Here is a 54,736-nt window from a genome sequence, read left to right on the forward strand (position 1 = left end):
CTGGTGATCCCGGGCGGCCGCGCGCCGGAGTACATCCGCACCGATCCCGACGTCGCCCGCATCGTGCACCACTTCTTCGAGCGCGGCCTGCCGGTGGGCACGATCTGCCACGGCCCCCAGGTGCCGGCCGCGCTCGGCCTGCTGCGCGGCCGTACCACGGCGGCGTTCCCGCCGCTGAGGGCCGACATGGAAATGGCTGGTGCGACCTTCGTGGACGCCCCCGACGTGGTGGACGGCGCAATGGTCTCCTGCCGTGGCTGGCCGGACCTGCCTGAGTGGTCACGTGCCTTCATGCGCGTGCTGGGGGGCGCGAACGTGTCGTTGTAGGTCGATACGCCCTGTCCGGCACGGGCATCGACGCGGCGGGGTGACGACCACGGGCGTGCCGCTGGATGTGCACTCTCCTGCTGGACGGTCGCGGCATTGCGGGGGCCTCGTGGTGTGGTTCAGGTCATCGCCCGGGCTCGTTCGAGTGTGGGGACACCGACGTCGAAGGTCAGCAGGGCGAGGCTGAGGAAGAAGGTGGCCTCGCGCCGCTGACGAGGGAGCCGATGGTCCGCCACAGTTTCGTGAAGCCCTGCGCCTTGCCCGCCGCGATGCCGACGGCGACCTCGAAGATGACGGCGATGCCCAGGTGGAGCCAGCTCATGAAGGTGTTCCTTTCGATTCACTTTCCGGACGCGCGGGCGCGTTCCCGGCAGGGATGTCGGTGTCCAGGTAGCGGGTGAACGGCTCGTCGCCGCGCGCGACGGGCAACGGGCGCAGCAGTTCGGCCCGGTGCTCATCGGTGATGCCGAACGCTGGATAGCTGGCCCGGTAGTCGAAGCCGAAGGCGGCGACCTCATCGCGATCGACAGCAACGTAGATCGCCTCAACGCCGCGGTCGACCGCGTACCGGTAGCACAGCCCGCACGGCTCCCCGGTAGCCAGCAGCACAGCGCCGGTCAGGGTGTCGAGACCGTGGGTGGTCATGGCGTCGCGCATCGCGACGACCTCGGCGTGCGCGGTGGGGTCGCCGGTCTCCCTGACCCGGTTGACTCCGAACCCCGAGATCACCTCCCCGTCGGCCGCCACGAGGACGCCGACGAAGGGCAGCCCACCGGCCGCAACGTGGGTGATGCAGGCCTCGACAGCCAGGTCCATGACCGCTCTCAGGTCTGATGCGGGCACGATCATGACCGGTCCTCCGCCCGCGGAGCGCGGGGTCCTGCCTCCTGCGCGGCGAGCTGGTCAACGACCTTCATCAACCGGGTCGCCGACGGTACCCCACGCAGGACGTGCCCCCCGATGACGACACTGGGCACCGCGTCGATCCCGACGACGTTCACGGCATACTCCTGATCTTCACGCTGGCGAATCCGGCGCTCCTCGCTGTGGAGTGCCTGTCGGGCCTCAGCGCGGTCGAGGCCGACCGAGGTGGCGACGTCTATGATCACTTCGTCCTCACCGATGTTCCGGTCCTCCTGGAAGAAGGCCTGGAACATCGCCTCGGTGTAGGCCTCGGCTCTGCCCCGTTCCCGGGCGAGCTGCAGCACCATGAACGCCTTCGCGGTACGGGGCTGCGGCGAGACCGAGGGCAGCGTCATCGGCACGCCGACACGCTCTGCCATCGGGTACACCGCGTCCTTCCACACCCGCGGCAGGTACTCGTCTTCCGGCCGCAAGGTGGGCACCGGGTCAGGGCGCAGCTCGAACGGGCGAATCGTCACCTCCACATCGCGCTCGCGCCTGAGCTCTTCGATCGCTGGCTCGACGAGGAAGCAGAAGGGGCAGACGTAGTCGACGAACACATCGACCTGGGTGGTCATGGCACGATCCTTTCTCAGTTGATGCCTGTACATGCAGATATATGCGCAAAGAGCAGGACGTCGCAGTTCTGCTCTGCGGCGTCAGGGTCCGACGAGGGCGCCCACCTCGGCGATGGCGCCGGCGATGAGACGTGCGTCCAGGTGGGGGAAGTGGATGGCGGGCTTGCTCAGCAACTCCTGGACGCGGGCCTCGTAGGAATCGCGGACCTCCGCCAACAGCGTCTCTGCGCACTCATCGATGACGGCGTAGACGCCCCGGCCATCGTCCGGGCAGACGTCACGGCGAGCGAGGCCCTTCGCCTCCAGCCGGCTAACCAGGCGCGTGGTCGAGCTGGGGTTCAGGCCGACTCGCTGGGCGAGGTCGTTGACCCGCAACTCCTTGTCCGACGCCTGGCTCAGGAAGGTCAGCGCCCGGAACTCGGTCAGCCCGAGCCGGTAGGTATCGGCAAGCCACTTGTCCAGACTCGCGTCCACCGCAGAGGCGAACACCGCCACTTGCGACCAGGCGACACTCACACTGCCTCCACGAGAGGCATGCGATCCAGATAGCTGCATGTGCATGCAATTACGCTACCACGGGCCGACCACGAGTCAGCCGAGCCAGGGAGCGCGCGCCGTGGCCAGCCTGCTCGTGACCGAAAACGGCGCCGAAGAGTTCGGTGACACGTCGAGGCGAGCCCCTGTCCGCCGGAATGGCTGACCCCGAGTGCGGGTACTGAAGGCGTTCCAGGCCAGGCCCGCGGCGCGGCAGCCGGCCGGCTCAGCTGGCGCCCGCGCGGAGCACCTCGCTCAGCCGTCGTCGGCGGCGTAGCGCCGATTCGACGGGCACCACGACGGCGACCGCCGCCAGAAACGCGACCGCCACCAGGCCGAGCCCCCACCACGGCGACGCCAGGGCCGGATCGGCGCCGGTGAGCAGGGCCAGGGCGAGCGAGCCGAACGTCAGGCGGGCGAGCAGCACCCCGAGCAGCGGACCGCCCACAACGGCGACCACCACCGGCGGCAGCAGTTCTCCCGCGGCGACCCAGCGAGCCTCCCGGGGCCGCAGCCCGAGGGTGCGCAGCCGGGTCAGGGTCCGCCATCGCTCCGGCGCGCCGGCCGCCGAGCCGAGAGCGAGTCCCAGCAGGCCCAGAACCGGCAGGGTTACCGCCGAGACCCACGCCAACCGCAGCAGTCCCGAGGCCAGCGGCCCATCCGCGGTCCCGTGGCCGACAGCGGCACCAAAGGTGAGCGCGTACGAGGCCAAGGCCACGGAGGTCACGAGCACCACCAGCGGCAGCAGCCGGGCCGAGGCCGCCGCCGCCCTTGCGGCCCCGAACACCGCCAGCGGCCGGCGCGAGCGCAGAAGCCGCTTGAGCACGAAGCGCGTCCCGAGGGGCAGCGCCCGCGCCAGCATGAGCGCACCCGCGAGCGCGCAGAGGGCGGGCGCGCTCGCGGGCAGCACCCCGCCACCGATCCCCCGCTGGTACAAAGCGACGAGGGCGCCGGACGCGGCCACCAGCACCCCGGCCTCAAGAGCGGCCCGCCGCAGTCGTACGGTGTTACGCACCCACCGCCGGGCACTCCTGTTGGCCGGGACGCGGCGATCCCGGGTGGCGCGGGCGGCGGTGAGCGTGCCGAACGCCGGTCCGGCGGCGACGGCGGTGACCACCACGGGAGCCGTCCACTCCCAGGAGACCCCCGGCGCGACGGCCCGGGCCAGGCCGAGCCCGGCCGCCGTGGCCAGCAGCGCCATCACGGCGGATTCGAGCAGCAACTCGCCACCGATCACCGGTAGCGACATCCCTCTCTGCCGGGCGGCTGCCAGGGCGAGGGCGCGGCGGTGTACCAGCAGGTCGGCGGCGAGCAGCAGGACCAGGACCGCGACGGCGAGCAGGGTGATGAGCAGGACGGACGCCTGCGCGGACGCGGCGTCGACCTGGGAGCTCACGTTCCGCAACACCCCGTCGAGCCTGGTCTCCCACTTCAACGAGCCGTCCCGGGCGCCGGAGGAGCCGGAGGCCGCCTTGAGCGCGACCACCCTCGCGGCGACCGACGGGACCGCGTCCCAGCTGAGCCGGACCGGGTCGGGCGTGAACCAGGCGGTACGCCGCAACTCGTCCTGCCTGAAGGCGAGCCGGGCGTCGGGCAGCGACTCGCGGGACAGCAGCCCGGCGAACCGGGTGCTTCCCGTGCCGTCCGCGCCGGCGACGGGACTCAGCAGCGAAGGGATGAGCCGCCAGGCGGGATCGGCGCTGTCCCGAGGCCGGAAGATGCCGCTGACCTGGACCTTCTTGTCATTTCCCTGATCGTCGGCCAGTGGGATGTCCGCACCGGGCCGGACCTGGAGAGCGGCGGCGTCCGCCTCCGACAGGCCCACCTGCACCGGCCACGGCGGCGCGCCGTAGGGAATCGACGCCGTCTCGGAGCCGGTGGGCCGGGGCGGGCCGCCCGCGATCCAGGTCACGCCGGGCCCGCCGTCGCGGGCCACATAGGCGAGCTGGAACGTGCGCAGCACGCTGCCATCGGTGATCTTGAGGGTGGGGCTGGTGACGGTGGCGACGGGTGGATGCAGGGCGGCGCGCAGGCCGGGGCCGAGTTCGTCCGTCGCCCTGGCTCGGAAGTCGTCGACGTCCTCGGCGAGGCGGGGGTGCCGGACGCGGCTGCCGTTCGGCCCGCCGTCGTCCTCCATGCGGGCGTGGACCTGGAGGTCGCCGCCGTCCCTGCGTACCGCGTCCCGTACGGCGGTGTCGGCCGTCGCGGACAACAACGGCGGTATCGCGCCGGCGAGCAACGTGACGACCGCCACCACGACGGCGGCCAGGAGCAACGGCCCGGCGTCCGTGCGGGCGCGGCCGACGACGCTGGGCCAGTGCGGTGCCGGGATCCTCATCACGCCACCCGCAGATACGCGGCATCGGCGAGCCGGGCCTGGACGACGACCACCGCGCTCACCGCCAGCGCGCACCCCGCCAGCAGCCCGGTGAGCAGGGCGGCCTCGGCGGCCCACGGCCAGACGGGCACGACCTCGGGAACGGGAGCGGCGCCGGTGTCGGAGCGGACGAGCAGCGGCGCGACGACGCGGGTGGCCAGCGCGCCGATGACCGCACCCGCCGCGAGCAGCGGCAGCAGGATGCCGACGTGCTGGCCGAGCAGCACGGTACGGATCTCGCGCCGGGTCATCCCGAGACCCCGCAGGCGCGCAACCTCGACCGCGCGGGCCCGCAGATCGAACGTCACGTGCAGGACGACCCCGGCGATCATCAGCAGCACCGCGGCCGGTACGAGCAGCCGGAGCACGGCCGGCAGCCCGGCCTGCAGCGGGCCGCCGGTGAGCCGGGCGGTCTCGGACGCGCGCGTGGTGACGCTGCCGAGTCGGAGATCGGCCGCATCGCCTGTGGCGGGATGGCCGACCCACCACGCGTCCACGGGCACGTCGAAGTCGCCGCTGACGGCGAGGGCACGGGAGAGGGCGTCGAAGTCGGCCAGGACGGCCGCGGCGCCCGGAGCGGACGGCACGGCCGGCAGCACCTCGGCCACGCTGACCTGTACGGGGGTGAGGCCGACGGTGAGGTCGAGCCGGGAGCCGCGCCGGGCGCCCACCTCGTCGGCGAAGCGGGCGGAGACGGCGACGGGCACCGGGCCCGGGGCCGGGAAAGCGGTGGCGACCAGGTTCCTGGCGGCGTCCGGCCGGCCCTTCAACGCGACGGTCGTGGTCATCCTCAGCTCGGTGCCCGCGGAGGTGCTGGTCAGGGCGACGGCCGGATTGCCGAGCTGCCCGGGGGCCGGCCCGGCTGAGGTGGCGGTCCAGGGCGACGCTGCGGAACCTGTTCCCGTCACGGTGAGCGTCACGGCGACGCGGCTGTCCCCCGCAGGGGGTTCCGCCAGGGGATCGGAGTGGCCGGTGCCCACGTTCCCCGTCGCGATCGCGAACGGAAGGGACACCGCCACCAGCTGGAGCCCTTCGGCCGTCGCGCAGTCCGGCAGCGGATGCGCTTCGCCGTCGAGCGGAATGGGCTCACCGGTGCACGGAGTACGCAGACCCGTCGCGTCCTGGAGCAGCAGCCGGGGCGTCACGGTGAGCGGCGTCGTACCGGTCGCCTTCCCGGTCAGGGAGAGCGCGGCTCCGGCCGGGACGGGAACGCCGGCGGCGCGCGTCGGCGGCGCGAGGCCGGCGCCCACGGCGCTCCAGGTGCGACCGCCGTTCAGCCGCCCGCGCAGCAGCGCCTCGGCACGAGTGGTGTCCACGGCGATCAGCCGCGGCGGGTCACCGGCGCCGCCGAGCCACTGCCCGACCGCGATGCCACGATCGGTGGCCGGGCTCACCTCTCCCCCGATGGCCGCGCCGACCACATTGCCCTGCCCGGCGCCGGGCGGGGCGGTGAGGGTGAGCGCGAGATCGGTGCCGACGGACACATCGGCCTGGTCCTGCTGGGAGCGCTGCCACGTGGCGTCGAACCCGATCCCGTACGTGGCCGCCGCGCAGCCCAGCCCGATCAGCAGCCCCGCCGCGACCGCCTGTGGCCTGCGGGCGGCCTCGAACGCGGCCAGCGGAACCATCAGCCCGCGCGCCCGGCCGGCCAGCAGTTCCACGAGGCGCAACGCTGGCCACACCAGGCGCAACGCCACCGCGGATCCGGCGATGAGCAGCAGCGCGGGAGCGAGCACCCGTACGGCGTCGATGGGCGACCCCGAACCTGCCGGCTGGTCGCGCAACTGCCACCAGCCGACGGCGGCGAGCGCCACGAGCAGCAGGTCGGCGCCGGATCGGGCGAGCAGCTCCCGCCGCCCGCGTAAACCTCCGGAGGAGGTCCGCAGCGAGGGCACGACGAGCACCGCCGCCAGCGCCAGCGCGCCGCCGGCGACGGACAGCACCTGTACGGCGTTCACGCCTGAAGGCGTGGCGAGCCCGGCCCCGGCCATGAGCGGCAGCCGGGTCAGCCCGGCGTGCAGGGCGGACGAGGCCGGGATCGCGACCGCGCCGGCGAGCACGGCGAGCGCGCCGGCCTCGACGAGCGCGGCGCCGGCGAGTTGACCGCGGCCGACGCCCAGCGCGGACAGCAGGGCGGCCTCGTCGTTGCGCACACCGGCGCTGAGCCGGCCGGCGAGGGCGAGGGCGGTCGCGGTCAGGACGAGTCCGATGGCGGCGACGGCGAGCACGGCCGCCGTGGTGACCCGCTGCTGTTCGTGGGCGGCCAGCAGGGTCGAGGGCAGCCGGGAGGCGACGCGCTGGATCCGTACCCGGTCGCCGAGCGTCTGCCCCAGCCGGCGGTCGGCGCCGAGCACGGCCAGGGTGACGGTGTCGAGATCGCGGGCGGCGGGGGCGGACAGGTCGGGGTGGGCGCCGATCTCCAGCCGGTCGAGGGTGGAGCCGCCGCCGAGCAGGTCGGCGAGGTCGACGATGAACGGCCCATACGCGTGAACCGGCTGTGCGGAGCGGCCGTCGTGGTAGGCCGGATCGTACCCGGCGGCGGCGAGGGGGTCACGATCCCAGCCGGTGCCCGGCAGCGGCCGTACGACCCCGACCACGCTCACCTCGACGCCCTGGTCGGGATCGTCGGCGAGCTCTCTGCCGAGGCGGACCCGCCTGCCGACGGTCAGGCCGAGCTGCCGCGCGGTGCTTTCCAGGACCACCGCCTCCGCCGGCACGGCACCCGCCCGCGGCAGGCGTCCGGCGGCCACTTGGGTGCGGGCCGGCAGGTCCTCCACCCCCGACAGGTACGCCACAGCCGGAACACCGGCGCTGGGCAGCGACCGCATCACGGACGACGCGCGCGCGGCCGTCGTCGTCGCGAACGGGGCGAGGGCCGAGGTCAGCACGGCGCGGGTGTCGTCGGCGACGGATCTCGCGTGCTCGTCGCGAATGGTCACGGTGTAGGCGGTGACGTCGATCTGGTCGGAGGTGGCGCGAGAGGCGGCGGTCTCCAGCGCCTGCTCGGCGGTACGGGTGAGCAGGAGGGCGCAGGTGCCCAGGAGCGTGGGGCCGACCACGGCGACGGCCAGGAGGGCTGCCAGCAACGGCCATTGCGCACGGGCTCGCCGGGCGACCAGCCTCAGCACGGACGACTCTCGCTGATCACGAATCGTCCCGGCCGTGGGAGCCCCCGTCGAGCCGCCCATCAGAGCGCATGCCGGGATGCTCGTCGAGCTGCCTGTCCGACCGTAAGCCGGGATGCTCGTGGAGCTGCCCGTCGTTGATGCGGATCACCCGATCCGCCAGCGCGAGCATCGTCGGATCATGCGTGGAGACGAACGCCGTCACCCCCTCGGACTCCACCACCCCGCGCAGCAGTGCCATCACCGACAGACCGGTCTCGGCGTCCAGCTGCCCGGTCGGCTCGTCCGCGATCAGCAGCCGGGGTGAGGCGGCCAGCGCGCGGGCGATCGCCACCCGCTGCTGCTGCCCGCCGGACAGCTCAGCGGGTAGCTGCTCGGCATGGGCGGCCAGTCCGACCAGGTCCAGCAGCAGCGCGACCCGCCGCTCACGCTCCACCGGCGGTACGCGGGCCAGCCGCAGCGGGGCGCCCACGTTCTCCGCGGCCGACAACACCGGGATCAGGCCGAAGGTCTGGAAGACGTACGAGACCTTCTCCCGCCGGAGCAGGGACAGGCCGTCCTCATCGAGGGCGGTGACGTCCGTTCCGTCGACGAGGACCGTACCGGAGTCCGGGCGGTCCAGGCCACCGATGATGTTGAGCAGCGTGGTCTTGCCGGAGCCGGACCGCCCGACGAGGGCGGTCATGGTGCCGGCCGCGAGTTCGAACGTCACGTCCCGCAACGCGTGCACGGCGGTAGCCCCGCTGCCGAACCGGCGATGAACGCCACGCACGCTGACCAGGGGGCCGCCGTTCATCCGGCCGCGCCGCCGTCGGGGCGGATGGCGACGTGATCGGCCTCCAGCACCAGCCGGACCCGCCGCGTCAACGCCAGCGCCTCCCGGTAGTCGCGCGGCACCTGAATCCGCCCCGCCCGGTCCATCACCGCGTACTCCTCGGCGATCACCCGCTGGGCGCCGTCATCTCCGGTGGCGGTGCGCCGCAACACCTCGCTGCTCGTGCGCCCGTCTCGGATCGCCACCGTCCGCTCCACCTGCCCGCTGACCCCGGGATCGTGGGTCACGATGACGACGGTGACGCCCAGCCGCCGGTTGATCTCCCGCAACAGCCCGAACACCGCGGCCGACGTGGCGCTGTCCAGTTCCCCGGTCGGCTCGTCGGCCAGCAGCACCCTGGGCTCATTGGCGAGGGCCACCGCGATGGCCACCCGCATCTGCTGCCCGCCGGACAGCTGCGCGGGCCGCCGCTCGGCGCAGTCGGCGACGCCGAGCAGGTCCAGCAGCTCGGCAGCACGCCTGCGGCGGACCCGGCCGGGAGTGCGGGCCGCTGTCATCGGCAGGTCGACCATCTGCCGTGCGGTCAGGTACGGGATGAGGTTGGCGGCCGTCTGCTGGCGTACGAATCCCACGGTGTGCCGCCGATACCGGACACGATCGGCTCGCGACATGTCCAGCAGATTCCACCGATCGACCCGCACGCGCCCGGCGGTGGGAGCGTCGACCCCGGCCAGGATGGACAACAACGTCGACTTCCCCGACCCGGACGCGCCGACGACGGCCACCATCTCCCCGCTGTCCACGACCAGGTCCAGCCCTTGCAGTGCCTGCACCTCGACCGACCCGGACTGGTAGATCCGCACCAGGCTCTCGCACACGATCAGCGCGTCTCGTCCGAACTCCGGCGCCTTGGCAGGAGGCTGCGGCAGGGATAAGGGCGTGATGGACATCCGCTCCTCCGCCCGGCACGGCTCTGCTTCAGGGCCAGACTCTATCGTCCTCGCAAATCGGGCCCAAGACCCTTTCATCACACCGCGGATCTCACCGTGCGCTCGCGTAGTGGAGGGCTCGGGCGCACAGTGTGAGCGTTTCCGCGAGTGTCGTGCGGTCGGGGTCGTCGATCTCGGCGAGCATGACGGCTTCGATGCTGTCGAGGGAGCGGTCGCATCGCCGGAGGGTGCTCAGGCCTTTCGGGGTGAGGCGGGTGCGCAGAGCGCGGCCGCCACGGGGATGCGGGTCGCGGCGGATCAGGCCGCGTTGTTCGAGATCGCGGATGACCAGGTTCATCGCCTGCGGGGTAACGAAGGCGATGCGGGCCAGGTCGGCCGAGGATGGGGCGTCGCGCAGGCGCAGCTCGCTGAGCGCCATGTATTCGGTGGTCGTCATGCCGTGCCGGGCGAGCGCTTCATCCAGGCAGGCGCGGATGCGGCGTTCCAGCCGGAACACCAGGTAGCTCACATGGGGCGGCGGTGCGTCCGGCACAGCGGCCGCGGGGACACCCGGATCGGTCACCAGGAGACGATATCGCGCCCTGGTCAGAACGGGCCCAGATGTAACTTTCACCCCCTTATCAAGGACCTTGATAACAAGCTGCTTGATAACCAGGGAAAACGGCTCCCTGCCAGGTGAACCGGTGGACCTGCGCACCACGCGTGCATTGACGGTGGATTGTGGCCCTTCTATTTTCCAGCGACCGGTGTCAATACGCGGCGGACCGAACCACGGCGCGCCGCAGATCTGGAGAGGAGGAGCGCGAATGACCCGATGGATACGGGTGCTGGCCAGTGCCTGCGCCACGGCGCTCTTAGCCGTCATGACCGTGGCACTCGGATCGCCGGCCGTCGCCGCCAGCCTGGTGGAGGTGACCAGCTTCGGCAACAACCCGGGCAACATGCGGATGCACGTCTATGTGCCGGACTCGCACCCGACCTCGCCGGCGATCGTGGTCGCGATGCACGGCTGCGGCGGCTCCGGTCCCGGCTTCTACCAGGGCAGTGAGTTCGCCTCGCTGGCGGATCGATACGGCTTCATCGTCATCTACCCGACCGCGACCCAGTCGGCAGGGTTCGGCAACTGCTTCGACACCTGGTCGGACGCGGCCAAGCAGCGCGGCGGCGGCAGCGATCCGGACTCGATCCTTTCAATGATCGGCTACGTCGAGCGGACCCACCAGGGAGACCCGGACCGGGTCTACGCCACCGGAAGCTCGTCCGGCGGCATGATGACCCAGCACATGCTCGCCGTCCATCCGGACGTGTTCAAGGCAGGGGCCTCCTTCATGGGTGTGCCCTTCAACTGCTTCGCCGGCGCCTCCGACTATCCGCCAGGAAGCAGCAGGTGCACCGGCGGGAGCATGGACCGGACACACCAGCAGTGGGGCGATGCGGTCCGCCAGGCGTACCCGGGATATTCCGGCCCCCGCCCGCGCATGCAGCTGTGGCACGGCACCGGCGACACCCTCGTGCCCTACTCGCTGCTGCGAGAGTCGATCGAGCAGTGGACCGATGTGTTCGGGCTGAGCCAGACCCCGACCAGCACCGACACCCCGCAGGCGAACTGGAACCGCAGCCGGTACGCCAATCCGTCCGGCACCGTGCAGGTGGAGGCGTACAGCATCCAGGGCGCCGGGCATGCTCTTCCGCAGGGCGGTATGGCCCTCTACGCCATCCAGTTCTTCGGCTTGACCACCAGCCAGACCGACACCACGCCGCCGACCGCCCCGGCCGGGCTCACCGCCTCGGGCACCACCGCAACCGGCACCAGCCTGGCCTGGACGGCCTCCACCGACGACACCGGTGTGACCGGCTATCAGATCCTGCGCGCTCCCGGCGCGACGGGCGACACGTTCACCCAGGTCGGCACCTCGGCCACGACCTCGTTCAGCGACACTGGCCTGACCGCGAACACCACCTACCGCTACCAGGTCCGGGCGCGCGATGCCGCCGGTAACGTCTCACCGGTCTCCGACACCGTGCAGATCACCACTGAGGGAGGCACGACCGGTGCCTGCTCGGCCACCCCGACCGTGCAGTCCCAGTGGGGGAACGGGTATGTGATCCAGCCGCTGACCATCACCAACACCAGCACCTCGACGATCAACAGCTGGACCGTCACCTTCACCCTGCCGGCCGGGCACACCCTGACCGGCTCGTGGAACGCCACCGTCACCACCAGCGGCCAGACCGCCACGGTCAGAAGCGTCAGCCACAACGGCACGCTCGCGCCGGGAGCCAGCACCACCAGCTTCGGCTTCCAGGCGAGCAGGCCCAACGGCAACACCGCCCTGCCGTCCGGCTACACCTGCGCCTGACCATCAGCGCGCTGCACTGATCACGGCCCCGTCATGGACAGGTGGGACCGGGCCGTGATCAAAAGATCCGCACCGGCGGAAGACCCGGCCGCGCGGCCTGCTCCGAGCAGGTCCATTACCTTGCGCCGGAACTCCGGCCTCGGGGAGCTAGCGCGACGAGTCGTGCGCGGCGGTCCCGGGGATCCGGTTCGCGGGAGCTCTGCCGGCCACCACACCCCGCCTTGTAGTGGAGCATCGCTCTCGTGCGGAACCCCGGCGACGGTCCGGCCTTCCGCTACTACAACACCGGGGTCGAGCAGGTCGTGTCGACCGACGAGACGAATGGAGCGGTCACCGTCGCACGTCTGAACATGCCGCGCGCCGACGCGCCCCCGGAGCCGTCGAGGGCTACTTCAAGGCGATCGGCCCCGCTGACGCGCGCGCCGACGAAGAGCACGCCGACCTCCTGGCGCAGTACGGAGTAGCACTCCTCGACCATCCGCCTTCTGTCTAGTCGGCTGGTTCTCTGGCGCGCTCCGCGCGACAAGCCCGGTAGCGACATGTTGCGGCGTTCCCCGCGCAGAGCCCGCATGCCCGGCCGTCGTACGGCTTGACCTTGGCGGGAGCTCGCGCCGGGATCGGGTTCGGCACCATCTCGGCGAGCAGGACGAAGGGGGTGAAGGCGGCGTCACGACTCACCCACCCGCGTAGGCCGTGAACGCCATGCCTTCGGTGAATCCTCCCGTGTCAGGGCTTGGCCGCGGCGCCGACGATCCGGCCGGCCTCCTCCTTGGTGATGAGGCGGGCGGCCACCAGTTCGGCGGACTTCCTGGCGACGTGGGCGATGAGCTGGGGCCCGGTGTACTTCTCGTCCTCGATGAGGTCCTCGATCGTGCAGCCGTCGGGGCGGTAGCGGTTCGCCACCCCGGTGTCGCGGCCCTTGACGGTGACCATCGGGGTCAGGTCGGAGCCCTTGCAGGCGTCCGCCGGAGGGGTGTAGCGGAGCAGGCGGGCGCCGCCCTGTACGGAGCCGAGGGCGTCCTTGGTGCCGCTGCGGAACCAGATGTCGCCCGAGCCGTCCTGCGCGCCCCGGTAGAGGCCGGACTCGACGGCGGTCGTGAACGTCTTCGACAGCGGGTCGATGCGGAACACCTTCCCGTCGAGGGAGGCGTAGACATGCTCGTCGGGGTTGACGTGCAGCTCGTCCGAGACACCGGTGTACCCGGCGGGGAGCTTGATCCGCTTGACCACGCGGGCCGTGGCCGGGTCCATGATGAACACCGTGCCGTCGGCGAGGCCCCAGAGCAGCCCGTCGGAGCCCTTGACCAGCGCGGTGATCGACTTCGCGCCGGGCACCGGCGTGTGCTCCGATCGCTTCTCGCCCGAGGCCAGGTCGTAGGTGAACACCTTGGCGTCCGTCGCCTTGGGCGTGGTGCCGCCGCCGCCATAGATCGACGTGCCGCCCCACAGCGTGTTTCCGAGTACGGCCAGCGAGGTGACGCCCTGGTCGGCGACGGGGGCGCGCCGTACCGTGTGCTCGCCTGAAGTCTCGTCGTAGACGGTGAGCGCGCCGCCCCAGAGGCCGTAGTCGGGGGTGCTGCCGATGTAGACCTTGCTCCCGGCGGCGGCGAACGCCACGGGCCGGTTCTGGCCGTCGCCGATCAGGCGGAACAGCTCACGCGGGTTCGTGCCCGTGACGAACGGCTGGGCCGGGTCGTAGTGCATGATCGCGCCGTTGGGATAGGTGCCCAGGTAGAGCTTGCCGTCCTTCCAGAACCACCCGTCGGTCTGCGCGGCCCGGCCGAGCTGGGTCACCTTGCCGGTGGCCGGGTCGAGGACCGCGACGTTGCCGTTGATGTAGAGGTTCGTGTAGATCCGACCGTCCGGCCCGGCAGTGACATTGTTGATGTCGATGGGCTGGTACGGGAACGGCAGCTTGAACCGCTGGGACGCTCCGGTGCGCGGGTCGTAGGAGAACGCGTCGCCGCCGTAGTTGCCGATCGCCGCATAAAGCGTGCCGTCGACGAAGCCCCAGCCGACCCCGGCACCGCCCGAGGCCACCCCCGGCACCGCTTCCGGCCGGTCGGCGGCCAGGTCGTAGCGCCACAGCTCGGTGCCCGAGGTGAAGTAGACGTAGCCGCCCTCGGCGACCTTGGTCGTGCCGCGCGAGTTCATCGTGAACCCGTCGGCCAGCACCTCCCCCGAGTCGGGGTCGAGCACGAGCGCCTGCCCCTTGCTTCGCTTGACGAACAGCTTGCCCGCCACCAGGTTCAGGTCGTACGGATAGCTCGGATCGCCGCGCAGCGCCTCGGGCCAGATGTCCCGCTTCTCCCCGGTGGCCAGGTCCAGCCGGATCAGATGCCCCGCCGAGCCGACCGCCGCCCACAGCAGTTGCCGGTCGGTGTCGACCGCGACGTCCGGCGTGTACTGCTGGCCCTCGACCATCACTCCGAGGTCGCGGAACCCTTCACCCGGGGTGTACGAGAACGCCTTGGCCCCCGGATACGTCCCTCCGTAGACCTTGCCGTCCTCACCGGCCTGCAGCCCGTAGGCGTACAACTCCCCCGGCACGACCTGCCCCAGGTCGGTGGCCTGCTCCTGGCCCGGCTTGAAGGAGTACAGGTGGCCGTTGGGGTAGGTCCCGGCATAGACGGTCCCGTCGGCGGCCTGGGTGATGCCCCACCCGCCGGACGAGCCGGGCAACTCCACGGTGTCCCTCAATTCGCGGGTCACCGGATCGACTTCGGCGACGACCCCTGGTGTACCCATCTGAACGCTGAAAACGGCCGGCCCCCCGTCCTGGCCGGTGCCGAAGTACCCCTCGAACACGGTGAGCGCGGTCGACTGGACGCCGAAGTCGGTCACGGTTCCTTGGACTGGGGAGGCGGCTAAGAGAGTGGACAGCAGGGCGGAGAGGACACGCATGGGTTGCACTCCTGGGAGATTACGGTCATGAGTGGAACTGCTTCCTTCGGGCCCGTATCGGCTTCATATGAGATAACGGGCCAGACCGTAAAAAGTCAACAACTGGCGGAGGAACGCGGCTCGCGCGGCGCCGGAAGTGGTCCCCGGCATTGGATCCGGCCTTCTGCCCGGAGCGGCCCAAGCGGCCGCTTGTCTACCGGTTGGCGTGTGCGGTCAGCCCATCGAGATGAGGATGGGCGCGACGTATCGCCTGCGGTCGCCCGGGCGCCGGTGGGCGCCGTACACCATCGTCGGCAGGGCCTCGGGTCCCTCAGCGGGCCCCAGCCCGGTGAGCCGCGGACGCAGGCAGCGGCTGGACACGCTACTGGCGCCGCCCATGCGTCAGCTTCGCGACATCCCGCACCGGGCAGGCCGCATCCACCAACTCCCGGATCCGTGACCGGAAGCAGAACCCGAGGACCCGCACACAACCCGACGTGCGAAAACAGGGTTGAGAGCTGTTTCTTGGATCAGGTCGGAGCCAGATGATCAGGGCGGCCAGGGTGACGGTGCCGAGGAAGATGGGGTGTCGTTAAGACTCGTGGCATCAGGTACACGCGATCGCGTGCACCCTGGCGACAGCTCCGAAGCCGAGCAGGCAGACCCGACAGAATGCCCGCCCGTTCTGTCTCCCAAGCCTCTCTGACTTGGGCGAATGCCATCGCGTGTACCTCATGACAGCTTCGTTACCGACACCCCGTGTTGGGGGGATCCTGATCGCCCGAGTGCTGTTCGGCGAGCTCTTCGAACGTTCCCCCGGTGAACAGGCGGTCCAGGACGCCGACCAGGTGCGGGCACTCGCTCGTGGGATGATCAGCGGGGCAGGTCAGCGCTGCTGAGAGGAACTTCCGGGCCCCCTGGGCTCGCTCGATCAGTGCGTTCAGGTCGTCGATCTGGCCACGTACCACTGATCGCCACTGCTCGCCCGATTCGTCCATGACGGCGGCGGCGGTGTCGAGCCGGACTCCGAGCCGCTGCATCAGGGAGACCAGTACAATGCGGCGAAGTTCGGTCCGACCGTACATTCGTTTGCCGGCGTGGCGGGTCGCTGGCCGTACCAGACCCCGTTCCTCGTAGTACCGCAGAGCCGACGTGTTGAGGTGGAGGCGACGGGCGGCCTCACCGATGGATATGAGCTCCATGCGTCCATTTGACTTCAACCCGGCTTGAACCGCGAACGTGGGTGCATGGCCACCAAGGAGATCCGGTCCTGGGCGTTCGACGAGCCGATCCGCTCCTCGTTCGCCCTGCCTCAAGGAGTGCTCGGGCGTTTGGCAGGGCGGCTCATGTTGTGGCTCAACGATCCACGCGAAATCGTGGCACTCATCGGGAAACAGAACAGCGTTCTGGAAGTCGGGTGCGGGCCGGGCGGCCTGTTGCGGGGCATTGAGGCGAGACGGGTCTGCGGCATCGACCCTTCACCCGACATGCTGCGCCAGGCGGCCCGGCACAACCGTGGGCGCGACGTCGAACTGCGGCTCGGCACCGCAGCGGACACGGGGCTGCCCGACGGCGGCTTCGACGTCGTGGTCTCGGTCAACAACGTAGCGATGTGGCCCGACCTGGAAGCGGGCGTTCGCGAGCTGCGCCGGGTGGCCCGGCCGGGCGGCAGGCTGCTCATCGCCTGGCACAGCGCAGGCGGACGCTCACCGATCGCCAGGAGAAACGCCCTCCCTGAGGAGAAGCTGGCGCGCATCGCTCACGCCTTGGGCCGGCCGACGCAGCGCCACGAACTCGAGAATCTGACCGTGCTCGAGAAGCGCTGCCCCGGCTAACTAGCCGCGCTCCCCCAACCAGGCGACGACAGAACGGACGAAGCCGTCGACATGCGACAAGGGGAACGCTGAACCACCACAGCGGCCCGGCGAGCGTACCGCGTTGACCGAACCACCGAACAAGCATGCCCGCCGAACCCCGCGGAATCTCAGCAGTTCGCCCCTGCGGTTTCGTACGTCCTTCCGTCGTTGATCCCGAGTGCCCCGATGAACGTGCTGCTACACGGATAGCTGACGTTCCAGGTCCTGCTTATGCCCTCCCCCGCGAACACGGTGTACCACGTGGAATCCCACCTGATGGAGTTCGAATTGGGGCCATATCCGACCCGCGCGGTGACGGGCGACCCGCCCGTCTTCTTGTAGGTGACTCTGATGCGCTGAGGGTTTTGCATCAGCGCGATGCAGACGATTCCGTTCTTGAGAGTTTTGCACCGCTCGGACGAGGCGGCCTGAACACCCGCGCCGGCTTGCGCTGACGCCACCGCCGGTGAGCAGGCGATCACGGATCCAGCAACGGCTACGGCAGCCGCCAGTGAGGTGAATCGGTATCGCATTTCGCTTTCCTTCGAGGGAGCCGATGTTCTTGCAGCGACCTGTTTAGACCTCGAACTGTTTCCTGCCTGTTTCCAGGAGAGCCCAGCGCCAAGGCGGCTGCGCCGTACGCATCCGGAAGCATCCCGGAACCCGGGATACAGCCAGGATTCGCCCGTCAGGCCGGAAAGCGGATTGATTCCCGCGGTTGATGCGACCACCCACACCGCGTCTTCGAGCGCCACCACAGGGTTCCGTGTGGCGAGCCGACTGTGCAGGAACGACGCGAAGAGTGCGCGTCGAGGGTCACGGCCACGATGCGCTGGCCCGGCTGGTAGGTATGCCTCGGCACCCCCTGCTGCCCGACGGTGTGTACGAACCGCCACCGGCCGTCCGGTCAGGCTTCGGGCATGCGGTTCGTCGAATCCTTCGCGAGGTCGCGCAGCTTGGCCGCGGTGCTCCGGGCGGCATCGTCATCGGCATCGACGGCGTCCGCAAGCGCCAGAAGCGTCTCATGAGAGAGCGGCCCATCCGATCCCCGGACCGTCAGCCTGAGCTGCTCGCCCGTCCTCCGGTCCCGGGCGAGCAGGTGGAAGAGACGCAGTCCTACGAGTCCCCTGAAGGGGATGGAGGCGATGGAGACGTCGGCGTCGGCGAGATCACATCGGCGGGTGCGCCATTCGCGGATCGTCAGTACGGTCCCTTGTAACCATGTGGCGGCACGAAGCCGGAACAGGATTCTCCACATGAGCCCGATGGCCAGGGAAAGCGCCATCAGATAGATCATGACGGCGAGCCATCCCCCTTGCGCAAAGCCGGGTAGGGGAAGGTGCCGGCCGGCCTCGTCCAGCACCATGAAAACGGCGTCCCTCACGTACCAGAGCTCAAATCTCTCGCCCAATGAGACGATTCCGAGCGGGAGCCACGGCAGCGTCCAACCGAGGTAGATCATCAACTCAGCCCCGGCGGCCTTCCGGGTGGGGAAAAGAATCCGCGTGTCCGGCCCTGAGCGCATGCACCGGACAATAGCCGGGCACGCTTTATGGTGGCTTTCCCTCCGCTGTACGTGCCGCCGGTGCCCTGCGTCCGCTCGTGTCGGCCGGCGCTCCCTGGGCGGATCCGATCGAAGCCGCTGCGGGCGGCCGCCGCGGCAGTTCGTCATCGCAGGCTCCGACCAGCCCCCACCACGCGGTCCAGTGCATCGGCTATCGAAGACGGGCGTGGCGTTCCGTGCGCGCTCGACAGTTGCAGGGCGGGTGCCTAGACTCCCGAAGATCGCGACCTCCGGAGGTGCAGGTGGACGAGCCGGTGACGGCGGAGGTGGGGGAGGACGGGCTGCTGGCGGCGGTCCGCATCGACCCGCGGGCCATGCGGCTCTATTCGGCGGAGCTGGCCGGGCACGTCGTCGAGGCCGTACGCGCCGCGCAGCGTGAGCACGAGCAGCCGCCCCGTGACTCCCCCGGCCTCGACGTGGTGCTCCAGCGGCTGGACGAGCTGGAGGCCCAGGCGGACAAGGATTTCGATTACGTGAACAGCAGGCTTGACGACTCTCTCAGGAGATACACGGAATGACCGAGATCACCATCGACGCCGGCGGGCGCGACTCCGCGGGCCGGGCGTTCGGCGCGCTGGCCGACGAGTACTCCGGGCATGGCGGCGGGTGGTGCCGGGGGGAGAGTCCGCTGCCGTACGAGGAGTTCGCGGCCGGCTACCACGAGGTCACCGCCGGCCTTCGCGCCGCTTGCGAAGGGTTGTCCAGCTCGCTCGACCAGGCCGGAACGGGACAGGTCGCCATGGCCGCCATCAACAGGGGCACAGAACTCGCCAACTCGCGGGGGTGGCAAGTGTGACGGAACAGGCATGGGCGGGCGGGCTGGCGCTGCTCGGCGTCCCGCCGCTGCCCGACCTGGACGTCGTCGACAGGCACATCGCCGATCTGGACGCGGCGGCCGCCCACCACCGGAAGCTCGCCGCGGAGAGCAGGCGCGCCCACCGGCTGGCCGGGGCGAACAGCGGACCGGCCGCCGACGCGGTGGACGACCACGTGACCGGCCGCGACGGCATCGCCCTAACCGCGGGAGACCTCGCCGACCGCCTCTCCAGCGTGGCCGGCACGTTGCGAGTCACCAGGGAAACGCTGGTCTGGGTCGGCGGCCTGCTGGCCGGGCTGGCCGCCCTCGCCGTGGCGGCCGTCGCGTACGCGCCCCACCTGCTGCCCCGGCTGAGATCCATCGCCGCCAGGCTCTCTGCCAGGCTCCGCGAGATCACCGCCCGCCTCGGGGCGCTGATGCGCGGCATGTCCACGACCCTGACCAACCGCAGGGTCGACAAGGTCGCCGGGCGTTTCCACGACGCGTGGCGCGCTCCGCGCAAGCTGCCCGACGGCACGTACGAGCCGAGGGTGAAGACCACCACCGACCCGGCCTGGATCAAGAAGCACGACACCGACCAGGTCGACATCGCCAACACGCGCTATCGCGACCTGCCGGCCGACTGGAAGCGCGAGAACCAGGAATCGGCGCGCATCGGGGTGCAGCTCGTCGACGAGGCGCGGGCGAGCGGCGTGGACGTCAGGAGCGAGCGGTTCATGGAGGAGGCGAGCTCGGTGGTGCACGACAAGTGGCTCGTCCGCAACCGGGACTGGGCCACCGAAGAGCAGCGCCGCCCCTACGAACTGCTCTCCCATGCCGAGAAGGAGAAGGACCGCGACGTCGTTCGCATGGTCCTCGGAATCTAGCCAGGTGAGCTGCGGGCCATCGCACTCCTGTATTCCGCATGTTGGTCTTTCTCTGGTCGAGCTCTCCTTCATGTGGACGAAGAAGCTGCCCGTCGGCACCGGCGACGCCACCGATCGACCAGCCGGCACCACTACCCTGGGGCCGCCTGACCTTCCGTTCCGTCCTTGATGTCGTCCTTGTCGCCTGCCGGGGAGCGCGCCCAGACAAACTCGCCATACGTCGTGGGGATCACCCTTTTCCTCCTCGGGCTGATGTTCTCCATCGCGCTGCACGAGCTCGGCCACCTGGTGCCCGCCAAGATCTTCGGTGTGCGGGTGACCCAGTACATGGTCGGCTTCGGGTCGACGGCCTGGTCGCGGCGGAAGGGCGAGACCGAGTACGGCATCAAGTGGATCCCGCTCGGCGGCTACATCCGCATGATGGGCATGTTGCCCCCTCGCCCCGGTGAAGACCCCGGCAAGGCCAGGAGCACCGCGAGTGCGAGCACCGGCCCGGCGCCCGGCGCTGCCGGATCACCGCTCGGCGGCCGGGCAGGGCAGCGCGAGGAGTTCGTCGTCGCTGCGGTACGCGGGGTTCAGGGAGTCGGCATGTCGCGTCGTCCGAATCCGGCCAGGCCGATCGCGACAAGGGCCGCCGCGGCGGCGGTCATGATGAGGAGCGGCGTGATCGCCATGTCCCCGCCGAGCAGCTTCGGCACGTGCTCGAAGACCGACAGGTCGACAACCCACTGGTCGAGCTGGAGTTCCCCGCCGACCCAGCCGAACAACATGCTCACCACGGCCGCGGCGAACGCACCGGCGACCAGCCGGGGCAGCAGCCCGAACAGGGCGAAGGCGATCCCGGTGAACAGCCACACCGCGGGTAGCTGCACGAGCGCGGCGGACAGCAGCCGGGGCAGTTCGCGGGCGACCGCGCCGGTGTTGAGGCCGTGCGCCAGACCGGCGGCGGCTCCGAAGGCCACCACCCCGAGTGCCGGGCCGAGCAGCGTGAACACGAAGTGGCTGCCCGCCCAGCGCAGCCGGTTCACCGGGGTGGCCAGCAGGGCTTCGGCCCGGCCGTCGCGCTCCTCGTTCCTGAGCAGCAGGGTGGCCTGGATCGCGAAGCAGGCACAGATGAGGCCGAGCATGACCATCATGGGAGTGAGGAACTGGTCGACGAGCGTCCCCGGCCCGCCGAGCCGGGCGAGTGCCTGGCGCGCCGCGGCTCCGCTGTTGTCCATCAGCGTGCCAAGGCTCGCCGCCATCGCGCCGACCACGAGCCCCACCAGGGCGAGCCCCACGACTCTGCTGATCATCGGGCCGCGGTGCAGCCGCCAGGCCAGCGCCAGCGGGCTGCTCAGCCGAGGCCCGGCGCCGGCCGGGCCCAGGCGGGCCTGGAACATGCCGCTGCCGAGGTCGCGGCGCGCCGACAGCGCCACCGCCAGCGCGCTGAGCGCGGCGACGACGGCGGCCGCGAGCGCGAGAACCCACCAGCGTTCGCCGCTGTAGGGCCGTAGCGCCTCGGCCCAGCCGAGCGGCGTCAGCCAGGACGCCCAAGCGGGCCCGTCGCCGACCTGCGCGGCGATGTCGCCTGCGCCGCGCAGGATGATCGCGATGCCGAGCACGGTGACCCCGATCGCGCGTGCGCCGCCCGCACCGGTCGTGAGCTGCGCGGTCACGGAGCCGATCGCCGCGAACACCCATCCAGTGGCCGTGAACCCGAGCCCGAGCGCCAGCGAACCCGCGGCCGGCAGGCCCTGGCCGATCAGCGCCAGCGCCGACGCCAGGCCCAGGACGAGGCAGGCCCCGCAGGTGACGATCAGGGCGGCGGCCAGGTCGGCGTGGCGCGACACCGCGGTGGCTCCGACCAACTCGCGCCGCCCTGCCTCCTCCTCCGTACGCGTGTGCCGGATGACCGTGAGCAGCGCGAGCAGCCCGACCATGAATGTGAGGAACCCCGACCGCCAGGCGACGAGCTCTCCGAGGCTGGAGCCGTTCAGCAGGCCGTAGGCGACGGTGAAGGCCCTGGTGTGGACGCTGGTCTCGTAGTAGTGCTGACGGGCCTCGTCAGTCGGGTACGCGCCGGTGAACGCGCTGACGAACACCACCGGGACCACGCAGAGGAAGGCGACCCACAGCGGCAGCAGCACACGATCGCGCCGCAGGACCAGGCGGATGAGCTTGCCGGTGCCGGTGAACGCGTTCATCGTGCCGCCTCCGCGTGCCTGCCCCCGGCGCTCGCGGACGCGCGGTCGTAATGCCGCAGGAACAGCTCCTCCAGCGTCGGAGGCCGGCTCACCAGGCTCCGCACACCCGCCGCGGTGAGCTGGCGCAACGCCGCGTCCAGCGCGGCGGCGTCGACGCTGAACCGGACCCGGCCGCCCTCGCCGCGCAGACCGTGCACGCCCGGCAGGCCGGCCAGGCCGTCCGCCGGCCCGGCCAGCTCGGCGTCGATGGAGGTGCGGGTGAGGTGGCGCAGTTGGGCCATGGTGCCGGACTCCACGGTACGGCCGTCGCGGATGATCGTGACCCGGTCGCAGAGCGCCTCGACCTCGGAGAGGATGTGGCTGGACAGCAGCACCGTACGGCCGCCCGCGCGCTGCACCTCCTGGACCGTCTGGCGGAAGACCTCCTCCATCAACGGATCCAGGCCGGAGGTGGGCTCGTCGAGGATGAGCAGTTCGGCGTCGGAGGCCAGCGCGGCGACCAGGGCCACCTTCTGCCGGTTGCCTTTGGAGTAGGTGCGGCCCTTCCTGCGCGGATCGAGGTCGAAGCGCTCGATCAGCTCGTCCCGCCGTCGCCGGTTCAGGCCGCCGCGTAGCCGGCCGAGCAGGTCGATGGCCTCGCCCCCGGACAGGTTGGGCCACAGGGTGACGTCGCCCGGCACGTAGGCCAGGCGACGGTGCAGTTCGCCGGTCTGTGTCCAGGGGTCGCCGCCGAGCAGCCGGGCGGTGCCCGCGTCAGGGCGCATCAGGCCCAGCAGGATCCGGATCGTGGTGCTCTTGCCGGCGCCGTTGGGCCCGAGGAATCCGTGCACCTCGCCGACTCGTACGACGAGGTCGAGGCCGTTCAGCGCCTGGGTCGGGCCGAACGACTTGACCAGTCCCGCCATGGTGATGGCATCGGTCTCCGTCATCATCGGTGTCCTTCGTTGGGAATGAACTTGCCGCCCTCACCGAGGAGGGAGGCGTCAGGGGAAGGGCTAAAGGTCATCTCCGCGCCGGGTCTCCCGGACGGTCTCGGCGGCCTTGAGCATCGTGTCGTCCGCGTACATGCCGTGGGTGTAGAGCTCCAACATGGGCAGCCCGATGCGCTGCAGCACGTCGGGCCCCATCCGCTCGTAGCCGAGCGCCCGCGTCAGGGGTGGCGCCATGGTCAGTGTGGCGAGGCTGAGCAGCACGCTGACCACGGCCATCGCCCGCACGTCGGAGGAAGGGCGCATCGATCCGTTGGCCATCCCGGCTCGGAAGAGCTGCTCGGTCTCCTCGACCAGCGTGTTGACGAATGTGGTGGCCGCGGGCGTGTCCTCCTCGATCGCGCGCACCATGTACTGCACGTGCAGGCGGTATTCCTCCGAGTCCGACAGGTATTCGCGAGTCAGTAGGTGCACGCCGGCCAGGTCGGCGACAGTTCGGGTCCTCCGCACGAGTATCTGCAGGACGTGGTCGTCACAGACGGCGCGCAGATCGTCCTTGCTGCCGAAGTGGCGGATGACCAGGGCGGCGCTCACCCCTGCGGTGGCCGCGACGGCGCGCAGGTTGGTCTTCTGGAAGCCGTCGCGGGCGAAGTGGGTGATGGCGGCGTTGCGGATCCTGGCCTGAGCCGTCAGATCCGCCGAAGGGGCTGAACACACGTTCACCATAGTAAACGTGTGTTCATCCCGATGGCAAGGGACCGGCGACGGCCCTGGTCCGGCAGCGAATGCCCGCATGATTACCGGCTACTGGCCTCGCCTGTTCCCCGCTCGATGGATCAGGATCTACACGTTGCGGCCTGCGCCGAGAACCCCGCCGGTCGGACTCCGGCAATCCGGCGGGCGATGAGTTTCGCCGAGGTTCCCCGTCTGTATCCACACACACACCCGATCAACCGCACTCCGGGAGAGCAGCATGACCGCCACCTACACCTTCGACGTCTTCTGCAGCCTCGACGGCTACGGCTCCTACAACAGCAGCGGCGACTGGGGCGGTTACTGGGGCAAGCAAGGCCCCGAGTTCCTCGACCGCCGGCTCGCCCTGTACAGCGAGGAGCAGCGGATGGTCCTCGGGGCCCACACCTTTCGGCAATTCGTGCAGGTGCTGGGCCCGATCACCGACGAGTCCCGGGTGAGCGATCCGGTGAACACCCGGATGAGGAACCTGCCGACAACGGTGGTGTCGACGACACTCGAAGGACCACTCGACTGGCCGGACGCGACCCTCGTGAGCGGTGACGCCGTCGACGTCGTCGCCCGGCTCAAGGAGGAGTCCGAGGTGCCGTTGCGCTCGCACGGCAGCCTGTCGATGAACCGGGCGCTGATGGCCGCCGGCCTGGTCGACCGCGTCCAGGTGACGGTCTTCCCGGTGATCACCGGTCGGACCGGGGCGGACCCCGTCTTCCAGGGTGCGGCCGACTTCGACCTCGAGCTGATCGGGAGCCGGACGCTCGACGGCCGCATCCAGGAGCTCGTCTACCGGCCCAGCCTGCATGCCTGAGCCCGCCCGATGGACGGGCGGCACGCCGGCGTGGGCGCCGGCCGGCGTTTCCGAGGTGCGGGGCAGGCTCGCCGCCGGTCGGCGAACCTGCCCCCCTGTCAGTTGCGAGCGGGGTCGGCGGGCTCGGACACGGACGGCTCGGCGGCCTGGCGGGTGTCGCGCCTGGACTTGAGCAGGCTGGCCACCGTCGTGACGGTGAGCACGGTGACGATGACGGCCAACGAGGTCCAATTGTTGATCTCAGGGGCCCAGGTGACGTGCTCGCCGCCGTTGACGAACGGCAGCTCGTTCTCGTGCAGGGCGTGCAGGACGAGTTTCACGCCGATGAAGCCCAGGATGACCGCCAGCCCGTAGGTGAGGTAGACGAGTTTCTCCACCAGTCCGCCGAGCAGGAAGTACAGCTGTCTCAGCCCCATCAGCGCGAACGCGTTGGCCGCGAAGACCAGGTAGGCGTCCTGGGTTATGCCGAAGATCGCGGGGATGGAGTCGACCGCGAACACCAGGTCCGCACCACCGATGGCGATGATGACGATGAACATCGGGGTCAGCAGGCGGCGGCCGTCCTGCCGGACGGTCAGCCGCGAGCCGTGGTAGGCGTCGGTGACCGGGAACAGCCGGCGCACCAGCCGTACGACGCCGCCGTTGGGGTCGTACTCGTCGTCGTCGTTGTTGTTGAAGGCGAATTTCCACGCGGTGTAGATGAGGATGCCGCCGAAGATCCAGAACACCCAGCTGAAACGCTGTACGGCCTGCGCGCCCACGCCGATGAAGATTCCGCGCATGACCAGCGCCATCACGATCCCGATGAGCAGCACGCGGTGCTGGTAGATCGCGGGCACGGCGAAGTTCGCCATGATGAGCATGAAGATGAACAGGTTGTCGACGCTGAGCGTGTACTCGGTGATGTAGCCGGTGATGTAGGAGGCCGCTTGTTCATCGCCACCGAAGATCCACACTGCTGCGCCGAAAGCGACGGCACAGCCGATGTAGAAGGCGATCCACCGCGCCGACTCGGCGATCGTGACCTTGTGGGGTCTCCTGTTGACGATGATCAGGTCGAGGAGGATGAGTCCGAGCAGGGCGGCGATGGTGGCCGCCCACAGCCAGGCGGGCACGGGCATGGGTGGGGGCATGAGAGCTCCTCCGACTTGGCGTTGGCACGTCCGTCGGAGGTCTTCTCCGCCCGCGGCGTCGCGGACCGACCGCGCCGGGTCCCTGGGAGGGTCCGTGATGACGACGTGGCCGCGAAGGAGTACTCCCCTCCACTTCGCCTGCGATCATACATACCGGATGCAGTAGGCCAACATCCCCCCGCACGTTTCAGCGCAGGCGGTGGTCCCCCGACCCCCGGTGAGTGAGCCGACAGGTGCCGGACGCGGCCGTACGCCACCTGGCGCGGGTCATGCGTGTTCCGGGCTCGCCGGGAGGGCGATCCAGCCGGTACGTGCCTGCCAGTTCCGCCCGGATCGGAGGTGGGCCACGTACGCCCTGCGCAGGGAAGTGTCTTGCGGTAGCTCCGCGAGTTGGCTCCCGGTGACCGGCCCCGTCCGGCTCGGCCGGCCGAAGACGTATTCCAGCATGGAACCGTCCGCGAGATCCTCATCGCCGGGCGTCAGCGGCCGTAGGTCGAAGCGGCGGAGAAATCGCACGATGTTCGACCGTTCCGCGAGATATCCGGTGAGCTGCGGGTCGAGTAACCAGGAGTGACAGACGACGTGCGAGACCGGCTCGTCGGGGAAATGGCGGCCGAAGAACTTCTGGGCCTGGGCGAGCGATGCGTCGCAGGAAGCCGGGGACAGCGGCGCACCGGGCGGGATGTGCAGGTTCAGCAGGAATCCTGTCGTGCCGTCGGGGCGTTCGCCCCGGCCCCGGTCGTACTCCAACCGGCCGAGCCGGTACTCGGCCCCGCGGAACTTCAGCGGCGGACACCACTGCTCGAATCCTCCGACTCCACTGACCCCGTGCACGGAGCGGTGTTCGGCCATCATGGGCCCGAGGGCCGACAACGTCTCCCATGACGTCCGGCGGTCGATGCCGCGCCCGGCGTGGTAGCGCAGCGTCTCCGGCAGGACGGCGAGATAGAGCCAGACGTAGAGATGGAGCGCCACCGGGCCGGCACCGGCCGGAAACGCCGGGAAGCCGCGATAGCCGCCGGCCGGAAGCCCTGAACCCATGTGCGACGTCACGTCCTGGTGGCACCGTTCCAGGTGCCGCCACAGCTCCGGGTGGTTCTCGGGGTCGGGCCGCGCCGCCAGCGCTCCGTCCCGATCGGCAGGCAATGCACCCATCCGCTCCAGCAACCGCGCCGCTTCCGCGTTCGAGGGAAGTACGAGCATGTGATCCAACCTACGACGGATCGTCCGTCCGCGCCGCGGCAAGAAGTGCGTAAGGTCAGGCAGGCTGTCCCCCGCCGCGGGGAGCCCTCCCGGGGGTGCGTCTACCATCGCCGTGTGGACGAGCAGAGCAGGGCCGGCGAGGAGCTTCTGACGGCGCGGCTGTCGCTGCGGTGTCCCGCGCCGGAGGACATCGACGCGATCTTCAGCATCCACAACGACCCTGCCACCTGCCTGCACAACCCCTCCGACGCCCTGTCCCGGCGTGAGGAGGCCCGGCAGCTCTTCCAGCGCTGGAACGACCACTGGCAGCGCTGGGGTTTCGGGTACTGGGTGGTGCGGCGCCGCGGCTCGGACCGGCAGCTGGGTTTCTGCGGCACCAAGGCCATGGACCTGAACGGCATGAGGGTGCTCAACCTCTTCTACCGGTTCGAGGCCTCATCGTGGGGTCAAGGGCTGGCGGGTGAGGCCGCCGGGGCAGTGGTCGGATGGGTGTCCGTACGCGTGCCCGATCTGCCGCTCATCGCCCGCGTCCGGCCCGCCAACATCGCCTCCCAACGGGTGGCCGTACGCGCCGGCCTGGCGCGAGCCGAACACCTCGACACCGCCGGCGAGGACGGCTTGGACTGGATCTTCGCCACGAACCTGCCTCATCACCGGCCCTGACGACAGCCCGGGGGTCAACCGGGGGTCGGTCGCCTGCGCATGACGAACCCGGCGTGGTGGAGCACTCCGTCGATCAGCTCTCCGAAGGCCCAGAAGCCGGTGTCGTCGAGGTAGGTGATGCGGTCGTCGTGGACCCAGTATCTGCCTGTGTAGGCATCGGTCCGGCCGTGGCGTGTCTCGGTGTACCTGCCTTCGGGAAGCAGGTGCTGTGTCAGCTCCCGCGACTCGTCCACCCAGGCTCCGTGCCATCTCCGGAGCCCCCGGGCGGGGGTTCCGGCGGGGCGGGTGGGTTCGCCCTGCCACGCCTCGACATGTCCTTACACGACGACGGCGAGCAGGTCGTACGGCTGGGGGACCAGCATCTGCCTGATCCGGGACTCGCTCACGCGCTCCCGTGTGACGGCGAAGGTCGCCGGGTTGCCCGGGGTCAGGTCGTAGACGCCGCGCCGCTCCTCGGGGCGGGCGCGCAACGCGGTGTCCACCACCAGCGGCTGTGCTCCTCGTGAGGCCGTTCCGGCTGCGGGGGCGCCGGGCGGATGCGGGCGTACAGAAAGGATCGCGAGGCCGACGGCCAACGCGGCCGCCGCCGCGATCCACCAGCGGCGGCCGTCCTTCAGCGCTGAGGTGACCACGGTGGGCGCGTCGCTCATGAGCCCCACCCTCGACGAGGGCGTGGTGGGGGAGAAGGCCGCGGTTCTCCTGGGAGCGCCACACCCATGCTCGCGCCGATCGGATGGCCGCCGGGGTGGCGGCCGTTCTCCGCTCGCCCGCGCGTGAACCTGAGCGGCTTCCCGCCCGACTGTGCAGGGTGAGGGAAAGGGACGAGATGAGCGATGAGCTGCTGGTGGTCCGCGCTCAGCTGGGCGAGTGGGCCGCCTGGGCCGAACTGGTGGCCCGATGGCGGGTGCCGGTGTGGACCTACGTGCGGCGGATGCTCGATGCGGAGCGGGCCGACGATGTCACCCAGGAGATCTGGCTGGCCGTGGTCCGTGGCCTGCCGGGGCTGCGGGAGCCCGGCCGGTTCGCACCCTGGCTGTTCACGATCGCCCGCCGCTCGGTGACCGACCGCCTGCGCGGTGAGTACGCCAGGGAGAAGGAGAGCCTCACGACCGACGAGGCCTTGGTCGAGGACCCCGTCCAGGCCATGGCGGACCGCGCCGAGCTCATCGCCGCATTGGCCGGGCTGCCGGTCCTGGAGCGGGAGATCCTCGTCCTGTTCTACCTGGAGGACCTGTCGGTGGAGGAGTGCGCGCAGATCTGCCACGTCCCGCCCGGCACGGTCAAGTCCAGGCTCAATCGGGCTCGCCGGATGCTGCGGGAGCACCTGGAGGAAAGGGGATACCGGCCATGACCGAAGAGGGGCCGCGTCTGTCGGCCAGGGACATGATCGAGCGGCTCGAGCCGTCGCTGTCACCGTGGCGGCGCGTGCGCGCCGTGGCGGCGCTGCTGGCCGGGCTCGCCGGTGTGGTGTTCGTGACCGCGCTGTGGTGGAGCGAGCCGGGGCCGCTGCCCGGCCGTACGCATCTGGCGTTCGCGCTGCTCACCGTGTTCTGCCTGGCTTGGGCGGGCTACGGTACGTGGCTGCTGACGCGCAGGGTGCCGCTGTTCGCCACCGACCGGGTGATCGCCGGCTGGATCGCCCTGAGCGTGTCGCTGGTCACGACCGCGGGTTTGGCGGGCATCGCCGTGCAGCGCGATGCCGGCCTGGGCACCGCGCTGGGGGTGGGGGGCGGGTTCGTCGCGGCGGCGCTGGTGCTGGTCGTACGGGCGCACGCGCGCCGGGCCGAACTGCTGCGCCGCAGGCGCGAGCTGACCGGCGGGGAACAGGCGTGAACGGCTGCCGGCGTCGACGGGTCAGACCGCGTCGCAGTACGGGTTGCTCAGCGGCACGTTGCCGAACGAGTACATGTCAGCCAGGGCGAAGATGCCCTTCGCCGGCTGCCATCGCACGACCAGGCATCCCCCGCGCTTGGTCGCGGCCGCGAGGTTGCGGCCCACGGCGCCGCCGAAGCGGTCCAGGGCCCGCTTGCACAGGCTCGAGCCGTCGAATCCGCCGGTCTTCGCGGCGTCGCACAGCGCGTTCAGGTCCTTGACCTTCGCGTCGCCCTGGCTCAGGTACGCCTGATGAGCTGCCACCGTGCGTGCCCGGCTCAGATAGGCCGAGCACGCCACGATGCCGCAGTTGATCCGGATGGCCTGCCGGGTGGTGACGGAGTTCGGCCGGCCGGCGCCGGCCGTGAGGCCGGCGCTCGTCGTGGTGTCCGGCGCTGCTTGGGCCGTACCGCTCAGGAAACCGGCGGCCAGGACCGCACCCGTCCCGAGGAGGGCCATCTTGCTGATCTTCGAGGTGACCGTGCTGTTGCTCATGATGGTGACGGCGGGCCTGCTTGTCTGACGTGCGTAGCCCGGCCCGGTTGTCCGCCCGTGGGCATCCGCGTTCACCCCCCACCTTCGGCTCATCCGCCGCGAGAGTCTGTGGCGAAATACGCGTTGAGCCGTCCTTTACGGACTACGACCCCGGCGGGCCGTCGTAGCCGACATCGATGCCGCCGGCCAGCCAGCCGCCATCGATGGTGAGCACGCTGCCGGTGATGAACGACGCGTTCTCGCCGGCCAGGAACGCGACCAGGTTGGCGACCTCCTCGCTGCGCCCCGGCCGGCCCAGCGGAAAGCGGCTGGCGACGTCGAACTCCTCACCCATCTTCCTGGTGAGATCGTTGCTGGCGATGTAGCCCGGGCAGACGGCGTTGACCCGGATCCCGACCGGCCCCAGCTCCAGGGCGGCCGACTTGACCAGGCCGAGCACGCCGTGCTTGGACGCCGCGTACGCAGCCGACATCCGAACACCGGTGAGCCCGGCAGCCGACGAGGTGACCACGACCGACCCCCCGCCCACCTCGCGCATCGACCGGCCCGCCGCCTGCAGACCCAGCAGCACACCCCGCAGGTTCACCGCCATCGTGCGGTCCCACTCCTCCAGCGGGTAATCCAGAAGACCGCCCCAATGCCCCGTGGCGGCGTTGAGATGCGCGATGTGCACGGCCCCGTAACGGGCAACCGTCTCGCGGACCATCGCGTCGTTGTCCTCCGCCGACGCCACGTCGACCCGCAACCCGAACGCCTCACCGCCGGCCGCCACGATCTCGCAGGCCGTCCGCTCGACCTTCTCGAGAGTACGCCCGGCGCAGCACACCCGCGCCCCCAGCGCCGCCAACGTCACCGCGGTCGCCGCCCCGATGCCGGACCCGGCCCCGGTCACGACCGCAACCTTCCCGGCCAGCGAAAACCTGCCCTGCTCCGTCATGGTCATCGGTTGCTTCCTTTCGAACACGAGACGTCAACGACTCGCCCCTGGTGACGGAGCACGTCAGCCCGTCGTCCAGGGCCGGAGTTTGTCGGGATTCAGTACCGACCAGATGCGCTTGATCCGTTCGCCCACGACGTCGAACGCCAGCACCACCACGGTGACGCCGTCCTGCTGGGCCACCAGACCGGGCTGACCGTTGACCGTACGCTCCAGGATCGTCAGGCCGGGCTCCAGGCCGGCGACGGTGACGAAGGCGCGCGCGATCCGCTCGCCGCCTTCCAACGGGCGGAGCATGGCGCTGACCAGGCCGCCGCCGTCGGCGGTCCCCGTGGCGTCAGGGTCGAGCAGGCCGATGAGAGCGTCGATGTCCTTGGCTTGCCACGCCCTCTTGAAGTCCCTGACGATCCCGGCCTGCCGGGCCGCCGGAGCAGCGGGCGGCTGAGAGGCGCGAATGCGGCGGCGGGCCAGCCAGGCCAGCTGGCGGCAGGCCGCCGGCGTACGGCCGACGATCTCGGCCACCTCGGCGAAGGAGTAGCGGAAGACGTCGTGCAGGATGAACGCGACCCGCTCGGCCGGGGCCATCGCATCGAGCACGACGAGGAAGGCCATGTTGACCGACTCGTCGAGGGTGACCCGGTCGGCCGGGTCGGCCGTCATGCCGCCCGGCCGCCCGTCGCCCCACTCCCTGCGATCGGGCAACGGCTCCGGGATCCACTCGCCCACATAGCGCTCGCGCCGGGCCCGCGCCGAGCCGAGCAGGTCGAGGCAGATGCGGCTGGCGACCGTGGTGAACCAGGCGCCAGGCGATTCGATGGCCTCCCGCTGCCGCCGGGACATCGCGTACCAGCGGGCGTAGGTCTCCTGGACGACATCCTCAGCGTCGGCCAGCGAGCCGAGCATCCGGTAGGCCAGATTGATCAGCTGACGCCGCTCGCTCACGATCGCGCTCAGCCCCGGATCGAACCGGCCGTCATCTGGATCGGACGGGGTGCTCATGACGTCGCCGACTCCCTTGCTCGCAACCGCCCTCGCCGGGACAGCGCCCCTATCCGTGCTGGCCGGGCTGGTAGGCGCCGGCGGGCTGCTGGGTGATGATGTTCAGCCGGTTGACGGTGTTCATGATGGCGACGAGGGACACCAGGGCGGCGAGCTGGTCCTCGTCGTAGTGCTTGGCGGCGTTCGCCCAGGCCTCGTCGGTGACGCCGCCGGCCGCGTCGGCGACGCGGGTGCCCTGCTCGGCCAGCTCCAGCGCGGCCCGCTCGGCGTCGGTGAAGACCGTCGCCTCCCGCCACGCCGCGACCAGGTTGAGACGCACCGAGGTCTCCCCGCGGTGCGCGGCCTCCTTGGTGTGCATGTCGACGCAGACGCTGCAGCCGTTGATCTGGCTGACACGCAGCGCCACCAGCTCCTGCGTCGCGGCGGGCAGAGCCGAATCGTTCACGACCTTGCCCGCGGACAGGATGTGCTTCAGGAGCTTCGCCGCGATGGGGCTGCCGACGAAGTCGAGACGGGAGTTCATGCTGTTCTCCTTGCCGTGTTGGCTGTTACACCCCCACCGACGAAGCAGTCCGGCGAGATGTCACGGCCGACCGGATGTGACCTGCGTCTCCCACCCATGCCGCTGCGGGCCCGGCCCTGTCACCGTCGATGCGGCCGCTCGCGGCCGCATCGCGATCCGGAGAGGTCAGCCGGCGTCGCACGCCGTGGTGGCGGCATCGCCGGCGACGGGGTGCGGGCAGCAGGCGTCCCCGCGCCAGGCTTCGCGGCCTTCCTTGACCGCGACGGCGGCGATCGCCAGCGCGGCGAGCGGGTCGGCCCAGGACCAGCCGAGCAGGCTGTTGAGCGCCAGGCCCGCCAGCAACACCGCCGACAGGTAGGTGCACAGCAGGGTCTGCCTGGAGTCGGCCACCGCGGAGGCGGACCCGAGTTCGCGGCCGGCGTGGCGCTGCGCGTACGACAGGAACGGCATGATCACGAGCGAGAGGGCGGCCAGGATCAGGCCGGGGGTGGAGTGCCCGGCCTCGCCGACGCCCAGCAGCGCCCGGACGGCGTCGAAGGTGACGTAGGCGGCCAGGGCGAAGAACGAGAGCGCGATGACGCGCAGCGCTGTCTTCTCCCGTGCCTCGTGGTCGGTGGCGGAGAACTGCCAGGCGACCGCGGCGGCCGAGGCGACTTCGACGACGGAGTCGAGGCCGAACCCGATCAGCGCGGCCGAGGAGGCGATGCTGCCGGCGGTGATGGCCACGGCGGCTTCGATCACGTTGTAGGTGATGGTGGCTGCGACCAGCAGCCGGATGCGGCGCCGCAGTGACGCCCGCCGGTCAGGGGTGGGCAGGTTGAGCGCCGTCATGCCATGACGTCCCCTGCATCGAGCGCGGCGCCGGGAGCGGGGCAGAGCGTCACCGCGTGGCCGGTGGCTGCCAGCAACTGCTCGGCCGAGGCCAGCAGGTCCATCAGCTCGGGCCGGGTCAGGGAGTAGAACGACTGCCGCCCTTCGGGGCGGTAGTCGATCAGGCCGCAGTCACGCAGGCAGGCCAGGTGCTTGGACACCGTGGACTGCGCCAGCCCGAGCTCGGCGGTCAGGTCGACCACGCGGGCCTCGCCGCGGGCGAGTCGGGCCACGATGCGCAGCCGGGTTTCGTCGGCCAGGGAGTGGAACAGCGCGGCCGCCGGGGGGACGCCGGCGGCGATGTCGGCGCTGACGCACAGGTCGGATATCCGATTGATCGCCATATGGCGATGATATCCCGGAACCGTCGAAGCCGTAACATCCAGAATGTTCCAGGACGCGTACAGCTCGCTCGACCCGCACATGCGAGTGGAGACCCCGGCCCCCGCGCTCGACGCGCTCGACGCGCTCAGCGTGGCAGGTGGAACGGACGGCGCCGTCGCGGCGGTTCAGTCGGCGGATCGCCGCAGGGCGGAGTGGAAGCGCGTGGCCAGATGGATGACGGCCGTTTCGCGGCGGCGTTATCCAGGGGCTGCTGGTTGACCTCGTTGCATCGGTATTCGAGTTCGACGAAGCGGTTGCCGATCAGGGTGTAGACCGAGGCTTGTCGCCCTGGCGTTCGTACCAGGCGACCCTGGAGTCGAACCTCTTCCTCGCCTCCGCCTGGCCGTCGGGGAACTCCTCGACGGAGAGGGTGAGCGGACCGTCGCTGCTGGGGTCGAGGTGCCAGAGGCACTCCGCGTCCTGCCGGAAGCGGTTCCCCTACCGAGAACGCTCGGCTCATCGATGTGGCGCCGCAGGAGGGCGGCGATCTCGGAGGCCGGGAGGATCCCGCAGCCGGCGGTGCGCGTCACGGCCGCGGAGTCCTCGGCCATCTCCGCGGCGATCAGAGTGGCCACCTGGTTCGCGCCGTTCAGCACGTCGTCTTCGAGACAAGTGATCACGCTTGGGCCGCACATCAGACGCCAAACCGATATGGGAACGGTCCAAGAAGACCTACTGCCATCAATACGATCGATCCAGATCATGCCTCTCACCCAGGAGTGTCCCTGTGCGTATCGGATCTCTGCTGACTGCCGCCGCCCTGTTAGCCACGTCCGCGGCCGTCGCCTCCCAGCCCGCGTACGCGGCCGGCCCCGCCATCCAGATCACCAAGATCTACTACGACTCGCCGGGTTCGCCGGACTTCGGTGCGAACAGCAGCCTGAACGGCGAGTACGTGCAGATCAAGAACACCACCAGGAAGCCCGTCACCATCACCGGCTGGACCCTCCGGGACCGGACGAAGCGGTCAGACCACGTCTACACCTTCAGCAGGTTCACCCTCAGGGCCGGTAAAACGGTCACCCTGCGGACCGGCAGGGGCAGGAGCACCGCCACCACCCGCTACTGGGGCAGGAGCGGGGGAACCCTGGCCTACATCTGGAACCAGACCAGCGACACCGCCTACCTGCGGAACGCGTCCGGGAAGCTGGTCGACTCGTGTTCGTACAACTCGACACGGCAGGCCTACAGAATCTGCTGATCTGACCCCCTGCCCGGAAGGGCGCAAGGCGCGGCGTGCCGACGGTGCCCCGTTCGGCGTCGGGCATCTCGTCGAGGTCCTCGACGGCCGGTCCGCTGGTGAACGTCGACGCGTCCGTGCGCAGCATCGTCACCTGGCTCGACAGGAACACCTGAGGCTGTGGGCGTGTCCTGTTTGGGAACCGGTGTCCGGTGGTTACCGTGAAGATGCGTTCCGGACCGTGTGCAGTCGGGTCCGCTCCTCCTGCGAATGCTTTGTACGGCGACAGAAGGAGCTGCGTGCATGGACACGGTGACCTCGCAGGCCGGCCAGGTGCGCGAGCTGATCGACCGGCACCTGGCGCGCCTGCTGGACGAGCAGGTGGGGCGGCTCGACTTCCTGGACGGCCCGGACGTCGACCTCGTACGCGAGTTCCTGGTGGCGTTCGTCCTGGAGGGCGGCAAGAGGTTGCGGCCCGCGTTCGTCTACTGGGGGTACCGGGCCGCCGGTGGCGGGCGGCCTGAGGAGGTGCTGCCCGCGGCGTGCGCCATGGAGCTCGTCCACGCCGCGGCGCTGCTGCTCGACGACGTGATGGACGAGGCGGGCACGCGGCGCGGCCGGCCGGCGGCACACGTGGCGCTGGCCGGCCTGCACCGGCGATCGGGACGGCGGGGCGACGCCGGCCGGTTCGGGGAGTCGGCTGCGACCCTGCTGGCGCTGCTGGCCCTGAGCTGGGCCGATGCGGTCCTGCTCGAGACGGGTCCGCGGCTGGAGGCCGCGCTCGACGTCCTCACCCGGCTGCGCGTGGAAGCGATCGGCGGGCAGTACCTCGACCTGGCCCGCACGCCCGGCACCCGGGCCGGCGACGAGGAGGCCCGGCTCATCTCCCTCTACAAGTCGGGCAAGTACACCGTGGAGCGGCCCCTGCACCTCGGGCACGCCGTCGCGGGCGGCTGCCCGCGGACGCTCCGGCTGCTGAGCGCGTACGCGCTGCCGCTGGGGGAGGCGTTCCAGATCAGGGACGACATCAGCGGCGTGTTCGGCGACCCGGCGAAAACCGGCAAGCCCGCCGGGGCCGACCTGCTCCAAGGCAAGGCGACCTACCTGCTCGCCGCCGCCCGCCGGCGGACCGGGAGCCCGATCCTGGACGACGTCACCGATCAGCGCGGCGTGGCGGCGGCGCGCGCCCTGATCGTCGACTGCGGCGCGCTGGACGCGGCGGAGCGACGCATCGCCGCTCTCGCCGGCGAGGCGGTCGCGGCGTTGGACCGGCCGCCCGGCATCCCGCCCGAGGCCAGGCAGGCTCTGGTCGAGCTGGCGACCCTGTGCGCCGCGGGAGCCCCCGAATGAGCCCTCGGACGAGCCCTGTCGTGGTCGTCGGAGCGGGCCTGGGCGGCCTGGCGGCAGCCGTCCACCTGGCCGCGGCCGGCCGGGAGGTCACCGTGGTCGAGGCTCTCGACGAGCCCGGGGGGTGCTGCGGCACCGCCCGCGTCGGGGCGTACCGTTTCGACACCGGCCCGTCCGTGCTGACCATGCCCGGCGTGCTCGCCGAGGTCTTCGGTGCGGCAGGGGAGGAGCTGCGGCGCTGGTTGCCGCTGCGCCGCCTCGAACCGTCGTACCGGCTCGTCTTCGACGACGGGTCGCGACTGGACGTGCTGCCGGAGCGCGAGGCGATGGCCGAGCAGGTGCGGACGGTGTGCGGGCCCGCGGAGGCGGCGCGCTACGAGCGCTACCGGCGGCTGCTCGACGAGCTCTTCCGGATCGAGTGGCCGACGTTCATCGACGCCGACATGACCAGGTTGCGCGGCCTGGCACGGCCGGCCGCGCTGCTCCGGCTGGCCGCCCTGGGCGGCTTCCGCCGGCTGGATCGGCTGGCGGCCCGCCATCTGACGGACCCGCGGCTGATCAAGGCGCACACGTTCCAGGCGCTGTACGTGGGCCTGTCGCCGCGGCACGCGCTGGGCATCTACGCCGTGATCGCGCACATGGACACCGTCGGCGGCGTGTTCTTCCCCGAGCGCGGCGGCATGCATGCGATACCGGCCGCCATGGCGGCCCTGCTGGAGAAGCTGGGCGCGGGCATCCGCTACGGCGTGCGCGCTTCCAAGGTCGAGACGGACGGCGGCGGCGTCACCGGAGTCCTGCTCGCCGACGGCGGACGGCTGCCCGCCACGCAGGTGGTCGTGGCCTGCGACCGGCTGGCGGCCCGGAGGCTGCTGCCCGCCCGGGCGGACGATTGGCGGCTGCGCCGTCCCCGCCACTCCCCTTCCTGCCTGGTGATGCACGCCGGCCTGGACCGCCCGCCGGCCGATCAGGCGCACCACACGCTGCACTTCGGCCGCGCCTGGCGGGAGACGTTCACCGCGTTGGCGGCGGGCCGGCCGCAGCCGGACCCGAGCCTGCTGGTCACCTGTCCCGAGCCGGACGGCGAAGCGGCGCCCGACGGGCACGCCACGCTCAGCGTCCTCGAACCTGCGCCCAACCTGCGGCGTGCCGCCGACTGGGACCGGCTGCGCCCGGAAATGGAGGCGCGGCTGCTCGGCCGCCTGGCCACGCTCGGCTACGGCGACCTCGCGGGCGCGCCCCGGATGGTGGTGGACCCGCCCGCCTGGGCGGCGCGCGGGCACAGCGCGGGCACGCCGTTCGCGCTCGACCACCGCTTCACCCAGACGGCCTGGCTGCGCCCCTCCGCCGTCACCCGGCGGGTGCCCGGGCTGCACTTCGCCGGCATGTACACCGCGCCCGGTGTCGGGGTGCCCCCGGTGCTGATCTCCGGCCGGCTCGCCGCCGAACGCATCCTCAAGGAGGCCCGGTGACGCTCACCGCCAGCTACGAACGGTGCCGGCGGCTCCACGCCCGGTACGGCCGCTCCTACTACCTGGCCACCCGGCTGCTGCCGCAGTGGAAGCGGCGGCACGTGCACGCCCTGTACGGTTTCGCCCGGTACGCCGACGAGATCGTCGACTCGTTCACCATGACCGCCGACCGGTCCCGCGCGCTCGACGCCCTGTCCTCCAGGGTCGAGGCCGGGCTCACCGGAGCCAAGCCGGACGATCCGGTGCTGCCGGCGCTGCTGCACACCGTGAACTCCTTCGGCATCGACCACGGCGACATCGGCGCCTTCCTCGCCTCGATGCGCGCGGACCTGTCGGTGACCCGGTACGCGACCTACGACGACCTGCTCGGCTACATGGCCGGATCGGCCGCCGCCATCGGCACGATGATGCTGCCGGTGCTGGAGCCGGCGCCCGGCTGCGAGGAGGCGGCCCGCGAGCCCGCCCGCCAGCTCGGCCTGGCCTTCCAGCTCACCAACTTCCTGCGTGACGTCGGCGAGGACTTCGCCCGTGGCCGGGTCTACCTGCCGATGGAGGACCTCGACAAGTTCGGCGTCGAGCCGGGCGAGCTGGGCGCCGCCCGCACCGGACGGGCCGTACGGCAGCTGCTGGCCTTCGAGGCCGGGCGCGCCCGCGACCACTACCGCGCCGCCGCCGGCGGCATCGGCCTGCTCGTCGCCTCGTCCCGGCCGTGCGTGCGCGCCGCCGTCGATCTCTACGGCGGCATCCTCGCCGAGATCGAGCGCGGCGGGTTCGAGGTCCTGGCCGGCCGCGTACGGGTGCCGCGCCGGCGTCAGGCGGCCGTGTTCGCCCGCCACCTGCTGGCCTCCGCCGAGGCGGGCAGGACCGAGCGCCGCGTCCGCGTGGAGCTTCCGTGACAGCCGTGCGACCCGTGGTCCTGGACGCGATGGGCGGCGACCACGGACCGGCGGAGACGGTCGCCGGCGCGGTGGCGGCGTGGCGCGCCCACGGGGTGCCGGTCATCCTGGTCGGCGACGAACCGCGCGTGACCGGTGAACTGCGCAGGCACGGCGCCACGGGCGAGATCGCGGTGGCGCACGCCGACGACGCCGTCCCGATGGGCGAGCGCGGGGCGGCCGCCACGGCGCTGGCGACCTCCAGTCTCGCGGTCGGCTGCGAGCTGGTCGGCCGGGGCCGCGGCGGGGCGCTGGTGTCCGCGGGATCCACCGGTGCGGTGGTGTCCTGCGCGGTGCGCGGCATCGGCCGGTCCGGCGTGCTGCGGCCCGCGCTGGCCGTGGCGCTGCCGTCGCTGCGGGGTGGCGCGACCGTGCTGGTGGACGCCGGAGCCACAGCCGATCCGAGCCCGGCCATGATGGCTCAGTTCGCGCTGCTGGGCGCCGGGTACGCGCGAGCCGTGCTCGGCCGCCCCGACCCGGTCGTGGGATTGCTGTCGATCGGGTCGGAGCCGGGCAAGGGCAACCGGCTGACCCGCCAGGCCGGGGAGCTGCTCGCCGCCCTGCCGCTGCGCTTCCACGGCAACGTCGAAGGCCACGACGTGCTGGCCGGCACCGTGGACGTGATCGTCACCGACGGCTTCACCGGCAACGTCGTGCTGAAGAACGTCGAGGGATGCGTACGCGCGGCGCTGGCCATGGTCGCCCACGCCGGCATCGCCTCCTCGCAGCAGCTCGCAGGAGTGGCCCGCCGCTACGACCCGGAGACCCATGGCGGCGCCGCCCTGCTCGGCCTGCGCGGCACCGTCGTCGTCGCGCACGGCTCCTCGCCGGCCGCCACGATCACCCGGGCGTGCGTGGTGGCGTACGCGCTGGCGGGGCGGGAACCGGCGACCGGCATCGCGGCAACGGCGGCGGAGCGGGTGACGTGACCCGCTCAGCGCAGCGGGTCGGCGCCATCCCAGGTTCCCTCGCTGGCGTAGGGGGTGAAGCGGGCGAACAGCTCCTCGGCGTACCAGTTGTGCGCCCGTACGCGCTGGATGACCCGCCGATGTGCCCCGTCCCGGTAGGCGAAGGCGCGCACCGCCTCCTGGTCCCGCCACAACGAGAAGGTAGCCTGCCGGGCCAGCGGCCACTCCCCCATGCCGATCGAGCCCAGGCAGCCGTCCTGCCGCCGCAGCAGGTCGTCGACCGGCGGCACCGACCGGTAGAAGGCGACCAGGCGGCCGGGCCGGATGGACGCCCGGGTGAGCACCGCCACCGGCCCTCTCCCGCCGCCGGGGCGGGCGGCCATGCCGTCGAACGGGTCGCGGCCGGCCCAGGCGCCGCGCGAGGCCAACGGGGCCAGCCGCACGTGCCAGCTCTCGTACGCCTCCGCGCGCCAGCGGGCGGCGATCGGCGAGGCGCGCAGGAACTCCTCCAGGTCGTCCTCGCCGCGCCAGACCGCGAACAGCGCCCACCGACGCAGATCGGCTCCCAGCGACATGGAGCGGCCCCGGCCGGTGCCGAGCAGCCGCCAGAACAGCAGCCCGCCGGCGCCCCGCAGCAGCGGCCGGTCGAAGGCCACGTGCTTCATGGCGCCCGCGCTGTCATACCGGACGAGGTGGAACGAGGCGATGGTCGAGGTGCTCGTGGCGGTCACCGCCGGCTACCTGCTCGGCTCGGTGCCGGTCGCGGTCATGGTGGCGGGCGGGCACGGTGTCGATCCGCGCGACGCCGGCGACCGCAACCCGGGGTACTGGAACGTCAAGGAGCAGCTCGGCCGGCGGGCGGCCGTGCCGGTGTTCGCCGGCGACACCCTGAAGGGCACGCTGGCGGCCCTGGCGGGGCTGCTGGTCAGCGGCGGCCACACCACCGCGCTCGGCGTGGTGACGGGAGCGAGCGTGGCGCCGGTGTACCTGGCGGTGGCGGCGGCCATGGCCGGGCACGCGTGGCCGGTCTTCGCCGCCTTCCGGGGCGGCCGCTCCGTCCTCACCTTCGCCGGCGGCGTCGCGGTCATCTGCCCGCCGGCGTTCGTGCTGGCGGTGGCCGCGCTGCTCGTGACGGCGCTGGCGCTGCGCTCGTTCGCCGCGGGGGCGCGCCTGGCGGTGTTCGGCGTGCCGGTGCTGCAACTGCTGTTCGCGCCCGCGGAGGTGGTGGCGGCCACCGGCGGGCTGATGTGCCTCATCGGGCTGCGCTTCGGCCAGGCCGCGCTGGCCGCCCGCCGCCGCTGACCTCCGGGTACGTCCGGCCCTGCCGCGCTGGCCGCCCGCCGCCGCTGGCCTCCGGGTACGTCCGGCCACGCCACGCCCGGACGGGCCGCAGCGTGGCCTGGGTCAGCCGGAACGCGGACGCCGGATCGAGCAGCGGCGACAGCAGCACGCCCGCGCCCGGTTCGCGGTAGCTGCCCCGCAACGCCTTCGCCAGCAGCAGCCGCATCCCCAGCAGCGCCACGTCCAGCGCGGCCGGACGGCCGGCGGCCAGCCGGAGCACGGGCAGCGCCCCGGTCAGCCAGACGACGGCCAGGTCGGCCGCCTGCCGGACGGGCTCGGTCACGTCCCGCAGCGGCAGCGAACGGCCCCACTCCCGCCACAGCTCGCGGACCGAGTCGTGCATGTCCACCTCCAGCAGGCCGCCCGCGTCCAGGAAGCCCACCTGCCAGCCTCGCCCGGCCAGGCAGCGGGCCAGCGCCACATCGTCGGTCATCCGATCACGTACCCGCGCGAACCCATCGACTTCGGTCATCCGGGCCCGCCGGAAGGCCATGCACTGGCCGTTGGCGACGACGCGGTGCGGCGGCGGCGGGCTCGGCGGGCCGATGGGCCCGAACCGGTAGACCAGCGTGGCCAGCATGGAAGCGTGCAGCGCCTGTTCCAGTACGCCGTCGCAGACGAACCGGGGACCGGCGCTCACCAGGTCGTACCGCTCCAAGGCGGCTGCCAACGCGCCGAACAGGCCGGGCGCGGGCCGGGCGTCGGCGTCGAGTGTCACCACGACCTCGCCGCCGGCGGCGGCCATCCCCTGGCGCAGCGCCCACTGCTTGCCCACCCACCCCGCGGGCAGCGGTCCGGCGGTGACGACCTTGGCTCCCAGTGACGCGGCCACCTGGGCCGTGCCGTCGCGGGAGCCGTCGTCGACGACGATCACCTCGGTCACGGCGGGGGCCTCCTGCACGGCGCGCAGGCATGGCCCGATCCTGGCCGCCTCGTCGCGGGCGGGGATCACCACGGAGATCGTCATGCCCGCGTCCAGGCGGGGCCGGAGCTGCGGCAGCCGCCGCCGGCCGCGCGCCAGCCTGGCGACGACGACCGCCGCCGCCACGCCCTGCGCCGCGGTGAGCGGCCTCACCACGCACTCCCTACGGCTACGAGCGGCCTCAGCACGCACTCCCTACGGCTGCGGGCGGCCTCACTACGCACTCCATGAGGCTGTGAGCGCGTCACCGCGTGCCGCCGTGGAAGTCCTGCGCGACCAGCCCGGCCACGATGCGCGCGCCCAGAGCCACCATCGGCAGCCCGCCGCCCGGGTGCGCCGAGCCGCCCACCAGGTAAAGGCCGCGGCGCGGCCCCCGGTTGCCGGGGCGCAGGAAGGGCGCCAGCCTGCCCCGGTAGGCGCTGCCGTAGATGGCGCCGCCCCAGGACCCGTGGCGTTCCCGCAGATCGGCCGGGGTGAGGACGTCGACGAAGCGCAGCCGGCCCGCCAGGTCGTGGCCGCGCTCGGCCAGCCGCTCCAGCACGAGATCCCGGTACGCCTCCACCCCGATCGGCCATCGGCCGGGATCGCGGGCGGGCACGTTGACCAGCACGGTCCAGTTCTCGGCGCCTGGCGGGGCCTGGGAGGGGTCGTCCACGGCCGAGCAGCCGACGTAGATCGTCGGGTCGCGCGGCGGGCTCCCGCGGTCGAAGATGTCGGCGAACTCCCGCTCGTAGCCGGCCGAGAACAGCACCGAATGATGCGGCAGCCCCGGCGTGCGGCCTTCCACCCCGGCCAGCAGCAGCAGCGCGGACGACGAGGGCCCCAGCCGCGCGATGCGGCGCAGCCGCCGGCGATCCGGCAGCAGGCGCCCGTACAGGGCGGCGGCGTCGGTGTTCGCCACCACGACGTCGGACCGCACGCGCTCTCCGCTCGCCAGCCGCACCCCGGTGACCCGGGAACCGCCGGCCTCGACGGCGGCGACGGGCTCCGACAGGAACACCTGCACACCCGCCGTTTTCAGCAACAGGGCCAGGTCGTCGGCCAGCCGGGCGAGGCCGCCACGCGTGTACCAGACACCCTGGCCGTGCTCCAGCGCCGGCACGCACCCCAGCGCGGCGGGCGCGCGGTACGGGCTCGACCCGGCGTAGGTGGCGTAGCGGCCGGTGTACTGACGCAGGCGGGCGTCGCGGAAGTAGCGGCGGGCCAGCCCGTCCAGCGTACGCGCGGGCGCCACGGCCAGCAGGTCGGACAGCCGGGCCCCGCCGGGCGGGCGGATCAGCGGCCCGGCGAACACCGTCCGGTTCGCCGCCCGCAGGCAGCCCCGCGCCCAGCCGTGGAAGGCGCGCCAGTTCCGCCCCTCCCCCGGGGCCAGCCGCTCCACCTCGGCTGCCATCCGCTCCGGGTCTCGCGGCGCGTCCAGCACCGTGCCGTCGGCGAACCGGTAGCGGCACAGCAGCTCCGGCTCGACGAGTTCGCGCTCCAGCCCCAGCTCACGGAACAGTTCCGGCATGGTGAGCAGGGAAGGTCCCAGGGAGAAGGCGAACCCGTCCCGGCGATGCTCGGCCAGCTTGCCGCCCAGCCGCGCGGACTGCTCGTACAGCCGGGTCTCGTGTCCCTGCCTGGCCAGCAGCAGCGCGCACACCATGCCGCCCACGCCGCCGCCGATCACCGTCACCTCTGCCATGACCGCCTCCAGGCCAGCGCGGCGAACGCGCCCATCGTGATCCCTCCGGCGGCCGCCACCAGCGGGTCGGGCGGCTCGAACACCGCCGCGAAGGCGACCGTCTCCATCACCGCCATGACCGTGTACAGCACGAGCAGCCCTCGCCCCGGCTCGACGTCGCCGCACACGCGTCCGACGACCAGCATGACCAGTGCCGACACCAGCAGCCAGCCCGCGAAGTTGCTGAGCGGGATGCCCCGGTAGGAGCCGTCCTCCGCCCACGTCCACAATCCGAGCCGGACCATCTGCGGGTCGAGGAACAGGTCCCACGCCGTCAGCGCGCCCGCGCCCGCGAGGGCCCGCGCCCACCTCCCGGCGGGCGCGACGGCGGCCGCCACCGCGTACGCCGCCAGCCCCATGCCGCCCCAGGCCAGCGCCACCACCACGGGGACGCCGCCCACCTGCGGCCACAGCACGTCGCTGTACCGGTAGGCGCCGAACGGGAATCCGGTCAGCACCCCGCTCACCTCGGCCGCGTAACCGGTGAGCACCGCCGCGCCGAACACGGCCACCGCCCTGGCCGTCCCCCACGCGTCCGCCGCGAAGGCCACGGCACACGCCGCCAGCAGCACCACGATCAGCCCGGTGTACCGCTCCGGCCGCGCGTCCAGCCCGGACACCACCTGCACGATCATCATGGCCGCCAGCGACAGCACGCCCAGCGCGCGTGCCGGCCTGAGGGCCGCACCCGTCACTCGTTCGCCTGGCGTCTGTTCCACACACTGTCTTCCGGAGCGGCCGCATTCACGATGCACGTGCCCGGGCGCGTACCAAGCGAGCCTCACGGCCGTCCGAGCATCAGGACAAGATTCGCTCTCCCTCCGCCGTGCTCGCCCGCAAGCCGGAGGGGCCGGTCGGCCGTGGAGAGCCGATCCCGGGGGTCAGCCGCGGCCGGGGGTCCCGGCCGTGGTGGGCGCCGGCTTGCCCGGGCACGTGGTGGTGCGCTTGCCGGTCTCGAAGTAGTCGACCATCTTCTCGGCACAGCCGGGCACCTGGGGGGCTGAGCCGTGGACGTCGTCTTCGATGGTCGCCAGGGTTCCCCCGATGGCCGCGCGCATGTCGCGCGCCCACTCGTACGGTGTCACGGTCTCGTAGCGGTGGCCCGACAAGATCAGCGAGCCGCCGGTGGGCCGCACCTTCGGCGTCTTCGCCGGCAACGGCCACCCCGCGCAGTTGTGCACGAAGTTGCTCGTCCGGCCGGTCACCGGATAGTGCTTGAGACGCTGCTGGTAGGCCTGCCAGTTCGGCTTGAACGTGCTCGCGGTCGGATCCTCGTTGCAGTGGAAGGCGCGGGCGGCCGTCCTGTCGTTGTCGCCGCCCCCGCCCTCGCCCTCGCCCGGCTTGCCGAACGCCTCCTTGACCGCCGGTGGCGCGGCCGGGCCCTTGGCGTCGGCGAGTTCCTTGAGCACCTGGGCCATCCTGGGCCACTGGCCGCTGGGCCGGCCGGCGGCCCGGGAGATCAGCCCGCCGTCCACGGTGAGGTCGATGTCGGTGAAGGTCAGCGGTTCGGCGTCGTACCGCTTGACCATGTCCTCCACCGCGGACACCACCTGCCGTTCCGACGTGCCGAGCCCGTAGGTGTCGTCGCGCTCGGCCATCCATGCGGCCATGCGCCGGAAGTTGCGGTCGACGGCGTCGGTGTGGGTCTTCGTCCAGAAGCCCTTCCAGATGTCGGGTGGGGTCACGCTGTCCAGCCACATCCGGTCGACCCTGGTGGGGTACATGGTCCGCAGGACGGCGCCGAGCCACGTGCCCCAGGAGACGCCGAAGTAGCTGATCTTCCGCTCGTGCAGGGCGGCGCGGATCCGGTCGATGTCACGGGCCACGTTCGGGGTGGTGAGCTGCCTGAGGAACGCGGGGTCCCGCTGGACGCACTGCTTGCTCCAGGCGACCATGTCGGCGTAGGCCTTTTCTGCGTGCTCCTCGGTGATCGGCCCCGGCGCGGGCGTGCCGCGCGGGATGTCGGGGCAGGTGACCTTGGTGCTGCGGCCGATGCCGCGCGGGTCGATCCCGATCAGGTCGTAGCGCTCGGTGAGTTCCTTGGCGCCCCTCATCGCGAGATTGATGGACATCAGGTAGCCGGAGCCGCCCGGACCTCCCGGGTTGAGCGCGATGCTGCCCAGGCGGTTCTTCTGGTCGGAGGCCTTCAACCTGGTCAGGGCCACGGTGATCTGCTTCCCGTCCGGGTCGCCGTAGTCCTGGGGGACGCGGATCGTGCCGCAGTCCGTACGGGCGAGCAGCCGCCTGAACTCGGCGAACTGGTCCTCCTTGAGGCCCTGCTTGCGGAGGTCCTCGTCGGAGAATTCCTGACATTTCTGCCAGGTGATGGATGAGGGCCTCGGTGCGGAGCCGGCGGCGGCAGCGGCCGGCATGCCGACCGTGAGGGAGCTCATCAGCAGGGATCCTGAGAGTAGTCCGCTGCCCGCGCGGGCCGCTGTCGCACGCTTCACTGAACGAGGTCCTTTCGGCGGAGGGTGACCCGGCGGGGCCAGGAGGGCCGCGCGTGATGCCGGGTTTTCGGCGGTTACGCTCCTTTATGCACTGCCGGCTGTTTCCTTGCCGTTTCCGCCCGCCGCCGCGACCGGCGCGTCAGTCGTCGAGTTCGCGGCGGAGCCGGTGCAACCGCAGCGCCAGCTGCACTTCCAGCGTGTGATCCGGGCTGTTCCAGTCCATGCCGAGGAGACGTCTGACCCGGTCGAGGCGCTGGGTGACGGTGTTCGGGTGGATGTGCAGCCGTTTGGCGCTGGCGACCAGGCTCTGCCCGGTGGCGAAGTACGTTCCGAGCGTCTCCATCAGCGCGGTGGACCGCTGTTCGTCGTGCCGGATGACCGGCCCGAGCGTGCGTTCCACGAAGCGCACCGCGGACGCGCCGTCGCCGAGCAGCAGTCCGGCGTACCCCAGGTCGTCGGCCGTGGCGGCGGCTCCCACCCGTTCGAGCCGGAGCAGGGCCTGTACGCAGGCCAGCGCCTCCGCGTAGGCGCTGGGCAGGTCGGCCGGGTCGTCGACCGGTCCCGCGGCGCCGACGGTGACCGGCGACCCCAGCCGCGTGGTCATCGAGCGTGCTATCTGGCGTCCCGTCAGCGACGGGTCGTCGGACGGGACGACCAGGATCGCCTGGCCGTCCCGCACCGTGCTCAGACCGTCGCGGGCGGCCGCGAGGTCGGACGCCACCGAGGCGAGGCTCTGCCGGTTCTCCGCCCGGATGTGCGCGACGACGACGGCGTGCCGCTTCTGGGGCTGGTAGCCGATCCGCAGGGCCCGCTCGGCCAGTGACGAGTACGTGCGGGGAGTGGGCGTGAGGAGGTCGTCCAGCAACTCGCCGCGCACCCTGGCCTCCGCGGCGGCGAGGTTGCGGCTGAACAGCTGGAGCAACGATGCGACGACGGCCGCCCTGGCGAGCAGCCGCCTGTCCAGGTCGCCCACGGGCGCAGTCGGCGGGCCCCAGACCAGGGTGCCGAGGTTCTCGGTGCCGGCGACGAGACCGGTGACCCAGTACGTCCCGTCGTGGGCGACGGCGGACCGGCCCGCGGCGCCGCCCGCCGCGGCGGACATCGCCCGCAGCACCTCATGGGACGCACCCGGGGTCCAGGCGACGGGCGTCTCGAACTCGTCGAAGATGGCGAGCACGCCACCGAGCTGATCGCCCGCCGCGGCCACGACCTCCTGCACGCCGCCGCCCCGGAGCACGATGGCCATGCTCTGGTCGTGCGCCGCGACCGCCCTTTCCTGGTCGACCGTACGTTGCCGCAGGGCCTCGTTCTCCCGCCGGAGCGCCGCCAGGGTCTGCTCCTGGTCGTGCCTCGACCGCGCCTGCTCGATGGCGGTCGCGGCGAGGGTGGCGAAGGAGCCCAGGAGAGCGATGGCGTCGTGGGAGAACCACCCCGGCGTGCGGTTGGCGGCGAACAGCACCCCGATGACGGCGCTGGTGCGCAGCGGCACGCCGACGATCGACACCTGCCGCTCCGCCCTGACCGAGGTGTCGACCTCCGGATCGTGCGTCAGCCGTTCGTCGCTGAAGTAGTCGGGCGTCGAGAACGGCGTGCCCGTGGCGGCGACCCTGCCGCCGATGCCGATCCCGAACGGGATCCTGACGTCCTTCCACGCCGAGGAGGTCGCGCCGACCATCACCTGCATGCAGGTCGCCCGGCCCTCGTTGTCGTTGAGGCTCAGGTAGGCCATGTCGCAGCCGAGCAGCCGCTGTGCCTGGTTCACGATCAGGCTGAGGATCTTGTCGGGGTCGCTGCGGTCCTCCGCCAGTTCCTTCGCGCACTCGACCAGCGCACGCTGCTGTTCGTGGCGGCTGCGCCGCTTCTCCAGCATGTCGCGGAGTTGGAGCGCGAGCGTGTGCTCGCCCTGCAGATCCGCTATCTCGGCGGGTGAGGCGGCGCCCGCCACCGCGTCGTGCAGGACCTCGTCGTAGTGGGGCAGCGGGGCCCCGTCCACGAGAAGCTGGAGGAAACTGCGCCTGTTCACACCCTTGCTCCCGTCACCACGGCACGTCCGCAGGACTCGTCAGCCGGTGCCGACGCCGTCGATCGCCGCGTGATCGATGACTTGCCCATCGTTGTAGCTTTCGCGCTCCCACAATGGGCACTAGTCAAGTCCCGCGGATCGCGAATTACCAGGCTGCGGAGATAGGTGATTTCACGGGGCGTTCCCACTCGACGAGTGGGCTTCCACGGTCAGGCCGGGGTGTCGACCGACTTCCTGGATTCGGCGGCCACGTCGGCGGGCGCGGCGGGCGTACGCCGGGCGGCCAGCAGGTGGCGGGCCGTTCCCCAGATGCCCCGGCGGAACAGCAGCACGACCACGATGAAGATCGAGCCGGTGATGATCCCGGTCTCGGCGAATCCGGCGGTGGCCAGGAAGTCCTGGAGCTGGACGATCAGGGCCGCGCCGATGGCGCCGCCCCACAGCGTGCCGATCCCGCCGAGGATGACCATCATCACGGCCTGCCCGGAGGTGGTCCAGTAGACGCCCTCGAGCGAGGCGAAACCGTGGCCGATGGCGAAGACTCCCCCGGCGGTCCCGGCGAGCGCGGCGGACAGGACGAAGGCCTGCAGCTTGTAGCGGTCGACCGGGTAACCGAGGGCGCGCGCCCGATCCGGGTTGGCGCGGATGGACACCAGCACCCGGCCGAACGGCGAGCGCACGATGCGCCAGGCGACGAACAGCCCGGCCAGCACGAACGGCAGGCCCGCGTAGTAGAAAAAGAACGAGTCGGACAGGTCGAGCCCGAACAGCTCCCGGGGGATCCCCTGCAGGCCGTTCTCCCCGCCCGTGACGTCCCGCCACTGGTTGGCGACGAAATAGATCATCTGGGCGAAGGCCAGGGTGACCATGGCGAAATAGATGCCGCTGAGCCGTACTGACAGGAATCCGATCGGGAGCGCCAGCAGTGCCGTGAACGCCGCGCCGCCCGCGATCGCGACCGGGAACGGCAGCCCGGTGTGCAGCGCGATCAGGCCGGTGCAGTAGGCCGACCCGCCCCAGAACGCGGCGTGCCCGAACGACAGCAGCCCGGTGAAGCCCAGCAGCAGGTCCACCGCCGCGGCGAACAGCGCCCAGCAGGCGATGTCGAGCGCCACCGGCGGGTAGATCAGCCAGGGCAGGGCGAAGGCGGCGACGAGCCCGGCCGCCAGGAGCAGCCATCCGCCCCGGCCCGAGCGGGCCAGCCTGGTCAGGATCACCGGAACGCCTCCTCGCGTCCGAACAGCCCGGCCGGGCGCCACAGCAGCACGACGGCCATGAGGATGAACACCAGGATCTGGGAGAGCGCCGGCACGTACAGGTTGCCGAGGGCCGACACCAGCCCGACGGCGAAGCCCGCGGCGACCGAGCCGAACACCGAGCCGAGACCGCCGATCACCACGACCGCGAAGACGGTGATGATGAGGTCGGCGCCCATGAGCGGGTTGACCGCCCGCATCGGCGCGGCCAGCACCCCGGCGAACGCGGCCAGCGCGATCCCGAAGCCGAACACCGGGGTCACCCACCGGCCGACGTCGATGCCGAGCGCCCCGGTCAGCTCGGGCCGCTCGGTCGCGGCCCGGACGATCATCCCGACGCGGGTACGCGTGAGCACCACCCACACGACGACGCACATCAGCACCGACACCCCCAGCACGAACACCTGGTAGGCGGGGTAGGTGAACAGCCCCAGGTCGACCGTGCCGTCCAGGGCCGGCGGCCTCGGGTACGGCTGTGAGCTCACCCCGTACTCCCGCTTCACCAGGTCCTGCAGGATGAGCGCGAGACCGAACGTGAACAGGAAGTTGTAGAGGGGGTCGAGCGGCGTCAGCCGCCGGATGAACAGCCGTTCCAGCACGATCCCCGCGACGCCCAGCAGCGGCGGCACCAGCAGCAGGGACAGCCAGAAGTTCAGGCCGAACGAGTCGAGCGCGACGAACGCCCCGAAGGCGCCGAGCATGTAGAACGCGCCGTGGGCCAGGTTGACCACGCCGAGCATCCCGAAGATGACGGACAGGCCGAGGGCGAGCAGAGCGTAGAAGGCCCCGCCCACCAGCCCGTTGAACGCCTGCTGGAGCACGCCGGCCGCCTACAGCTTGCAGGCGGGGTCGGGCTGCGGCTGGAACGCCTCCGACGCCGGGATGGTCTTGAGGACCTTCACGTAGTCCCACGGCTCCTTGACCTCGCTGGACGGCTTGACCTGCGACAGGTAGGCGTCGTGCAGCAGCAGGTGGTCCTGGGCGCGGATGGTGCCGTTGCGGGCGAACATGTCCTCGATCTTGTGGCCTTCGAGCTGCTTGACCACCTCGTCGGAGTTGTCGGTGCCCCCGCGCTGCACGGCCTCCAGGTACTGCAGGGCGGCCGAGTAGTTGGCCGCCATGTTGGCGGTGGGCCGCTTGCCGGTCTTGGCGTGGAACCTGTCGGCCCAGGCGCGCGACTTCTCGTCGGCGTTCCAGTACCACATGTCGGTGTAGCGGGTCCCGGCCAGGGCGTCCGGTCCGAGCGAGTGGATGTCGCTGAGCGCCAGCAGCCCGACCGCCAGACCGACGCCCTTGTCGCGCAGCTTGTACTCGTTGTACTGCTTCACCAGGTTGACCAGGTCACCGCCGGCCTGCATCGTGCCGATGACCTGCGGCTTGGGGTCGAGGTTCGGCGCCTTGAGCAGGAACGTGGAGAAGTTGTCGTTGGGGAACGGCGTCGGGTCGGACTCGACCACGGTGCCGCCGGCCGCGTTGATCGCCGTGCTGAAGGTCTTCTCCATGTCCTGCCCGAACGCGTAGTCGGGGTAGACGATGTACCAGTTCTTGGAGCCGTCCTTGGTGACCTCGGTGCCGGTGCCGTGGGCCAGCATGTAGCTGTTGTAGCCGTAGTGGAAGGTGTACTTGTTGCACTGCTTGCCTTCCAGCTCGGTGCTGGCGGCGCCGACGTCGATGAACACCTTCTTCTTGTTCTTGGCGATGGTGGCGACGGCGAACGCGGCCGAGGAGGTCGGCACGTCGAGGATCACGTCGGCCTGCTGCCGGTCGTAGAGCTCCTGCGCCTTGGAGTTGGCGATCTCCGGCTTGTTCTGGTGGTCGGCGTCCTTCACCTCGATCGTCTTGGCCGCCGCCTTGTCGCCATATTTCGCCTGAAAGTCGGCCACCGCCATCTTGACGGCCTCGATCGTCTGACGCCCCGAGGTGTCGGCGTAGATGCCCGACTGGTCGTTCAGCACGGCCAGCACCACCTTGCCGTCGCTGATCTTCTCGTCGCCGCCGCCCGGCCCGCCTCCGCACCCGGCCAGCAGCAGCCCCGTGGCGGCCAGGCAGCCGCTCCAGCCTGTGACTCTCATTCAGGCATCTCCTCTGTTTCCCGGCGGGGTGGTGGTCGTCAGATTCCGAGGTACTCGAGCAGCTCGTGCTCGCGCTCGCGGACCTGGTCGTTGTCCAGCGACTCGACGATCCGGCCCTCGGCGAGCAGATAGTGGCGGTCGGCGACGGTCGCGGCGAAGTGCACGTTCTGCTCGATGAGCAGCACGGTCACCCCGGCCGCCTTGACCTCGCGGAGGATCTCGCCGATCTGCTGGACGATCAGCGGCGACAGGCCCTCGGTGGGCTCGTCGCACAGCAGCAGCCGGGCACCCGTCCGCAGCACGCGAGCCAGCGCGAGCATCTGCTGCTCACCGCCCGACAACTTCGTCCCGGGGAACCGGCGCCGCTCGCGCAGCGGCGGGAACGTCTCGTACACCCGCTTGAGCGACCACGGCTCCTGGCTCCCCTTGGTCACGGGCGGGAGCAGCAGGTTCTCCTCCACCGACAAGGTGGCGTACACGCCCCGGTCGTCGGGGACGAAGCCCAGGCCGCGGCGGGCCCTGCGGTGCGGGGCCAGGCCGGTGATGTCCTCGTCGGCCAGCGAGACCGTGCCCGTGGTCCTGCCGTACGAGCCGTGCAGTCCCATCAGGCAGCGCAGCAGCGTGGTCTTGCCCGCGCCGTTGCGGCCCACCAGCGTGACGATCTCGCCCTCGTCGACCCGCATCGACACCTCGCGCAGGGCCTGCGCCTCGCCGTACCAGGCCGACAGCCGGTCAACGCGCAGCATGGGAGTCTCCGAGGTAGGCGGTGATAACCCGCGGGTCGTGGCGGATCTCGGCGTACGGGCCTTCGGCCAGCACCTTGCCGTGCTGCAGGACGGTCACCCGGTCGGCGAGGCTGGCCACCACGTTCATGTTGTGCTCGACCAGGACCACGGTGCGGCCCGCGCGGATCTTGCGGATGAGCTCGCTGGTACGGTCGACGTCCTCCACGCCCATCCCGGCGGTCGGCTCGTCGAGCAGGAGCACCTTGGGGTCCAGGGCCAGGGCGAGCGCCAGCTCCAGCGCGCGTTTGCTCCCGTACGGCAGCGAACCCGCCGGGACGTCGCCGTGGCCGGACAAGCCGACCTGGTCGAGCAGTTCCTCCGCGCGCTCCGCGAAGCGGGCCAGCGCCCGGTCGGAACGCCAGAACTGCCAGCCCAGACCGGTGGGGCTGGCCAGTGCCAGCTCCACGTGCTGGTGCGGGGTCAGCTCGGCGAACAGGCTGGTGATCTGGAACGAGCGCGCCACGCCCAGCCGGGTGATCGCCTCGGGGTTGCGCCCGGCCAGCTCCCGGCCGCCCGCCAGCAGCACGCTGCCCGCGGTCGGCTTCAGGAATCCGGTGAGCAGGTTGAACAGGGTGGTCTTGCCTGCGCCGTTGGGTCCCACCAGCGCGTGCACGCTGCCCTCGGCCACGTCCAGGTCCACGCCGTCCACGGCGAGGAAGCCGCGGAACTCCCTGCTCAGCCCGCGCACCTTCAGGACGGGGACGGATCCGCCCGGGGCGGCGCCCTGCCCGCTCCCCACCGGATCTGCTCCCATGCGCCCTCCTCGCGCGTCATGACGTGACCCGAGTCACCATCAGGCCGCCGTAACCGTGAACGCTAAGTGGCAGCCGGGCCGGTGGACCAGGTGAGGCGGACACACATTCCGGCAGCCCACTATGAGCTGGCACACATCGGGCCACCGCGAGATCAATCACCTTCGCTCCCAAGCGCCCCATAAGTAGCATGCGTCCCATCCTGAACGTGACTACCGATCGGGGCCCATGGTGCTGAATCGTCGAGACGTGCTGAAGGCCGCCCTGGTCGCGCCGATCGGAGTGGGAGCGGCACGACCGCCGTCCTTCGGCTGGCGCAGGAGGGGAGACTGAACCTCGGCACCCCGGTGACAAGCCTGCTGGACCTCGAACCGATGGCCGGCAGGCAGGCGGACGCGCGGCTGGCGAACGTGACCATGTGGCGGCTGCTGCAGCACTCCGGAGGCTGGGACCGCGAGATCTCCGACGACCCCGGCGTCATCGAGCACAAGATCGCCGACACTCTCGGCACCGGCCTGCCGAACGACAAGGCCGACATGATGACCTACATGACGGGCCTGCCCCTCGACTTCGCGCCCGGCTCCAGGTTCGCCTACTGCAACTACGGCTACCTGCTGCTCGGCCGGGTGATCGAGGCGATCACGGGCCAGAGCTACGGGTCGTACGTCACCGGCAGGCTGCTCGCCCCGCTCGGGATCACCCGCATGCGGCTGGGCCGCACGCTGAAGGCCGACACCCCGGGCGAGGTGCCCTACGAGTCGCGCTACACCGCCACGACCGTGCTCGACGAGTCCGGCGCGAAGGTCCCGCGCCCGTACGGCGGGTTCAACATGGACAACAAGGACGCCAGCGGCGGCTGGGTGGCCACCGCCATGGACCTCGTCAGGTTCGAGCGGGTCTTCGACGTGCCCTCGGCCGCGAACGTGCTGGACTCACGGTCGATCTCCCGGGCCTTCGCCAGGCCCGAGTGGGGCACGTTCTCCTCCGGCTCCTGGTACGGCGCCGGCTGGTACGTCCGCGAGAAGAACGGCGGGTACAACACCTGGCACACCGGAGGCCTGGCCGGCACCTACACCTACCTCGTCAGGAGGTACGACGGGGTCACCTACGCCGCCTGCTTCAACCGCCGCGACGAGGGTGCGGGGCCCGCCTTCGACGTCATCGGCGACCTCCTGTACGACGTGGCCGACAACATCGCCACGTGGCCCTCGGTGGACTACGGCTCGCTGTACTTCTGACCGCGCGCCGCGTCCGTGGCTCAGGCCGGCTGCGGCTCGGCGACCGCCGACACCCGGCTCCTGACCGGCCGCGTCACCTGCTTCGCCACGCACGAAGGCAGCCCCGCCACGACACCCGCCGCGCGGCGCTGGTAGTCGCTGGGCGGCATGCCGACCAGCTCGGTGAAGCGGGTGCTGAAGGTGCCCAGCGACGAGCAGCCGACCGCGAAGCAGACCTCGGTGACGCTGAGGTCGCCACGGCGCAGCAGCGCCATCGCCCGCTCGATGCGGCGCGTCATCAGGTAGGCGTACGGCGACTCGCCGTACGCGAGCCGGAACTGGCGGCTGAGGTGCCCGGCCGACATGTGCACGCCGCGGGCGAGCGCCTCGACGTTCAGCGGCTGCGCGTACTCCCTGTCGATGCGGTCGCGAACGCGGCGCAGTCGCGCGAGGTCCTTCAGGCGTACCGCCGCGGTGAGAGCGCGCCCCCATGCGGGATGGCACATGAGACAACCCCTTTCGTCGATTCCTGAGAGCGAGACGGGCTCAGCGGAGCTCCTGGATGCGGACCAGGTTGCCCGCGGGATCGCGGAAGGCGCAGTCGCGGACACCGTACGACTGCTCCGTCGGCTCCTGGACGACCTCGGCGTCGCCGGCCTGCACCTTCTCGAAGAGGCCGTCGAGGTCCC

At 71.3% G+C, this 54,736-nt stretch carries 59 protein-coding genes and 1 pseudogene (2 of these 60 only partly in view); 19 read left to right on the top strand and 41 right to left on the bottom strand.

What is annotated here, in order from left to right:
- A protein-coding gene (locus tag E1292_RS07705) for a DJ-1/PfpI family protein (protein ID WP_220446720.1) crosses the window boundary here: on the top strand, positions 1-327 show its 3' portion. Its footprint begins 228 nt before the window's first position; only the last 327 of its 555 coding nucleotides appear in the window; its start codon lies beyond the left edge, outside the window; the stop codon is at positions 325-327.
- Between the two features lie 169 nt (positions 328-496).
- Here the strand turns inward: E1292_RS07705 and E1292_RS07710 are convergent, their stop codons facing one another.
- The 9 genes from E1292_RS07710 to E1292_RS07750 all read right to left on the bottom strand — a co-directional run bounded on the left by E1292_RS07710 (position 497) and on the right by E1292_RS07750 (position 10,131).
- Positions 497-649, bottom strand: coding sequence for a DMT family transporter (locus E1292_RS07710; RefSeq protein WP_220446721.1), 153 nt, complete (start codon positions 647-649; stop codon positions 497-499).
- Positions 646-1,176: a nucleoside deaminase gene (locus tag E1292_RS07715; protein WP_132593474.1), complete on the bottom strand. Its 531-nt coding sequence runs from the start codon at positions 1,174-1,176 to the stop codon at positions 646-648. Before E1292_RS07715 ends, E1292_RS07710 begins: the two co-directional genes overlap by 4 nt.
- Positions 1,173-1,808, bottom strand: a complete 636-nt coding sequence (locus E1292_RS07720) for a DsbA family oxidoreductase (RefSeq protein WP_132593476.1) — start codon at positions 1,806-1,808, stop codon at positions 1,173-1,175. The genes E1292_RS07715 and E1292_RS07720 overlap by 4 nt, the downstream gene beginning before the upstream one ends.
- An 81-nt stretch (positions 1,809-1,889) precedes the next feature.
- Positions 1,890-2,324 (bottom strand): MarR family winged helix-turn-helix transcriptional regulator, encoded by a 435-nt coding sequence (locus E1292_RS07725; protein WP_220446722.1) that lies wholly within the window; start codon positions 2,322-2,324, stop codon positions 1,890-1,892.
- Between the two features lie 244 nt (positions 2,325-2,568).
- Entirely contained in the window at positions 2,569-4,680 is a 2,112-nt protein-coding gene (locus E1292_RS07730) for an FtsX-like permease family protein (protein WP_132593478.1), read from the bottom strand.
- Positions 4,680-7,805: an FtsX-like permease family protein gene (locus E1292_RS07735; RefSeq protein WP_132593480.1), complete on the bottom strand. Its 3,126-nt coding sequence runs from the start codon at positions 7,803-7,805 to the stop codon at positions 4,680-4,682. Before E1292_RS07735 ends, E1292_RS07730 begins: the two co-directional genes overlap by 1 nt.
- Before the next feature lie 58 nt (positions 7,806-7,863).
- A complete protein-coding gene (locus E1292_RS07740; protein ID WP_246089985.1) occupies positions 7,864-8,616 on the bottom strand; it encodes an ABC transporter ATP-binding protein in 753 nt (250 codons plus the stop codon).
- 20 nt (positions 8,617-8,636) lie between these two features.
- Entirely contained in the window at positions 8,637-9,569 is a 933-nt protein-coding gene (locus tag E1292_RS07745; RefSeq protein ID WP_132593482.1) for an ABC transporter ATP-binding protein, read from the bottom strand.
- A 91-nt stretch (positions 9,570-9,660) separates the two neighbouring features.
- Positions 9,661-10,131, bottom strand: coding sequence for a MarR family winged helix-turn-helix transcriptional regulator (locus tag E1292_RS07750; protein ID WP_246089986.1), 471 nt, complete (start codon positions 10,129-10,131; stop codon positions 9,661-9,663).
- Between the two features lie 244 nt (positions 10,132-10,375).
- Here E1292_RS07750 and E1292_RS07755 point away from each other — a divergent pair, with 244 nt between their 5' ends.
- On the top strand, positions 10,376-11,929 hold the full coding sequence (locus tag E1292_RS07755) for an extracellular catalytic domain type 1 short-chain-length polyhydroxyalkanoate depolymerase (protein ID WP_132593484.1): 1,554 nt from the start codon (positions 10,376-10,378) through the stop codon (positions 11,927-11,929).
- A gap of 277 nt (positions 11,930-12,206) precedes the next feature.
- On the opposite strand, the gene E1292_RS52205 is transcribed toward E1292_RS07755, so the two are convergent.
- The 4 genes from E1292_RS52205 to E1292_RS07770 all read right to left on the bottom strand — a co-directional run bounded on the left by E1292_RS52205 (position 12,207) and on the right by E1292_RS07770 (position 16,014).
- Entirely contained in the window at positions 12,207-12,365 is a 159-nt protein-coding gene (locus E1292_RS52205; protein ID WP_181958200.1) for a hypothetical protein, read from the bottom strand.
- Positions 12,366-12,655: 290 nt separating this feature from the next.
- Entirely contained in the window at positions 12,656-14,833 is a 2,178-nt protein-coding gene (locus E1292_RS07765; RefSeq protein WP_132593486.1) for a PQQ-binding-like beta-propeller repeat protein, read from the bottom strand.
- A 213-nt stretch (positions 14,834-15,046) separates the two neighbouring features.
- Entirely contained in the window at positions 15,047-15,211 is a 165-nt protein-coding gene (locus E1292_RS50945; RefSeq protein ID WP_165974434.1) for a hypothetical protein, read from the bottom strand.
- A gap of 347 nt (positions 15,212-15,558) precedes the next feature.
- Positions 15,559-16,014 carry a MerR family transcriptional regulator gene (locus tag E1292_RS07770; protein WP_132593488.1) on the bottom strand — a complete coding sequence of 152 codons (456 nt, stop codon included), beginning with the start codon at positions 16,012-16,014 and terminating at the stop codon, positions 15,559-15,561.
- 45 nt (positions 16,015-16,059) lie between these two features.
- Between E1292_RS07770 and E1292_RS07775 the strand changes: the two genes are divergently transcribed.
- Positions 16,060-16,647 carry a class I SAM-dependent methyltransferase gene (locus E1292_RS07775; protein ID WP_132593490.1) on the top strand — a complete coding sequence of 196 codons (588 nt, stop codon included), beginning with the start codon at positions 16,060-16,062 and terminating at the stop codon, positions 16,645-16,647.
- Positions 16,648-16,796: 149 nt separating this feature from the next.
- Here E1292_RS07775 and E1292_RS07780 read toward each other — a convergent pair whose 3' ends face one another.
- Both E1292_RS07780 and E1292_RS07785 read right to left on the bottom strand, forming a co-directional pair.
- Positions 16,797-17,423 (bottom strand): hypothetical protein, encoded by a 627-nt coding sequence (locus E1292_RS07780; protein WP_132593492.1) that lies wholly within the window; start codon positions 17,421-17,423, stop codon positions 16,797-16,799.
- A gap of 152 nt (positions 17,424-17,575) precedes the next feature.
- Complete coding sequence (locus E1292_RS07785; RefSeq protein ID WP_132593494.1) at positions 17,576-18,193, bottom strand: hypothetical protein; 618 nt, start codon at positions 18,191-18,193, stop codon at positions 17,576-17,578.
- Between the two features lie 281 nt (positions 18,194-18,474).
- On the opposite strand from E1292_RS07785, the gene E1292_RS07790 reads away from it, so the two are divergent.
- The 4 genes and pseudogenes from E1292_RS07790 to E1292_RS07805 all read left to right on the top strand — a co-directional run.
- Positions 18,475-18,750, top strand: a complete 276-nt coding sequence (locus E1292_RS07790; protein ID WP_132593496.1) for a hypothetical protein — start codon at positions 18,475-18,477, stop codon at positions 18,748-18,750.
- Positions 18,747-19,028: a hypothetical protein gene (locus E1292_RS07795; protein ID WP_132593498.1), complete on the top strand. Its 282-nt coding sequence runs from the start codon at positions 18,747-18,749 to the stop codon at positions 19,026-19,028. The genes E1292_RS07790 and E1292_RS07795 overlap by 4 nt, the downstream gene beginning before the upstream one ends.
- Complete coding sequence (locus tag E1292_RS07800; RefSeq protein WP_132593500.1) at positions 19,025-19,915, top strand: hypothetical protein; 891 nt, start codon at positions 19,025-19,027, stop codon at positions 19,913-19,915. Before E1292_RS07795 ends, E1292_RS07800 begins: the two co-directional genes overlap by 4 nt.
- Positions 19,916-20,083: 168 nt before the next feature.
- A pseudogene (locus E1292_RS07805) lies at positions 20,084-20,386 on the top strand (site-2 protease family protein); the annotation flags it as partial.
- Positions 20,387-20,490: 104 nt separating this feature from the next.
- Here E1292_RS07805 and E1292_RS07810 read toward each other — a convergent pair.
- The 3 genes from E1292_RS07810 to E1292_RS07820 form a co-directional block, all read right to left on the bottom strand.
- Positions 20,491-22,101, bottom strand: coding sequence for an ABC transporter permease (locus E1292_RS07810; protein WP_132593502.1), 1,611 nt, complete (start codon positions 22,099-22,101; stop codon positions 20,491-20,493).
- The gene (locus E1292_RS07815; protein WP_246089987.1) at positions 22,098-23,030 is read right to left on the bottom strand and encodes an ABC transporter ATP-binding protein; all 933 of its coding nucleotides are present in this window, start codon (positions 23,028-23,030) and stop codon (positions 22,098-22,100) included. Before E1292_RS07815 ends, E1292_RS07810 begins: the two co-directional genes overlap by 4 nt.
- A gap of 66 nt (positions 23,031-23,096) precedes the next feature.
- On the bottom strand, positions 23,097-23,747 hold the full coding sequence (locus E1292_RS07820) for a TetR/AcrR family transcriptional regulator (RefSeq protein ID WP_220446723.1): 651 nt from the start codon (positions 23,745-23,747) through the stop codon (positions 23,097-23,099).
- Positions 23,748-24,003: 256 nt separating this feature from the next.
- Here E1292_RS07820 and E1292_RS07825 point away from each other — a divergent pair, with 256 nt between their 5' ends.
- Positions 24,004-24,588 (top strand): dihydrofolate reductase family protein, encoded by a 585-nt coding sequence (locus E1292_RS07825; protein ID WP_132593508.1) that lies wholly within the window; start codon positions 24,004-24,006, stop codon positions 24,586-24,588.
- Between the two features lie 98 nt (positions 24,589-24,686).
- On the opposite strand, the gene E1292_RS07830 is transcribed toward E1292_RS07825, so the two are convergent.
- Complete coding sequence (locus E1292_RS07830) at positions 24,687-25,709, bottom strand: TerC family protein (protein ID WP_132593579.1); 1,023 nt, start codon at positions 25,707-25,709, stop codon at positions 24,687-24,689.
- Between the two features lie 279 nt (positions 25,710-25,988).
- Complete coding sequence (locus E1292_RS07835; protein ID WP_132593510.1) at positions 25,989-26,924, bottom strand: acyltransferase domain-containing protein; 936 nt, start codon at positions 26,922-26,924, stop codon at positions 25,989-25,991.
- Between the two features lie 114 nt (positions 26,925-27,038).
- On the opposite strand from E1292_RS07835, the gene E1292_RS07840 reads away from it, so the two are divergent.
- Positions 27,039-27,587 carry a GNAT family N-acetyltransferase gene (locus E1292_RS07840; protein ID WP_132593511.1) on the top strand — a complete coding sequence of 183 codons (549 nt, stop codon included), beginning with the start codon at positions 27,039-27,041 and terminating at the stop codon, positions 27,585-27,587.
- A 14-nt stretch (positions 27,588-27,601) separates the two neighbouring features.
- On the opposite strand, the gene E1292_RS07845 is transcribed toward E1292_RS07840, so the two are convergent.
- Both E1292_RS07845 and E1292_RS07850 read right to left on the bottom strand, forming a co-directional pair.
- Positions 27,602-27,820, bottom strand: a complete 219-nt coding sequence (locus E1292_RS07845) for an Atu4866 domain-containing protein (RefSeq protein WP_132593513.1) — start codon at positions 27,818-27,820, stop codon at positions 27,602-27,604.
- Between the two features lie 84 nt (positions 27,821-27,904).
- Positions 27,905-28,237: a hypothetical protein gene (locus E1292_RS07850; RefSeq protein ID WP_132593515.1), complete on the bottom strand. Its 333-nt coding sequence runs from the start codon at positions 28,235-28,237 to the stop codon at positions 27,905-27,907.
- A 176-nt stretch (positions 28,238-28,413) separates the two neighbouring features.
- Between E1292_RS07850 and E1292_RS07855 the strand changes: the two genes are divergently transcribed.
- A complete protein-coding gene (locus E1292_RS07855) occupies positions 28,414-28,938 on the top strand; it encodes an RNA polymerase sigma factor (protein ID WP_132593517.1) in 525 nt (174 codons plus the stop codon).
- On the top strand, positions 28,935-29,420 hold the full coding sequence (locus E1292_RS07860) for a hypothetical protein (protein WP_132593519.1): 486 nt from the start codon (positions 28,935-28,937) through the stop codon (positions 29,418-29,420). The genes E1292_RS07855 and E1292_RS07860 overlap by 4 nt, the downstream gene beginning before the upstream one ends.
- 21 nt (positions 29,421-29,441) lie before the next feature.
- Here the strand turns inward: E1292_RS07860 and E1292_RS07865 are convergent, their stop codons facing one another.
- The 6 genes from E1292_RS07865 to E1292_RS07890 form a co-directional block, all read right to left on the bottom strand.
- A complete protein-coding gene (locus E1292_RS07865; protein WP_132593521.1) occupies positions 29,442-29,954 on the bottom strand; it encodes a hypothetical protein in 513 nt (170 codons plus the stop codon).
- Between the two features lie 142 nt (positions 29,955-30,096).
- Entirely contained in the window at positions 30,097-30,897 is an 801-nt protein-coding gene (locus tag E1292_RS07870; protein ID WP_132593523.1) for an SDR family NAD(P)-dependent oxidoreductase, read from the bottom strand.
- Between the two features lie 57 nt (positions 30,898-30,954).
- Positions 30,955-31,890, bottom strand: a complete 936-nt coding sequence (sigJ, locus tag E1292_RS07875) for an RNA polymerase sigma factor SigJ (protein WP_132593525.1) — start codon at positions 31,888-31,890, stop codon at positions 30,955-30,957.
- Positions 31,891-31,939: 49 nt separating this feature from the next.
- Positions 31,940-32,413, bottom strand: a complete 474-nt coding sequence (locus E1292_RS07880; protein WP_132593527.1) for a carboxymuconolactone decarboxylase family protein — start codon at positions 32,411-32,413, stop codon at positions 31,940-31,942.
- 165 nt (positions 32,414-32,578) lie between these two features.
- On the bottom strand, positions 32,579-33,244 hold the full coding sequence (locus tag E1292_RS07885; protein ID WP_132593529.1) for a cation efflux transmembrane domain-containing protein: 666 nt from the start codon (positions 33,242-33,244) through the stop codon (positions 32,579-32,581).
- On the bottom strand, positions 33,241-33,627 hold the full coding sequence (locus E1292_RS07890) for an ArsR/SmtB family transcription factor (RefSeq protein WP_132593531.1): 387 nt from the start codon (positions 33,625-33,627) through the stop codon (positions 33,241-33,243). The genes E1292_RS07885 and E1292_RS07890 overlap by 4 nt, the downstream gene beginning before the upstream one ends.
- 43 nt (positions 33,628-33,670) lie before the next feature.
- On the opposite strand from E1292_RS07890, the gene E1292_RS07895 reads away from it, so the two are divergent.
- From E1292_RS07895 to plsX, 6 genes are all read left to right on the top strand, one after another.
- Positions 33,671-33,886, top strand: a complete 216-nt coding sequence (locus tag E1292_RS07895) for a hypothetical protein (RefSeq protein ID WP_132593533.1) — start codon at positions 33,671-33,673, stop codon at positions 33,884-33,886.
- Between the two features lie 508 nt (positions 33,887-34,394).
- Entirely contained in the window at positions 34,395-34,868 is a 474-nt protein-coding gene (locus tag E1292_RS07900) for a lamin tail domain-containing protein (RefSeq protein WP_246089988.1), read from the top strand.
- A 282-nt stretch (positions 34,869-35,150) separates the two neighbouring features.
- Positions 35,151-36,197, top strand: coding sequence for a polyprenyl synthetase family protein (locus E1292_RS07905; RefSeq protein WP_132593535.1), 1,047 nt, complete (start codon positions 35,151-35,153; stop codon positions 36,195-36,197).
- Complete coding sequence (locus E1292_RS07910) at positions 36,194-37,663, top strand: phytoene desaturase family protein (protein ID WP_132593537.1); 1,470 nt, start codon at positions 36,194-36,196, stop codon at positions 37,661-37,663. The genes E1292_RS07905 and E1292_RS07910 overlap by 4 nt, the downstream gene beginning before the upstream one ends.
- Complete coding sequence (locus E1292_RS07915; RefSeq protein ID WP_132593539.1) at positions 37,660-38,559, top strand: phytoene/squalene synthase family protein; 900 nt, start codon at positions 37,660-37,662, stop codon at positions 38,557-38,559. The genes E1292_RS07910 and E1292_RS07915 overlap by 4 nt, the downstream gene beginning before the upstream one ends.
- Positions 38,556-39,527 carry a phosphate acyltransferase PlsX gene (plsX, locus tag E1292_RS07920; RefSeq protein WP_246089989.1) on the top strand — a complete coding sequence of 324 codons (972 nt, stop codon included), beginning with the start codon at positions 38,556-38,558 and terminating at the stop codon, positions 39,525-39,527. The genes E1292_RS07915 and plsX overlap by 4 nt, the downstream gene beginning before the upstream one ends.
- A gap of 5 nt (positions 39,528-39,532) precedes the next feature.
- On the opposite strand, the gene E1292_RS07925 is transcribed toward plsX, so the two are convergent.
- Complete coding sequence (locus E1292_RS07925) at positions 39,533-40,237, bottom strand: spheroidene monooxygenase (protein WP_246089990.1); 705 nt, start codon at positions 40,235-40,237, stop codon at positions 39,533-39,535.
- Here E1292_RS07925 and E1292_RS07930 point away from each other — a divergent pair.
- Positions 40,212-40,808, top strand: coding sequence for a glycerol-3-phosphate acyltransferase (locus E1292_RS07930; protein ID WP_132593541.1), 597 nt, complete (start codon positions 40,212-40,214; stop codon positions 40,806-40,808). The genes E1292_RS07925 and E1292_RS07930 overlap by 26 nt on opposite strands.
- Here the strand turns inward: E1292_RS07930 and E1292_RS07935 are convergent.
- From E1292_RS07935 to E1292_RS07980, 10 genes are all read right to left on the bottom strand, one after another.
- Complete coding sequence (locus E1292_RS07935; RefSeq protein WP_246089991.1) at positions 40,759-41,922, bottom strand: glycosyltransferase family 2 protein; 1,164 nt, start codon at positions 41,920-41,922, stop codon at positions 40,759-40,761. The genes E1292_RS07930 and E1292_RS07935 overlap by 50 nt on opposite strands.
- 91 nt (positions 41,923-42,013) lie before the next feature.
- Complete coding sequence (locus tag E1292_RS07940; protein ID WP_165974435.1) at positions 42,014-43,453, bottom strand: phytoene desaturase family protein; 1,440 nt, start codon at positions 43,451-43,453, stop codon at positions 42,014-42,016.
- A complete protein-coding gene (locus E1292_RS07945) occupies positions 43,441-44,187 on the bottom strand; it encodes a carotenoid biosynthesis protein (RefSeq protein WP_246089992.1) in 747 nt (248 codons plus the stop codon). Before E1292_RS07945 ends, E1292_RS07940 begins: the two co-directional genes overlap by 13 nt.
- A 186-nt stretch (positions 44,188-44,373) precedes the next feature.
- Positions 44,374-45,885 carry an alpha/beta fold hydrolase gene (locus E1292_RS07950; protein ID WP_132593543.1) on the bottom strand — a complete coding sequence of 504 codons (1,512 nt, stop codon included), beginning with the start codon at positions 45,883-45,885 and terminating at the stop codon, positions 44,374-44,376.
- Positions 45,886-46,081: 196 nt separating this feature from the next.
- On the bottom strand, positions 46,082-47,965 hold the full coding sequence (locus E1292_RS07955) for a helix-turn-helix domain-containing protein (protein ID WP_132593545.1): 1,884 nt from the start codon (positions 47,963-47,965) through the stop codon (positions 46,082-46,084).
- 209 nt (positions 47,966-48,174) lie between these two features.
- The gene (locus tag E1292_RS07960; protein WP_220446724.1) at positions 48,175-49,182 is read right to left on the bottom strand and encodes a branched-chain amino acid ABC transporter permease; all 1,008 of its coding nucleotides are present in this window, start codon (positions 49,180-49,182) and stop codon (positions 48,175-48,177) included.
- Positions 49,179-50,042, bottom strand: coding sequence for a branched-chain amino acid ABC transporter permease (locus E1292_RS07965; RefSeq protein ID WP_132593549.1), 864 nt, complete (start codon positions 50,040-50,042; stop codon positions 49,179-49,181). The genes E1292_RS07960 and E1292_RS07965 overlap by 4 nt, the downstream gene beginning before the upstream one ends.
- Before the next feature lie 9 nt (positions 50,043-50,051).
- Entirely contained in the window at positions 50,052-51,293 is a 1,242-nt protein-coding gene (locus tag E1292_RS07970; protein ID WP_132593551.1) for an ABC transporter substrate-binding protein, read from the bottom strand.
- Between the two features lie 38 nt (positions 51,294-51,331).
- The gene (locus E1292_RS07975) at positions 51,332-52,039 is read right to left on the bottom strand and encodes an ABC transporter ATP-binding protein (protein WP_132593553.1); all 708 of its coding nucleotides are present in this window, start codon (positions 52,037-52,039) and stop codon (positions 51,332-51,334) included.
- Positions 52,026-52,832, bottom strand: coding sequence for an ABC transporter ATP-binding protein (locus E1292_RS07980; protein WP_132593555.1), 807 nt, complete (start codon positions 52,830-52,832; stop codon positions 52,026-52,028). The genes E1292_RS07975 and E1292_RS07980 overlap by 14 nt, the downstream gene beginning before the upstream one ends.
- Before the next feature lie 216 nt (positions 52,833-53,048).
- Here E1292_RS07980 and E1292_RS07985 point away from each other — a divergent pair, with 216 nt between their 5' ends.
- Positions 53,049-54,068, top strand: coding sequence for a serine hydrolase domain-containing protein (locus E1292_RS07985; protein ID WP_132593557.1), 1,020 nt, complete (start codon positions 53,049-53,051; stop codon positions 54,066-54,068).
- Between the two features lie 20 nt (positions 54,069-54,088).
- On the opposite strand, the gene E1292_RS07990 is transcribed toward E1292_RS07985, so the two are convergent.
- Together E1292_RS07990 and E1292_RS07995 are read right to left on the bottom strand one after the other, a co-directional pair.
- Complete coding sequence (locus tag E1292_RS07990) at positions 54,089-54,553, bottom strand: helix-turn-helix transcriptional regulator (RefSeq protein WP_132593559.1); 465 nt, start codon at positions 54,551-54,553, stop codon at positions 54,089-54,091.
- Positions 54,554-54,593: 40 nt separating this feature from the next.
- On the bottom strand, positions 54,594-54,736 hold the 3' end of the coding sequence (locus E1292_RS07995) for a VOC family protein (protein ID WP_132593561.1). The gene runs 268 nt beyond the window's last position; the window shows 143 of its 411 coding nt (coding positions 269-411); its start codon lies beyond the right edge, outside the window; the stop codon is at positions 54,594-54,596.

The organism is Nonomuraea deserti, assembly GCF_004348685.1.
Classification (GTDB): domain Bacteria; phylum Actinomycetota; class Actinomycetes; order Streptosporangiales; family Streptosporangiaceae; genus Nonomuraea; species Nonomuraea deserti.

What these genes read in the sequence shown, in the direction of transcription:
- E1292_RS07950 (WP_132593543.1), bottom strand. Translation starts at nt 45,885, where the DNA reads ATGAGCTCCCTCACGGTCGGCATGCCGGCCGCTGCCGCCGCCGGCTCC.
- E1292_RS07870 (WP_132593523.1), bottom strand. Translation starts at nt 30,897, where the DNA reads ATGACCATGACGGAGCAGGGCAGGTTTTCGCTGGCCGGGAAGGTTGCG.
- E1292_RS07785 (WP_132593494.1), bottom strand. Translation starts at nt 18,193, where the DNA reads ATGCGCTCAGGGCCGGACACGCGGATTCTTTTCCCCACCCGGAAGGCC.
- E1292_RS07730 (WP_132593478.1), bottom strand. Translation starts at nt 4,680, where the DNA reads ATGAGGATCCCGGCACCGCACTGGCCCAGCGTCGTCGGCCGCGCCCGC.
- E1292_RS07910 (WP_132593537.1), top strand. Translation starts at nt 36,194, where the DNA reads ATGAGCCCTCGGACGAGCCCTGTCGTGGTCGTCGGAGCGGGCCTGGGC.
- E1292_RS07855 (WP_132593517.1), top strand. Translation starts at nt 28,414, where the DNA reads ATGAGCGATGAGCTGCTGGTGGTCCGCGCTCAGCTGGGCGAGTGGGCC.
- E1292_RS07815 (WP_246089987.1), bottom strand. Translation starts at nt 23,030, where the DNA reads ATGACGGAGACCGATGCCATCACCATGGCGGGACTGGTCAAGTCGTTC.
- E1292_RS07885 (WP_132593529.1), bottom strand. Translation starts at nt 33,244, where the DNA reads ATGACGGCGCTCAACCTGCCCACCCCTGACCGGCGGGCGTCACTGCGG.
- E1292_RS07720 (WP_132593476.1), bottom strand. Translation starts at nt 1,808, where the DNA reads ATGACCACCCAGGTCGATGTGTTCGTCGACTACGTCTGCCCCTTCTGC.
- E1292_RS07755 (WP_132593484.1), top strand. Translation starts at nt 10,376, where the DNA reads ATGACCCGATGGATACGGGTGCTGGCCAGTGCCTGCGCCACGGCGCTC.
- E1292_RS07745 (WP_132593482.1), bottom strand. Translation starts at nt 9,569, where the DNA reads ATGTCCATCACGCCCTTATCCCTGCCGCAGCCTCCTGCCAAGGCGCCG.
- E1292_RS07895 (WP_132593533.1), top strand. Translation starts at nt 33,671, where the DNA reads ATGTTCCAGGACGCGTACAGCTCGCTCGACCCGCACATGCGAGTGGAG.
- E1292_RS50945 (WP_165974434.1), bottom strand. Translation starts at nt 15,211, where the DNA reads ATGGGCGGCGCCAGTAGCGTGTCCAGCCGCTGCCTGCGTCCGCGGCTC.
- E1292_RS07930 (WP_132593541.1), top strand. Translation starts at nt 40,212, where the DNA reads ATGGTCGAGGTGCTCGTGGCGGTCACCGCCGGCTACCTGCTCGGCTCG.
- E1292_RS07860 (WP_132593519.1), top strand. Translation starts at nt 28,935, where the DNA reads ATGACCGAAGAGGGGCCGCGTCTGTCGGCCAGGGACATGATCGAGCGG.
- E1292_RS07835 (WP_132593510.1), bottom strand. Translation starts at nt 26,924, where the DNA reads ATGCTCGTACTTCCCTCGAACGCGGAAGCGGCGCGGTTGCTGGAGCGG.
- E1292_RS07765 (WP_132593486.1), bottom strand. Translation starts at nt 14,833, where the DNA reads ATGCGTGTCCTCTCCGCCCTGCTGTCCACTCTCTTAGCCGCCTCCCCA.
- E1292_RS07795 (WP_132593498.1), top strand. Translation starts at nt 18,747, where the DNA reads ATGACCGAGATCACCATCGACGCCGGCGGGCGCGACTCCGCGGGCCGG.
- E1292_RS07980 (WP_132593555.1), bottom strand. Translation starts at nt 52,832, where the DNA reads ATGGGAGCAGATCCGGTGGGGAGCGGGCAGGGCGCCGCCCCGGGCGGA.
- E1292_RS07940 (WP_165974435.1), bottom strand. Translation starts at nt 43,453, where the DNA reads ATGGCAGAGGTGACGGTGATCGGCGGCGGCGTGGGCGGCATGGTGTGC.
- E1292_RS07990 (WP_132593559.1), bottom strand. Translation starts at nt 54,553, where the DNA reads ATGTGCCATCCCGCATGGGGGCGCGCTCTCACCGCGGCGGTACGCCTG.
- E1292_RS07890 (WP_132593531.1), bottom strand. Translation starts at nt 33,627, where the DNA reads ATGGCGATCAATCGGATATCCGACCTGTGCGTCAGCGCCGACATCGCC.
- E1292_RS07970 (WP_132593551.1), bottom strand. Translation starts at nt 51,293, where the DNA reads ATGAGAGTCACAGGCTGGAGCGGCTGCCTGGCCGCCACGGGGCTGCTG.
- E1292_RS07880 (WP_132593527.1), bottom strand. Translation starts at nt 32,413, where the DNA reads ATGAACTCCCGTCTCGACTTCGTCGGCAGCCCCATCGCGGCGAAGCTC.
- E1292_RS07810 (WP_132593502.1), bottom strand. Translation starts at nt 22,101, where the DNA reads ATGAACGCGTTCACCGGCACCGGCAAGCTCATCCGCCTGGTCCTGCGG.
- E1292_RS07865 (WP_132593521.1), bottom strand. Translation starts at nt 29,954, where the DNA reads ATGAGCAACAGCACGGTCACCTCGAAGATCAGCAAGATGGCCCTCCTC.
- E1292_RS07975 (WP_132593553.1), bottom strand. Translation starts at nt 52,039, where the DNA reads ATGCTGCGCGTTGACCGGCTGTCGGCCTGGTACGGCGAGGCGCAGGCC.
- E1292_RS07825 (WP_132593508.1), top strand. Translation starts at nt 24,004, where the DNA reads ATGACCGCCACCTACACCTTCGACGTCTTCTGCAGCCTCGACGGCTAC.
- E1292_RS07905 (WP_132593535.1), top strand. Translation starts at nt 35,151, where the DNA reads ATGGACACGGTGACCTCGCAGGCCGGCCAGGTGCGCGAGCTGATCGAC.
- E1292_RS07850 (WP_132593515.1), bottom strand. Translation starts at nt 28,237, where the DNA reads ATGAGCGACGCGCCCACCGTGGTCACCTCAGCGCTGAAGGACGGCCGC.
- sigJ (WP_132593525.1), bottom strand. Translation starts at nt 31,890, where the DNA reads ATGAGCACCCCGTCCGATCCAGATGACGGCCGGTTCGATCCGGGGCTG.
- E1292_RS07770 (WP_132593488.1), bottom strand. Translation starts at nt 16,014, where the DNA reads ATGGAGCTCATATCCATCGGTGAGGCCGCCCGTCGCCTCCACCTCAAC.
- E1292_RS07710 (WP_220446721.1), bottom strand. Translation starts at nt 649, where the DNA reads ATGAGCTGGCTCCACCTGGGCATCGCCGTCATCTTCGAGGTCGCCGTC.
- E1292_RS07775 (WP_132593490.1), top strand. Translation starts at nt 16,060, where the DNA reads ATGGCCACCAAGGAGATCCGGTCCTGGGCGTTCGACGAGCCGATCCGC.
- E1292_RS07715 (WP_132593474.1), bottom strand. Translation starts at nt 1,176, where the DNA reads ATGATCGTGCCCGCATCAGACCTGAGAGCGGTCATGGACCTGGCTGTC.
- E1292_RS07830 (WP_132593579.1), bottom strand. Translation starts at nt 25,709, where the DNA reads ATGCCCGTGCCCGCCTGGCTGTGGGCGGCCACCATCGCCGCCCTGCTC.